The sequence below is a fragment of the Sphingobacterium sp. CZ-UAM genome, assembly GCF_002000245.1.
Classification (GTDB): Bacteria; Bacteroidota; Bacteroidia; order Sphingobacteriales; family Sphingobacteriaceae; genus Sphingobacterium.
The window spans coordinates 1037241-1094911 of sequence record NZ_MTCM01000001.1 but is presented as its reverse complement, the minus strand read 5'-3'; the positions used below and the strand labels follow the sequence as shown (position 1 = coordinate 1094911).

Annotated in this window: 34 protein-coding genes (1 of these 34 only partly in view); 17 read left to right on the top strand and 17 right to left on the bottom strand. The window is 45.3% G+C overall.

Features of this window, described 5'->3' with window-relative positions; translation table 11 throughout:
• The 4 genes in view from BWD42_RS04730 to BWD42_RS04715 are tightly spaced (at most 33 nt apart) and all read left to right on the top strand, a layout consistent with a single transcriptional unit that may run on beyond the window.
• A protein-coding gene (locus BWD42_RS04730) for a RagB/SusD family nutrient uptake outer membrane protein (protein ID WP_077433633.1) crosses the window boundary here: on the top strand, window positions 1-226 show its 3' end. It extends 1268 nt beyond the left edge of the window; the window shows 226 of its 1494 coding nt (coding positions 1269-1494); its start codon lies off the left edge, out of view; the stop codon is at window positions 224-226.
• A gap of 12 nt (window positions 227-238) precedes the next feature.
• Window positions 239-1039 (top strand): DUF4843 domain-containing protein, encoded by an 801-nt coding sequence (locus tag BWD42_RS04725; protein ID WP_077433631.1) that lies wholly within the window; start codon window positions 239-241, stop codon window positions 1037-1039.
• A 1-nt stretch (window position 1040) separates the two neighbouring features.
• The gene (locus tag BWD42_RS04720; protein ID WP_175991953.1) at window positions 1041-2492 is read left to right on the top strand and encodes a PKD-like family lipoprotein; all 1452 of its coding nucleotides are present in this window, start codon (window positions 1041-1043) and stop codon (window positions 2490-2492) included.
• Window positions 2493-2525: 33 nt separating this feature from the next.
• Window positions 2526-3668 carry a TlpA disulfide reductase family protein gene (locus BWD42_RS04715; protein WP_077433627.1) on the top strand — a complete coding sequence of 381 codons (1143 nt, stop codon included), beginning with the start codon at window positions 2526-2528 and terminating at the stop codon, window positions 3666-3668.
• Window positions 3669-3807: 139 nt separating this feature from the next.
• Here the strand turns inward: BWD42_RS04715 and BWD42_RS04710 are convergent, their stop codons facing one another.
• The 8 genes from BWD42_RS04710 to BWD42_RS04675 are packed head-to-tail and all read right to left on the bottom strand — an operon-like array spanning window position 3808 to window position 19023.
• Window positions 3808-4668: a sialate O-acetylesterase gene (locus BWD42_RS04710; RefSeq protein ID WP_254846175.1), complete on the bottom strand. Its 861-nt coding sequence runs from the start codon at window positions 4666-4668 to the stop codon at window positions 3808-3810.
• Window positions 4669-4723: 55 nt separating this feature from the next.
• Complete coding sequence (locus BWD42_RS04705; protein ID WP_077433625.1) at window positions 4724-6454, bottom strand: RICIN domain-containing protein; 1731 nt, start codon at window positions 6452-6454, stop codon at window positions 4724-4726.
• 31 nt (window positions 6455-6485) lie between these two features.
• Entirely contained in the window at window positions 6486-8171 is a 1686-nt protein-coding gene (locus BWD42_RS04700) for an endo-1,4-beta-xylanase (protein WP_077433623.1), read from the bottom strand.
• Window positions 8172-8194: 23 nt separating this feature from the next.
• Window positions 8195-9220 carry a DUF5627 domain-containing protein gene (locus tag BWD42_RS04695; protein ID WP_077433621.1) on the bottom strand — a complete coding sequence of 342 codons (1026 nt, stop codon included), beginning with the start codon at window positions 9218-9220 and terminating at the stop codon, window positions 8195-8197.
• Between the two features lie 16 nt (window positions 9221-9236).
• Window positions 9237-11000, bottom strand: a complete 1764-nt coding sequence (locus tag BWD42_RS04690; RefSeq protein WP_254846174.1) for a RagB/SusD family nutrient uptake outer membrane protein — start codon at window positions 10998-11000, stop codon at window positions 9237-9239.
• A 21-nt stretch (window positions 11001-11021) separates the two neighbouring features.
• Entirely contained in the window at window positions 11022-13901 is a 2880-nt protein-coding gene (locus BWD42_RS04685; RefSeq protein WP_077433617.1) for a SusC/RagA family TonB-linked outer membrane protein, read from the bottom strand.
• A 27-nt stretch (window positions 13902-13928) separates the two neighbouring features.
• Window positions 13929-15827 (bottom strand): RagB/SusD family nutrient uptake outer membrane protein, encoded by a 1899-nt coding sequence (locus BWD42_RS04680; protein WP_077433615.1) that lies wholly within the window; start codon window positions 15825-15827, stop codon window positions 13929-13931.
• Between the two features lie 13 nt (window positions 15828-15840).
• Window positions 15841-19023, bottom strand: a complete 3183-nt coding sequence (locus tag BWD42_RS04675) for a SusC/RagA family TonB-linked outer membrane protein (RefSeq protein WP_254846173.1) — start codon at window positions 19021-19023, stop codon at window positions 15841-15843.
• A 437-nt stretch (window positions 19024-19460) separates the two neighbouring features.
• On the opposite strand from BWD42_RS04675, the gene BWD42_RS04670 reads away from it, so the two are divergent.
• The 13 genes from BWD42_RS04670 to BWD42_RS04610 all read left to right on the top strand — a co-directional run bounded on the left by BWD42_RS04670 (window position 19461) and on the right by BWD42_RS04610 (window position 40056).
• A complete protein-coding gene (locus tag BWD42_RS04670; RefSeq protein WP_077433611.1) occupies window positions 19461-23540 on the top strand; it encodes a hybrid sensor histidine kinase/response regulator transcription factor in 4080 nt (1359 codons plus the stop codon).
• 182 nt (window positions 23541-23722) lie between these two features.
• The gene (gene fsa, locus BWD42_RS04665; RefSeq protein WP_077433609.1) at window positions 23723-24391 is read left to right on the top strand and encodes a fructose-6-phosphate aldolase; all 669 of its coding nucleotides are present in this window, start codon (window positions 23723-23725) and stop codon (window positions 24389-24391) included.
• A 7-nt stretch (window positions 24392-24398) separates the two neighbouring features.
• Complete coding sequence (locus tag BWD42_RS04660; protein ID WP_217699993.1) at window positions 24399-25259, top strand: transketolase; 861 nt, start codon at window positions 24399-24401, stop codon at window positions 25257-25259.
• Window positions 25260-25285: 26 nt separating this feature from the next.
• Window positions 25286-26248, top strand: coding sequence for a transketolase family protein (locus BWD42_RS04655; RefSeq protein ID WP_077433605.1), 963 nt, complete (start codon window positions 25286-25288; stop codon window positions 26246-26248).
• A 119-nt stretch (window positions 26249-26367) separates the two neighbouring features.
• Window positions 26368-27195: an alpha/beta hydrolase gene (locus BWD42_RS04650; RefSeq protein WP_077433603.1), complete on the top strand. Its 828-nt coding sequence runs from the start codon at window positions 26368-26370 to the stop codon at window positions 27193-27195.
• A complete protein-coding gene (locus tag BWD42_RS04645) occupies window positions 27192-28748 on the top strand; it encodes a glycoside hydrolase 43 family protein (RefSeq protein WP_077433601.1) in 1557 nt (518 codons plus the stop codon). The genes BWD42_RS04650 and BWD42_RS04645 overlap by 4 nt, the downstream gene beginning before the upstream one ends.
• A gap of 6 nt (window positions 28749-28754) precedes the next feature.
• Complete coding sequence (locus BWD42_RS04640) at window positions 28755-30131, top strand: glycoside hydrolase family 43 protein (protein ID WP_254846172.1); 1377 nt, start codon at window positions 28755-28757, stop codon at window positions 30129-30131.
• An 11-nt stretch (window positions 30132-30142) separates the two neighbouring features.
• The gene (locus BWD42_RS04635) at window positions 30143-32047 is read left to right on the top strand and encodes a sialate O-acetylesterase (protein WP_217699992.1); all 1905 of its coding nucleotides are present in this window, start codon (window positions 30143-30145) and stop codon (window positions 32045-32047) included.
• A 138-nt stretch (window positions 32048-32185) separates the two neighbouring features.
• Complete coding sequence (locus BWD42_RS04630) at window positions 32186-34249, top strand: hypothetical protein (RefSeq protein ID WP_217699991.1); 2064 nt, start codon at window positions 32186-32188, stop codon at window positions 34247-34249.
• Window positions 34250-34476: 227 nt separating this feature from the next.
• Window positions 34477-35835 (top strand): MFS transporter, encoded by a 1359-nt coding sequence (locus tag BWD42_RS04625; protein ID WP_254846171.1) that lies wholly within the window; start codon window positions 34477-34479, stop codon window positions 35833-35835.
• 13 nt (window positions 35836-35848) lie between these two features.
• Complete coding sequence (locus BWD42_RS04620; protein ID WP_077433593.1) at window positions 35849-36997, top strand: endo-1,4-beta-xylanase; 1149 nt, start codon at window positions 35849-35851, stop codon at window positions 36995-36997.
• A gap of 11 nt (window positions 36998-37008) precedes the next feature.
• Window positions 37009-37980, top strand: coding sequence for a glycoside hydrolase family 43 protein (locus BWD42_RS04615; RefSeq protein ID WP_077433591.1), 972 nt, complete (start codon window positions 37009-37011; stop codon window positions 37978-37980).
• Window positions 37981-38016: 36 nt separating this feature from the next.
• Complete coding sequence (locus tag BWD42_RS04610) at window positions 38017-40056, top strand: alpha-glucuronidase (RefSeq protein WP_077433589.1); 2040 nt, start codon at window positions 38017-38019, stop codon at window positions 40054-40056.
• A gap of 93 nt (window positions 40057-40149) precedes the next feature.
• Here the strand turns inward: BWD42_RS04610 and BWD42_RS04605 are convergent, their stop codons facing one another.
• From BWD42_RS04605 to BWD42_RS04565, 9 genes are all read right to left on the bottom strand, one after another.
• Window positions 40150-41916 (bottom strand): glycoside hydrolase family 2 protein, encoded by a 1767-nt coding sequence (locus BWD42_RS04605; protein ID WP_217699990.1) that lies wholly within the window; start codon window positions 41914-41916, stop codon window positions 40150-40152.
• 77 nt (window positions 41917-41993) lie between these two features.
• Window positions 41994-43628 (bottom strand): alpha-L-fucosidase, encoded by a 1635-nt coding sequence (locus BWD42_RS04600; RefSeq protein WP_077433587.1) that lies wholly within the window; start codon window positions 43626-43628, stop codon window positions 41994-41996.
• 77 nt (window positions 43629-43705) lie between these two features.
• A complete protein-coding gene (locus tag BWD42_RS24845) occupies window positions 43706-45655 on the bottom strand; it encodes a glycoside hydrolase family 97 protein (protein ID WP_077433585.1) in 1950 nt (649 codons plus the stop codon).
• A 35-nt stretch (window positions 45656-45690) separates the two neighbouring features.
• Window positions 45691-47751 carry a beta-galactosidase gene (locus BWD42_RS04590; protein ID WP_077433583.1) on the bottom strand — a complete coding sequence of 687 codons (2061 nt, stop codon included), beginning with the start codon at window positions 47749-47751 and terminating at the stop codon, window positions 45691-45693.
• A gap of 119 nt (window positions 47752-47870) precedes the next feature.
• Complete coding sequence (locus BWD42_RS04585; protein WP_217699989.1) at window positions 47871-49076, bottom strand: glycoside hydrolase family 5 protein; 1206 nt, start codon at window positions 49074-49076, stop codon at window positions 47871-47873.
• Between the two features lie 54 nt (window positions 49077-49130).
• A complete protein-coding gene (locus tag BWD42_RS04580; protein ID WP_077433579.1) occupies window positions 49131-51047 on the bottom strand; it encodes a sialate O-acetylesterase in 1917 nt (638 codons plus the stop codon).
• Window positions 51048-51263: 216 nt separating this feature from the next.
• The gene (locus tag BWD42_RS04575) at window positions 51264-52718 is read right to left on the bottom strand and encodes a glycan-binding surface protein (protein WP_077433577.1); all 1455 of its coding nucleotides are present in this window, start codon (window positions 52716-52718) and stop codon (window positions 51264-51266) included.
• A gap of 6 nt (window positions 52719-52724) precedes the next feature.
• On the bottom strand, window positions 52725-54317 hold the full coding sequence (locus BWD42_RS04570; protein ID WP_077433575.1) for a RagB/SusD family nutrient uptake outer membrane protein: 1593 nt from the start codon (window positions 54315-54317) through the stop codon (window positions 52725-52727).
• Between the two features lie 16 nt (window positions 54318-54333).
• Complete coding sequence (locus BWD42_RS04565) at window positions 54334-57519, bottom strand: SusC/RagA family TonB-linked outer membrane protein (RefSeq protein ID WP_077433573.1); 3186 nt, start codon at window positions 57517-57519, stop codon at window positions 54334-54336.
• Between the last annotated feature and the right edge of the window lie 152 nt (window positions 57520-57671).

The window sequence follows — 57671 nt, the reverse complement described above, 5'->3', positions numbered from 1 at the left end:
ACATCGGGGCATTGGTCAGAAAGTGGATATATCGACCCATGCCAAACTCCGAAGCGAACTCCTGAAGGAGTACCGTAAAGAAATGTTTGCCGAAGGACAATTGTTTTTCGCCTATAAGCGGCTGAATCTACCGATTATTGGACAGCAAGGCACCACAATTCCGGCCAGTCAACAAATTTATGTATGGCCGCTGCCTGATGATGAAATAATTTATGGACAACGGTAAATAGTAACCAAAATGAAAAAAACTATTTTATTACTTCTGCTTCTGCCGCTACTGTGTTCTTGCAAAAAGGCGGTTTTAACGACCTACGATAGGGCCGCAAATGTTTATTTTGATTTGAGCGACGCTGATCGGGATAGCATTGTATACACTTTTGCTTATGATATGACCAAGGCAGAGGATACCATTTTTGTTCCCGTCAAAGTGATGGGATACCGTGATCAGCAAGCGCGGCAATACGAGGCTTTCGTGGAAAAGGATTCATCAACGGCACGTACCGATCTGCATTATGATCAGCTTAAACCGGCCTATACCATAGAAAGTAATGCTGGCCGGGCGCTGTTGCCCATTATAGTGCACAATATCAGCGAACTTGAAAATCAATCTGTGTCACTGCTCGTAAAACTTAAGGCAAGTAATGACTTTGGGGTTGAAAACCCAGCACTGATACGGGCGCGTATTATTATTTCGGCCCAATTGGAGCAGCCTGCCTGGTGGACAATGTGGCTTGATAATTATTCGCGGGTAAAACATCAGCTCTTCTTAATTGTGACCGAACAGCGTTCGCTTTCTACGGTTGGACTTGATGCACCCAAGAATCTCTACTTTGTCAATCTCCTTTTGATGATGCTCAATGATCCCTTTAAGTGGGTCAAAGATCACCCGGAAAAGAATTATGTGCTGAGCAGTAAAGATAATGGACAGACCTATCAGTTCTATCACGTGGACAATCCAAACCGAAGCATTCTATTGAGAAAAAATAGCGCTTCGGGTAAGTATTATTTTATAGATGAATCAGGAAAGGAAGTCAGATAAGATGAAAAGAAATGTAAACAGGTTAAGAGCAATATTATTTTTTGCCATTGTGTCTTTAACCTTATTGGTTTTCGGTGGCTGTTATAAGGATAAGGGGAATTATGCGATCGATATGCCTGAGGGACCGCAGATTACAGGATTGGACACTTTGTATGAAGCTTCGGTTGGCGATAGTCTTATTATAGCACCCAAAATTACGGGTATCGATGCGGCTTCATTGAAATGTAACTGGCGCATCGATGTACCAGAGGCAGTTATCCCCGAAGCCAACCACTATGAAGGTCCTGCACTGCGCATCGTTTTTGGACTTCAGGCCAAGAGATACACAGCGCGTCTTACGGTGACCAATACGGCCAATGGAATGAAATATTTCTATAATTTCAAAATCCAGGGAGCAACGGCTTTTTCGCGGGGATCACTCGTGTTATCCGTCCAGAATGGGATCAGTAAGCTGTCCTTTATAAAACCTGACAATAGCGTACAAGCCAATATTTATGAGGCGATCAATCGCGAACCATTACCACCGGATCCGATGTATATCCACTACCTAAAAAACCAGTTCACGGGAAATACCCCATTAGGATACTGGATTATTTCCAAACGGGCAGGTGTGCGTCTCGATGTCAACAACTTAGTTAAAGAAGCGGTAAAACCCGGTACACTGCACGATAACTTTTTTCTGGCTCCAGCGACGATTGCTGTCGGAAATCTGATCGCCCATCCGCAAGGAGTAATGATGGGCGTCATCAATGGCAAATTTTATGGCGGAACAACGAATACCTGGGATCAATCAAATACCTATGGCATGTTTGGAACTTATGCGGATGGGGACTACGAATTAGCACCAGAAATTATATTGACTACGGTAGACAACAACTATAGTGTAATTGCTTTCGAAAAAAATAAAAAGCAGTTTATCCGAATCAATATATATGGTAGTCCGATGTATTTTGGTACACAGTATAGTCCCGTCAATACTGAATTTTTTGATCCAACAAAGGTGGGCATGGATCTGATTAAAATGGTACAGATCAATAACACGGATACCTACGCTTATGCGAAGGATAGTAGTGGTCAACTCTATGAACTGAAGTTCAATGCAAATTTTAATGGTCCGTTTATGGTCACGGCAATACATAAGAGACTCTTTATAAAACAAGAATGGATAAATACCGAAACAAAGATGGTGGCCACCCGCAATGGGTACATCTATGTGGCCTATAAAAATCAGGTGTTTCGCTATAATCCGCTCAATCAGCAGGTGGAACTGTTGAAGGCAGCCATCAAATCGGATGTCAGCCTGCTCAAATTGGATGATGATGAGAATACATTGATTGCGGGGGCAGAAGGTGCCCTGTATTATATGGACATCCGGGTAGGGAAAAACGGCGATCTGCTCAAAACAATTGACGGTCTTCCCGGAAATCCTGTGGATATGACCTGGCGTAAGTAAAAAAAGAACAATATAACATCTAATCATATAAACATGAAAAATTTAAAAATAGCTGCCTTAGCGCTGGCATTTTTGCCCTTGACATCTTTTGCGCAGCAAGCGGGCTTTCTGATCAAGGGAACTGCACCAAAAGCTTTCAATGGCAAAAAAGTATATCTCGATTATACAAAAGATGGATTTCCAGCCTCGGATTCATCGGCTATCGTGGATGGCAAGTTTAGTTTCAAAGGAACCGTAGAGGAGCCCGCTTACTCCCGAATGGTGTTTGATCAGGACGGTAAGGGGAAATTGATCGCACAAAATATTGGCGATCGGTTATATTTTTATTTGGGCAATGAAACCTACAACATGACTATCAAAGATTCGCTGCGTACCGCTGCGATAATAGGATCGCCATTGCATAATGCCTACGTCGCTTACTTAAATGAAATTGGCGGTGGTTTTATGGATATCATTGATGCGGGGAATAAGGCCTTTTCGGCCGTAAAGCAGGATGCTCCTGATGCCAACGCGCAGTATAAGGCTATCCATGAAAAGTTTGAGGCGCGGTTTGAAGCCCGGCGGGTAAAAGAGCTGGCATTCGCTGCCAAAAATCCCAATTCCATCTTTGCGGTGGACGCGCTTATTGATGCAGCCAATAAACGCAAGCTCAGTGAAATTGAACCTTTGTTTTTGAAGCTGTCCAAGGAGGTGCGTCAAATGACAAATGCGCGGCAGTTGGAAGCACGTTTTTTGGCGGAGAGAAGTGTGAAAATCGGTAATAAGGCACCTAATTTTTCCCAGCCGGATACGGAAGGAAAATTGGTCAGGGTATCCGATTTTAAAGGTCAGTATGTGCTGATCGACTTTTGGGCAAGCTGGTGTAGTCCCTGCCGTGCTGAAAACCCCAACTTATTGAAGGCGTACAACAAATATAAAAATAAGGGCCTGGAAGTGCTCGCGGTTTCGCTGGATGATACAAAAGGAAAAAATGCCTGGTTAAAGGCCATTAAGGATGATGGATTGCCTTGGATACATGTCGCCGATCTAAAGGGCTGGAGCAATGAGGCAGCAGTGCTGTATGGCGTGCGTGCCGTACCGCAAAATTATCTGGTGGATCCTCAAGGAAACATTGTCGCCATCAATATCAAAGGTGAACTGTTACACCAGGAATTAGCCAAAATTTTTGGAAATTAAAGGACAAAACCATGTACTGTTATTGCCTTAAGCCATCAAGGATACTATTATTAGAACGAATGGCCATATCGATCATGATGTGTATCACTATGGCTGATTATCTGTAAAGGCTAGGGATTGATTCCCTAGCTTTTTTATTTCATTGCTTTTTCAGCAATTTAAGCATGCTTGCCGCATAGTTCTTGCCCAGCTGTCGGTATCCCGCAGGACTGAAATGTAGTCCGTCGCCAATACCTGCACAGCCTTTAGAGGAGATGATATGGGCAGTAGGGATCGTTGCCGGCAGGGTCTGGATAATGCTGTTCATGCTAGCGCATTTCCCTCCGGCTTCGGCCGATAGGAGTTCGCCGGCAAGCAGCGGGACATCTTGGGCTTTCAGCTGTAAATCATGTAAGAGGTTTTCATAGACTTTTTTCACTTTATCGGGCCATTGGCGATCGCCGGTGTTGGACTCACCCTGATGAAGCAAAATCCCTTTGATAACACCTTTCTGCTGTGCCATCCGGGCTAGCGCCACCAGTCTCTGATAAGGATTGTTGTCATAGGCAGCAAGCATGGATTTCATCCACTCCGGTGCCCTTGCGACATAGCTCGCGCTGCTGTCCTGATCAAACAATTGAATGTGGCAGCCGCCTACCGAAACATTGATGACACCGACCTCAATATTCTTGGGAAGATTTTCAACAAGCGTTCGGCCAAAATAATCTGCAGGTGTAAGTCCGGTATGGCAGCGTGTAAGCGGTGCCCGGGCGGGAGACCATTGGCCATATTGCCGCCCTAAGTCGGGACAGTCTACTGCCGACAGTAGCTGGAAACGTTCGAGGGCAATGGTATCCTGGGCTTCGAATTGGCCGTGTCCCTCCATATTGGATTGCCCAAAACAAAGGTAAATATGAAAGTTTTTGTCTTGGGCAAAGCTGGCTGTACTCGAAAAATTGCATGCCATGATGAGCAATAGCAGGACTTTAAAATGTATTTGTCGCATGGTGAAGGTTTTCATGTTTTTAAAATTAAGCTATTTCGCGGTAAGCTTGCTTACCGCGAAAAGATAACCTTTAATTCATCGCTATAAATTTGAATTTAAACAATTGACAGGATGTACCGTAGTAATCCCAAAGATGCAGATTGGAGTTGCCATCCATGGTACAGTTGGGTATATCCCAACCGCGTGTGGCATCGACCTTTGAGGTAATTTTGTAATAGCCATTGGCTACAGCGGTGACCTTCCAGGCCTGCGCATCATTGCCATAGTTTTGCCAGAGCCGGATGGCAGTTCCGAGCGCGTTGCTGTTACTCGCCAGGTCAATACAGCGATTGCTGGCGCTTGCTTTGGAAACAAAGCGCCAGTATCCATTGCCTGCATCGATCGCTACCCAGCGCTGTGCATTTGCGCTATTTCGGGTCCAGGGTCGGAGTACTGCGCCGTTGGCATCTTCCCCTGATTTCAAATCAAGTACTTTGTTGGCATCAGTCTGAAATTCGATTTCGTAAACCCCATTATTCACTAGGCTAGTGATAGTGCAGTTAGACATGGGATAATTGGAGGTGGCATATTGCTGAAACCACTGTTTTGCAGGAGCTGCGCAGGCCTCCCAATCGTTGTTATAGGCCGTACCGGCATTGGGATCTCCTTTGTGAAGCAGATTGTCCGGAGCGAGTAGGTTCCAGCTTACGTTGCCGGACTGGTCGACGATATATTTTAGATTGGCACCAAAACCGTTTCCGCCCGCTGTACCTGTGGTTCCGGTACCGAAAGTGCCGTATCCCTGTGGCGCCCAGTCGGTCTCGGTAATGGCGATTGGCGCAATGTCAGCAATAGGTTTGACATTGGTATTCCAGGCATTCTGAAAAGCTTGATAGGTATTGACACCACCCCAGTATCCCGGGTAGATATGCACGGCGTAGCCGATGTTGCCGCCGGTAATCTGGTTATTGACATAACCCTGGTAATGGGATTGCCAGCCGGTGCCGGGTATCCAGCAGACATTATTGGCTCCGTTGTTACGGATGATGTTGACCAGGGGCTGAAAGAAATTTTTCAATGCAGCAAAATGTTCGTTGCCCGTCATTCCCCAGGTACCGTTTGTCCCCAGGATCTCAACCGGTTCATTAGCCAGCTCAAACATCACATTGTCTGCATTTTTCAGGGCAGCGTGCTGCGATAGGAAAGTCCAGACGGTCTTGAGATAAGTATGGTAGGCATCATTGACCGCGATACGGTGCGGACATACACCCGGAGGACGCAAGATGACATACATCCCCCGGCTGCGGGCATGGTTGATCAAGGGGATAATGACCTGGTCGGTGTAGGTAACCAGGCGGTTGTAGTTGAACCTGGAGATGTCGTTTTCGGGAATAGGCGACCCTGGATCATTGGTCCAATATGGATCAATATGTAGACGAATATAATTCAGGTACCAGCCGTCGGCGGCGCTGCTGAGCTTGTCCATGACCGCCTTGTTATAATTGAGCGCGCCCTGCACATTGTAGTTGTCCCAGGTGCAGTAGCCTGAGTTGGCGCCATACTGGCAGCCATTGAACCAGGGGCTAGGCGTAATGGCTACCCCATGCAGGACAATGTTATTGTCACAGGGGTCTTTGAGGTACTTTCCGCCTACATGTAGGGTCGGGGTCGGCCTTGGCCAGTTTGTCACCGCTTGGGCGGAAACATTGGCCTTAAGACTTCTTTCGGATTCACTGATCAGTGTTTTTTCTTCCAGCCGCGAACAGCTGGAAAGAAGGGCCAATAAAAAGATCAGCAGTAACCACTTGTTGTTTGTTCTCATAATTTAACTATTTAAAGGGTGATTAATGATCTTATTTTTTTGCGGACAAGGCCTCAGCAACAGCCTGATAGGCGGGCTTTCGGACAAATCCTTCGGTCCATAATCCGATCGGTTCTCCGCGCCGCCAGAATGAACTTTCCTGATCTGGACTATCCAAGGGGCTCCATAGGGTGATACCGTACTGTTTATCCTTGGGAATGATCTCGCGGTATTTCTCGACGACAAATTTGTACAGGTCAGCCTGTTTCTGATACATTTCAGCGGTCGCATTGCTGGTTTTGATGCCATCTCCCAGGCCAATATCAAGCTCAGATACTTTGATCAGCTTGCCCGTGGCGGCCAATAGATTGAACATACTCACGATGTTATCTTTGCTCGTATGGATATCGATGTGCATCTGGGTGCCGATCCCATCCACTTTAGCGCCTTTGCTTTCGATGTAGCTGACATAGGCGATGAGCCCTTTGCATTTGTTGCCACTGCCTTCTAAGCCATAGTCATTGATGAATAGGAGATCATTGGCGTTGCCATATTTGCGGGCAAACTGGAAGGCTTTCACGGCATAATCCTTACCCAAGTAATCCTGCCAGTAGAATTCATCATCCGCCAGATCGCTTTTGCCGACTCCCGTTTTTAGGGCATATTGGTCCGGCCAGTCTGACATGGGTTCATTGACCACATCCCAGGCTTTGATATAACCTTTCGTTTTCTCAAGCATACCGGCAATAAATGTTTCCAGCGCTTTACTGAGTATAGCTTCTTTCTCGGCAGCTGTTTTCTCGATCGTGCTACCCCCGGGGCTGCCATAACCTTCGCCATCGGCGGACTGTGCCCTGGTGGAATTGTTTCCCCAGCCAAACCAGCCGTCAATATTGTTTTCAAAATCACTGTTGGCAATGAGGCTTGCCGAACTGCCTGTTTTTGTCAGCACAACCTTGTCAATGAAAATGCTGCCATCGTATTGGCCAAAATTGATGATAAAACGGTTACGTGCTGCGGTTGCGGTCACTTTAAGTTCGTACGCTTTGTAGCTTGTCGTTAAAGCCAATGACCCCATATTGTCGCCGGTATAATTGGAGGTGCTCTGCAGATCAATCCCAATGTTGCCCGCTTTACTGCCCCGGGCCACAATCTTCAATACATATTCTTTCCCTATTTCCGTCAGGTTAATGTCTGTGGCTGTCTGTGCTTCCCAGGCATTGACGACAGCAGGGTTGCTCATTTTTAAGGCATGACCAGCGAGGGCTGGCCCGCCGGAACCTGGTATAACCACAGGGGCGATTAACTTATTCAGGTAGGCGGCATGCTGTCCCGAATGCCAGCACAGCGTGTGGCCATAAAGGGCCATGTTGTTTTCCTGTGCGGCCCTGATCAGCTGTTCGACGCGTGATAGATTCAGGCTTCCGTCGGCTTGTACAATGGAACCATGCTTCATTTCATAGCCCATCACCATTTCTTCGAAATTGCGGTTGGCCAGTCGGTAAAGTACCCCTTTGTTAAAGTAATCATTCATATTGAGTGCTACACCAAGCTTAAAACCGGGATTTGCCTGTTTGTCTAAATAGCTTTTTAGGGGATTGTAGGCATCTATATCTTCTTGCTCCAGCACTTTCTCCGGTTTTTCGACAGCATATTCCAGGGCTTGATATTTGGAACAGGAACTCCAGACGGTACCGAACGAAAGTAGGAAAACGAGCGTTTTATTGATTTTTTTCATCGTTGTTCATGATTGAATTGCTATTACTTTTTGACGGGCGTAAAAGTTTCCATTTTCACCGACCTGTCCCGCATCACGAGGGTGTCCTTGCTGCTGATGCTCATTTGTGCCATATCGATTGTATAGGCTAGATAAAGTGCATCCCGGTCGGCATTGCCCCAGCTGTTTTTTTCGCCCCGTTTGACAAACTTTCCACTTCCAGTAGCGGATATACCGGCACTGGCCGAACTGATGCTACAGGTATTGTCCTCCTTAAAAGTTAGGTTCAGGTTGACATTGATATTGACATCACCAGCTCCCTTAAAAGATAGGGGCAAGACCGATCTGTTAAGTGCTGCAGTGCTGACATTTTTGACTTCGTCTTTTTCGACATAGGCCTGGTGTCGGACAACATCTTTAGTCAAGTTGCTGTTGGCCCCTTTGCCAACAATCTGGTCGGTACCCCGGCGAAGGTAATTGCCATGCCAGGTATTGATATATTTGAGGGCATAAAAGATAAAATCTTTTGGCGCGACATCCCAGTCGGAAGCAATAGCCCTATGGGCAGTCTGTAGGGAAGTTTTACCGGCGAGGATGGAATCGGCGTTGGCAACTTTTGTCATCCTTAGGGGGAGGACGTAATAGGTCTCGAGGGATTTGGGGTCGGCAAAAAATGCGTCGGTCAGCTGCACCTCCACGCCACCCGTGAGACTACCGCTCGGGATGCTGATCTGGTTGCTGGCAATCTGATAATAATTGTCAGGCAATGCGGTCACGGCCTGCCCATTGGGGTAGCTGAGTCCATGTGTGAGACTGTTGTCGACAACGAAGTCGATACGGATATCTTTCTTGTTGTCGTAAACGCCAGCCGTGGTGGCCATGACTTTGACCTTATGTTGGTTGTCGAGGCTATTGTCAAAGATGTCTTCGCCCAGGGTTACCGTTCTGATGGGGGTCTGGTAAGCGAAGTATACGGATTGAAATTCAAAGTCCGGGAACTCCCAGTCATTATTTTTGCAGGACGCCAGGCTTACTAAAGCCATCGCGTAGAGGATATTGATTTTTTTCATCGTGTGCATGTTAAGTTTAATTCCAGCCTGTATTTTGTACAAGATTGCTGTATTTAAGTACCTCACTGTAGGGAATTGGGCCGTAATTCATATAGGCTTCATAGAGTCTATTTTCCACAGGTATTTCGGTATAGTTGTTATTGCTGATACTCATGCCCTTTGCAGCGACATTGATATCCATTTTCCAACGGCGGAGATCCCAAAAGCGGAATCCTTCAAAGCAAAGCTCCAGCCGGCGTTCGTTCCGGATCAGCTGCCGCATCTGATCTTTATTGTTTTTGACCTGCTCCAGGTAGGGATCGCCATTGTTGCTGCCTACACCTGCACGCCGGCGGATCGCTTTGATGATATCGTAGGCGGAGAACGTAAAGGTCCCCATGCCCGTAGGTCCCCAGGCTTCATTGGCCGCCTCGGCATAGGCCAGATACATCTCCGTCATACGTATACGGGCATTGAAATGCATTTGCTGGGTAGAAGATGAAGGATTGAGGTTGACATCCTGACGCAGGAGCTTTTTCAGGTAATACCCCGTCCGTGTGGATGTTTCGACTTTGTTCAGGCCATCATTTGTCGGACTATTGGCTGTCGTATTGATCGCCGTATTGCTGACACCTGCTGTGGCACCATTGACAATAATATAGGCCTTCAATCGGGGATCCCGCTTATCGTAAGGATTGGCTTTATTGTAGGCCGAATTGGCATCGGCAATGGGATAGCCATTCTCCATAGGGAAGGCATCGACCAGGTTCTGCGTGGGGTTGAGCCGGCCTCTGCCAAATAAGGTGGGCGGAAAATGGTCTTGCTCCATGCTGTTGCTATTTCCCTTGTCTGTGCGCCAAAGAATTTCGGCCGGATTGGATCCGGAGGTTAAGCCATCCACCACCTCCTTATTGTACCAGGTAAACCCTTTGGGGTCGATACCACTGGCACCACCTTTGGCCTGGATGACCTGTCCCGCATAGGTCGCGGCTTGCTCCCAGGTCGTTTTGCTGCCTTCACTATAGGCCGGACTTGCTGCCAATAGCGCTGCCCTGGCACGTATCGCCTGTGCAATGCGTTTGGTCATCCGTAATTTGAACGTGGAGCCAAATACACGATTGTAGTCATTGGCATTTACGGATCCTGCATATTTGACCGGGACCTGGCTGTCGTTGCTGATATTCTCATAATCCATCGGCAATAGTTCCTCTGCTTTTTTGATATCGTCGTACAACTGCTGCATGCAGGCTTCAAATGAAGCCCGAGGTTGATTGAAATCCGAATTGACGGTCTCGGGAGTCAAATGGATCGGTACGCCCAGGATTTCTCCTGTGCTTGACTTACCGGCATGCGCCTGTAGGAGATGGAACATAAACAGCGCACGAAGGCCATAGGCTTCACCTTTCATCCGGTCGTTGAACAGGACGCTGACTTTTGGTTCCATGGCCCATTCAACCTGATCCGTCAAGGACAAAAAGTTGTTCAGGTATTGAATGGCTGCATAGCTGTTGCGCCACTGGTCAAAGGGGTTGTTGATACTTGTCCACTGGCCGGTTGCCGTTTTTAGGAAAGTATTGTTCTTATCGTTGCTCACCGCATTGTCGGTTGCGACCTCATCAAAGCTGTAGCTATTGCTGGGAATCCGGTTGTATCCGTTTAAAAGCAATCCCTGGGCATATAGTGGGCGGCTATTGGCGGTTTCAATTTCAAGATTATTCTCCAGAGCCGGCTCAAACATATCTTCGCAGGAAGAAAATAACAGGCTGCTCAGGATAGCTAGGGTTAGTATTTTTTTCATCATTCTCATTTTACCTATTCATGATTAAAATAAAGCCTTTAGGCCGACGTTGAAGAATCGGGTTTGAGGCGCTTGTCCAACATTCAGTTGCATGGTTTCTTTTTCCTTTGCAATCATCAACAGATTGGATCCATTGGCGTAAATACCTAATTCATGGATAAATTTGGAGTGGAGTATGCGTTTGGGAAAATCGTAGGAAAGCTGCACTTTGGACAGGTTGATGCGATCGGTTTTATAGAGCCAAAAGTCGGAGCTTCGAAAGTTGTTATCACTGTTGAAGGTGGTCAGGCGCGGATAAGTCGCAGTCTCTTTGGTAGACTCTGTCCAGCGGTCGCGGACGAGCACCGAGTATTTATCTTCCGCATCTACCCAAAAGTAGGAACTGTTTTTCATGGCCTTGGCACCAAATTGGCCTGTAGCGGCAGCAAATAGGCTGAAGTTGTTCCATTTGACTGTCAGGTTGAGTCCCAATGTAAGCGGAGCTCCGCTCCATCCGCCTTTGCCCAGATAAACTTCGTCCCGCGTATCGATCGTGCCGTCCCCGTTTTGGTCTTTATATTTAATATCGCCGGGTTTTACCTCACCAAATGAAGAGAAGGCCGAATTGTCAATGTCGGACTGGCTCCTATAAAAACCATCATGCTGTAAACCCCATAATGCATCCAGCGGTTTCCCGGCTTTATTTTGATAGCTAAACTGATAGAGCTCATCCCTTTTTACGGCCTTCGTCGTATAGTACATACCGTTGAACCCCAGGGACACAAAAGTTTGGTTTATCTGCTTGTTCAGATTGATACCAAAGTCGACACCCCGGCGTTCGTCACTGTTGTAATTGATGTAGGGAAGATCCGAGTAAACGGGCCAACCGGTCATAAAATACATCGGATATTGCGTTTCCGCTTGTACCAAACCGCCGCTCATGCGGTTAAAAAAGTAAGATGTATTGAAGGTGATCAGGTTATGGTAAAGTCCGCCTTCAAGACTGAGGTTAAATTCCTTGCGTTTTGGGAATTTCATGTTTGGATTGTCACCTCTACGTCGGTCAAAAGAGTGTACCAATGCGCCATCTGCCCAGCTATACCAGGCTCCATTGTTGTAGGTATAATAGCCCTGATACAGGAAATAATCGCTGATGTCCAGGTCGGTGTTTAAAATACCGGCCGAAGCGGACAATCTTAGCTCATTGACAACAGTACTGTTGGCGAGAAAGTTTTCTTTTGACAGGCGCCAGGCAAGAGCCAGTGTCGGGGAGAGGGCCTGCCTGTTTCCCGCTGGCAATTTCGCTGAATGGCTATAGGCGCTACTGAAGTCAACATAATATTTACCGGAATAGTTGTAGCCTAACTGTAGCCCCAGGTTGGCATTGCTGAGTTTATGGTAACTGCCCGAGGCAGCGATCTGAAAGGCATTGGCCAATAGAATTGCCGAAACATGGTGCTTGCTATCATACGTGCGGTTAAAGTTCAGGGAACCATTGAGCCCGATGGTCTGCCGATAACTGCTGTTGCTGATATTTTGGATCCCCGATATGCGGTCATCCCCATATTTTGTAAGACCACTGATCCGGTCTTTTCCGTCATAGTTGTTCCATGAAGCTTGATATACTGCATAATTGTTGTTGTAGGCCTGATTGTAATTGGACTGATAGTCCACGGCGAGGTTGGTTTTGAAAACCAGGCCTTCCAGGATATTTTTCAAGTCGAAATTCAAACCTGTATTAAATTGAAACTGCCGGTTAAGATAGCGGTTTGTGCCGCCTGCATAAATGTTAGCAAAGGCATTGGTCTGGTCGAGCTGACTTCCCCCCAGCAGGTACTTGCCATCGATCAGAAAATTACTGTTGTTGACATATACCATCGAATTGAGGTCGCCTTCTTCGATCATATCGATCGGGATGAGCGGCGAGAAGCGATGCGGTCGTATATTGGCCGCAGCCTCCCAATAGTTTGCATTCACACCCTTGGAAATATAGAAGCTGGCTGCTGCATCGACATTTAGTGAGATGATATCGCTGACTTTAACGTCGATATTACCACGCATATTAAATCGATTGGCACCACCATTTTTTTTCGCCTGCCCAAAATTGAGCATGGCTCCTTCAGACCAAAAACCAAAGTTGGTATAGTACTGCGCGCGCTGATTGCCGCCTGAGATTTCGGCAGTCGCATCATAGCGGTAATAATGATCTTTGATATAGTCCGGGGAATAGTAATCGACATTTGGGTAACGAAAGGGATTTGTCCCGGCTGCATGCTGGTAGATGGTTTCGGCGCTATAGAGTGCCGAAAGACCGTCATTTTGGCGGGCTTCATTATACAATGTCATATACTCTGCTGAGCCCAGGTATTTTGGATAACTGATCGCCGCATTGACACCAGCATTGGCCCTGATTTTCACCTGCTGACCGCCAGCTTTCCCGCGCTTGGTGCTGATGCTGATCACGCCTTTGGCTGCCCGGCTTCCATAGAGTGCAATGGCATTGACTCCTTTTAGCACACTGATCTGTTCGATCTCCGTCGGCATAACGTTATTGGCATCGCGCGGGAATCCATCCACTAAGACCAGATAACCGCTCATCCCCCAAATATTACCGTTATATCCGGGAAGAAAGGCATCTAGATTTTCCAGGCTGTGGGTATTGTAGCTCTTGTCGAGCAATTGCGGGATATTGATGGTCTGCACATTGCCCATAAGATCTTTTTTCTGGACTTTGCGGAATGCGACCTGTACAAGTGCCGTACTGTCTATGCCGCTACTGTCCGGAGCTGCGGCAGTCAAAAATGTCCGGAATATATTTTTAGTTTGTCCAGGGCTTGGATCAAGGGATGCTTTGGCCATTCCTTCCGTGGTGGCGATCCAGCTTAATCCAAGACATAGTGCTATCGTTAATTTTTTGTACTTCATTTTTTGAATGATTAAATGAAAAACTTGTTACCAGCCTGGGTTCTGATAGAACTCGGGATACATATTGACATCTCTGACCTTTAGGGGTAACCAGTAATGTTTGCTCGTAAATTTGCGTTCCACAAGAATATGCTCCTTGATGTTGACCACGCGATTCTGAGACGGATCTTGATTATTAAATGTTCCTGCTCGATCAAAGGAAACTGCTTTCTTTAGGGTGTAAGGTGCTTCAGTCAATAACAACCAGCGGCGCAGATCATTAAAGCGGTGGCCTTCGAAGGCAAGTTCCACCGCGCGTTCGCGGCGTAGCTCGGGGAGCAGGGCGGCTGCGGAGCTGAGAAATTTGCTGTCGACATGGCCCACGCCGGCCCGGTCGCGTACGATATTGATGGCATCGACGGCTGTTTTGCCGTAATTGTCTGCTTTGCCGCTGGCCGAATTGAAAGCCATCAGGGCAGATTCGGCATACATCAGATAGACATCTGCAAGGCGCATGTAAGGAACGTAAATATGAAGATTGGTACCGTAACTATAGGCCTGATCATATTTATTGGATGTTAAAGGAATAAATTTGCGCAAGACGTAGCCCGTCTGACTGCCGGTGCGGGTATCCCGATAGCTTCCGCCCGTGAATAGATTAGCGTAACGGTTTTTTTCTTCGGATGCCGACATATTTCCCTGAACGACTTTTGCACCGTCAAAAATAATGTCCTTATAAAAGCGTGGGTCGCGATCTTTCCAGGGATATTCGGCATTGTATCCCGACTCAGCATCAGACTGGGTAATGTCCTTGATCGGTAAGCCGCTTTTCATGCCATAGTAATCGACATAATTTGCGGTTGGGATAAATTTAAGGTCGCCATCTCCAACCTCCAGTGGGATGTATTGCTTGCTCGTTCCCCAGTTAGAAACCCATGCATCAATATAAGGGCCTCTAAAAATAGCTTCTGTACTACCTGGCATAGCCCAGTTTTGTCCCGTGGTGTAAAAGTTTAAATGAATATTGGACAGGGGTACCAGCGCATAATTTGTCTGCCCGCTCTCCACAAGGGACAGCAATTCGCCAAAGACCTGAGCAGCTTTTTTACAATAATCGGCCTGATAGGTTTTACTTCCGGTAGACTGAAAATTCATCAGTGGACTTCCTGCCCAAAGGTAGTTCTTGCCGAGATAGGCCAGTGCCATGATTTTATTGATGCGCAATTGGTTTTTACCGAGTGTACGCTGTCCAGCAATTGTATTGTCCCAATCAATCGGCAGGAGGTCGGCCGCTTCCCTAAAATCGGCAGCGGCAAGGTCCGCACAGGCCTGGTAGCTAAGTCTGGGCAACCGGAGCTTTTCGTCACTTGGAAGTACATAATTGATGTAGGGCATACCGCCAAAATATTCCATCAGGCGGTGGTGAAACCAGCCCCGGAAAAATAACAGTTGCCCCTTGATCAGGTTCTTTTCCTCCTGTGTGGCTTCGGTCAGTTTGTCGATATTTTCTAGGCCAAGACTTATTTTCCGAAGCCCAAACCAGGCGGCGCTCCATAGATCGCGAAAGGCACGGTTGCCGAATACATCGTTGTTGTTGGTGGTAAAGTCACCCTGATCCATCCAACCGGCGCCCCAGCCATCAAACTCCCTTTGCCAGCCCCAAAAATTGCCTTGGTCTATTTTGTTTACAAAATGGAAATTGTTCGCTGTGGAGGTTATTTCATCCTCACCCCAGTTCCAGGAGTTGGTCCAGTAGTTGTTGCTGAAATTGACCACGCAGTTATACAGTTCTTCTGTATAGCCCTGGAAGTTGATAAAGTTTTTAAATGCTTCTTTGGATGATACATTGGACTGTTCCTCTTTATCTAGATATTTATTGCAGGAGAGTAATGATGTGGAGGACCACAGCACACCCGTTATAAAAATTACCTTGAAATATTTTTTCATCTGTCTAATTGCTTTAAAAAGTAATGTTTGCACCTAGATTAAACCGCTTTACCGTAGGATAAGCTCCTTGGGAAGCCCAACCTGTACCGGCGTAATTGGATTCCCGGTCATCCGGCATTTTCGACCAGAAGACCAGGTTGTTGCCATTCAGAAATAGGCGGAGATTTTGAAGCCCCAGGCGCTTGATTACGCCGGATTCGCGATTGAAATTATAGGCAATTTCCGCTGTCTTCAATCGAATGTATGAGCCGTCAAACATATACCGGTTGCCAGGAGCATAACTACTCTGTTGTGATAACCATCGTGGGAGTGGCACATCGGCATTGATATTGTCCTTTGACCAGTAGGATCCCTCATCGTAGGCCAAATTAAGTTGCCCCGAGAAACTATTGAAGACAACCTGACGAGTGACATTGTTGACAGCATACCATTGCGTCATAACACTAAAATTCTTCCAGTCAAAGCCAACCGTACAATTGTAGGTGTTTTGTGGAACGGAGGGAAAGGCATAGGGGATATTGTCCTTGGCATCGATAATACCATCAGCGTTATAATCCAGTATGTGATAATTGCCGGGAAGCTTAGCGAGGTCATTGCTTTCGTGTATGGTGCTGCCATAAAGTTCATCCCAGGTATTGTAATATCCGGAGCTGACATAGGAATAGGTTTGACTCACCTGTTTGTTGTCCGGTTTTTGATATTCGGGCAGCAACTCAGGAGCATCGGCATTGATAACTTTATCCTTGGCATGGGTAAAATTGATATCGGCCCATATCCGCCAATCGGGGTTGAGCTGTTTATTGAATTTCAGTTCGACCTCGTAACCTTTATTTTCTACTTCACCGAGGTTGGCCGTTGGGGCCTCCACGCCGAAATAGGAGGGAATGGACCTTCCGCCACCCGTGATCAGTACGTTCGTCCGATGATCCTTGAAAAAATCTACCTTTCCGGAAATCTGTCCGTTAAACAGTCCGAAGTCCACGCCGAAGTTTAACTTTTTCACTTTTTCCCAGCGGATATTTGGGTTGCCAAGCACATTTTCTTTATACCAGATGTATGGACTGGTATTTCCATCCGAGTAGGAAAACCGACCGTCGACACCCATTCCTGAAGTACCGCCGTAAGCCCATTGGGTTAAATAGAGAAATTGTCCACCACCACTATCGTCGCCGATATCCCCATAGGAGCCACGCAGCTTTAAAGTGTTCAAAAAGGATAAAGGTTTCATAAACTCTTCTTCCGAAACTAACCAGCCGACACCTCCTGAATTAAAAAAGGCAAATCTGTTTTCGGGAGCGAATTTCTCCGATCCGGTATATGCGCCATTATACTCGAGCATATATTTGTTTTTATAGTTGTAGGTCGTGCGGAATACCCAGTCTTCGCGATAGGAAGGGACGGTGCTCCCTCTTCCGTATTGATTGCGGTTGACTAGTCCCATCGCCGAAATATTGTGCTGTTGAGCAATGGTCGTCGCGTAATTCAATTGCAACTGATAAAATAATCTTCTGTAAGTGAGTCTGTCGTCGACAAATCCTGCTCCCGTCGTCCAGTCAATACCTTCCACAAAATCAAATCTATTGGTGCCATCGAAAGGAATCTGGTAGGTCGGAAGTCCGGTTTTGGGATCTATCCACTTGCTTTGGGTGTTGTTATTCGCGTCGTTGATACCACGGTTGGCTTCAACAAAAGTGTTGTCCAGCGACAGTGTTCCACGCACATTCAGTCCTTTTGCTAAAAATTTAAGGTCTTGCTCGAGTGTAAAATCTGTTGTAATGCGGCTTGTAGTCGTATACTCCGTTCCGCTGATGGCCAGTACACGGGCAGAGTTTATTCCGGCATTCGGGTTTGGCGCATTAAATCCCCAGGTGCCATCGGAATAACGTGGGTAAATAACATCCGGGGCAACGGTGTAGGCCGCAATCCAATAGGAATAATTATTGCCACCGCCAAAGGGACTTTTCCGGACAGCACGTGAACCCGCGAGATTTGTTGAAAATTTCGTTGTTGGCGTCAGCTGGAAATCCAGATTAGACCGTACATTGAGCCGGTTAAAGCCATAGCCGGCTTTATAGCCCCTGGCGTTTTCAAACTGGCGGAACATATCGCCTTCGTATAGATAATCCGCATTGGCAAAGTATTTGACAAATGGGGTGCCACCCGCAATATTCACACTGCTATTTTGCGAAAATGCCTGACTTCTAAAGAGTTCTTTTGCCCAATCGGTATTTACATAACGTTCTCTTTCGGTTTGGTCAGCCGGGAAACGGTATTTATTGATGATATCCTGCGGGGTATAATCGGCCCAACTGGCAGGGTTGATGCCCAGTTCATACGCAATGACCTTGTTGCGCAGCAGCAGTGCATCGTAAGAATCCATTTTACCCGGAAGCTGGGAAACGGTCTTAACAATGTTATTGACGGTACCACGTATCAGCATTTGGCCTTCTTTACCCCGCTTGGTGGTGATCAAAATAACGCCGTTGGCCCCTCGAACGCCATAAACAGCAGTTGCCGAGGCGTCTTTGAGTACAGAGATCGTTTCGATAGAACTGATGTCAACCGCAGATAAGGGTCGTTCCACACCATCTACCATGACTAAGGGATCGGTGTTATTCCAGGTGCTGCGCCCGCGGATCACAATACGGGGATCTTCCTCTCCGGGCATACCTGTACTTGCTGTGGTAATTACCCCCGGCACGTTACCGGTCAATGCAGCTCCTACACTGGAAACACCGCCAGCGCGTTCTAAAATCTTGCCTGAAGTCTGCGCGATAGCGCCAACAACGGTTTCCTTTTTCTGGCGGCCATAACCGACTACCACCGTTTCTTCGATTTCGATGGCCTTATCGCTCAGCACTATTTCTACGTTGTTCTTATTGTGGATATCGACTTCCAATTGGCCGTATCCCAGCTTGGAAACCGTCAACAAATGATTGGCTTCCGGTACCTGGATCGTAAAAGCTCCGTTGTCATCGGTAGCTGTGGCCAGCGATGTGCCTTTTACCCTAATGGAAGCGCCGCTTACTTTTTTGTGGTTGCTATCGACGACAACGCCCCTGATCTGCCTTTTGGCCTGGGCATAGAGTGTTGCTTGTCCCACATAAAGCAGGAACAGCAGTAAAGTGAACGGTTTAGCTATACCCCATAGCTTTTTCCAATGCCTTACTTGTGAGATTGTACATATAATCATCATCGCATGTTGATTGATAAATAGGTTGAAGAATGATTGGTTAATTTTTCTTGAACTGGTTAGGTATGATGATACCTATGTTCGCGTGGTTCATTTGGCAAAAATGAACTGTCATTTAGGGACCGTTCTGTGCTATCATATTTTTGTTTAATAATTGGTTTATTTTCCCGATCTTAATTGCATCGCAACCGGTTGCATCATTGAGACGCAATTTCCCCATAAGGGGAGATGCCTTTCAAAGCAGTTTATAATTGTAGACCAAAGCTAGCCATTGTAAATTCGTACGGATAGCAAGAATGTTTAAATGAAGGATAAGAATGTCAAAAATGACTGCCAATAGCGCGCAAATCCTTGTACAGACTAGTTTGGTCGGGATTAATTTGATAATTTAGTTGACAGTTCACTTCAAGTTTTTGGGGTGGGATAATATACCTAAAGATATGATACGGATTTTACTGGCATTAAGCTGGATGTTGCTGACGTTATTTTCGTACGGCCAAAACCAGCCTGTAACATTTCAGCGCTATACTTCAAAAGACGGACTTTCCTCCAATACCATCTATAGTATCTATCGCGATAGCTATGGTTTTCTTTGGCTGGGAACCGAGGATGGGCTGAACCGCTTCGACGGGCGTCATTACAATGTCTATCGCTATGATGCCAATCAAGCGAATAGTTTAATGGCAAACCATATTTCGGCCCTAAGTGAAGACAGGAAAGGAAGAATATGGATTGGTACAAATGGCGGCGGATTAAGTTATTATGACCGGGAGGCCGACCGGATCCGCTCGTATAATCTTACACCCGATGGTAAATGGCTCAGCACGGCAATTAACGCAATTGATCAGGACGCAAATGGTAATATCTGGATCGCGTCCTATGGTGCGCTGTATATTCTGGATGTCAATGATCTACAAAAAAAGATGGATCCGACCTATCGACGTATTGTGGAAACGTTTGCAGGCAAAGTAACGGGCTGTGTCTTTCGTGATCGGCACAACAACATGTGGGTTTCATCGGAGAACGGAATTTTTCGTATCGCAGCAGATTTAAAGACCATCAAACGTTTTGAAGTTCTTTCGGAACAGGAAGGTTATGGGAATGGGATTGAAGTTACTTCCATTGTCGAAGATGATCAGGGTAGAATCTGGATCGGGTCTATGCTTGGACTTAAATATTTGAATCCGGGCGATACGCAATTCAATAAATTTGGAGCCGGAACGGGAAAAGGTTCTTTGAGCAGCCCACGCATTTACACCTTGTGTTACAACCAAAAGCAGGACTTATGGATCGGAACGGACAATGGCCTCGATGTCCTTAATACCAGTAATTTTACCATTCGGACCTTTAAGCCCGACCCAAGTAATGTGCATAGCCTTTCCCATAAATCGATACGGTCTATTTTTAAGGACAACAGTGGAATCTACTGGATAGGTACCTTTCAGGGTGGCTTAAATAAATTCGATACCAATTTAAGTCAATTTAGTTTAAAAAGCCTGGACTTCCTGAAAGGCATGACCGGCGACCCAGCCATAGTGACCTCCTTTGCAGCCTACCAAAATAAGGTCTTTTTGGGCGTGGATGGTGGTGGCATTTGGAAATACGACCGCACTACGGATCGATTGTCACCCGTTGCACTTTCTGCCAACCTGCCTAAAGATCTTACGGTACTGACCTTGGAAAGAAACCTGGACCAGCTTTGGATCGGCACCTATCAGCAGGGACTGATCTGTTATGACCTCCCTTCTGGAAACCTCAAAAGATACACTGCTGGCAGTAGAACAGACAACTTAAATAGTAACGATATTTTTTGTTTGAAAGTTGACTTTCGGGGAAACACCTGGGTCGGGACAAACGGCGGCGGTGTGAACATCATCCAAAAGGGGAGCGGAATTGTCAAAAAATATAAGCGCGAAGAGCAGTCAGACGATGGGATCGAGCTGCCGGGGAATTTTATACGTGCGCTGGCGGAAGATCAGGAACACAACATGTGGATAGGTACCTACGGCTCGGGACTGCTGATGTATGCCCCCCTCAAACAGCGGGCGACACTTTATGATAAAGCAAAAAATAAGCTTCCAAGCAATTATATATTAGCTATACATACGGATAAAAAAGGGAATTTATGGGTCGGAACAAACGGTAATGGGGTCGGTCTGCTGCGAAAAGGAAAATCAGTATTTGAGACGCTTTCTGAAAAAGATGGACTCGCGAATGGTGCCATCCAGAGCATTATCGAAGACGATAGGGGGCGGATCTGGTTTTCAACGAACAAAGGTTTGAGTTGTTATTCTCCAGCACAAAATAAGTTTAAGAATTATTCAAATGCAGTCGGATTGCAAGAAGGCGCGTTTATGCTCGGAGCATCGTTAAAAATGGATGACGGAGAAATTTACTTTGGCGGACAGAAGGGGTTTAACCATTTTTATCCCGCTCATTTAAAAACCAACAGCAATCCGGCCAAGGTCGCACTGACCGACCTAAAGATTGACAACGTGATCATTCAGCCTAGCGAAAAAGGTCCGATACAACAGTCTCTGTTGACCGCTGATCGCATCAACCTGAAGTATAAGCAGAATTTTTCAATCTCTTTTGCGGCACTAAACCTTACCGTGCCGGAAGATAACCAATATGAGTACCGCCTTGTGGGTTTCGACAAAAACTGGATTCGTAACGGAAAGGAAAATAGCGCCTATTATACGAACTTGGATCCCGGGGATTATGTCTTTGAGGTACGTGCAAGCAACAATGATGGTGTTTGGAACAAGGAAATTAAATCGATAGCGATACACGTTGCGCCACCTTTTTGGCGTACAATTTATGCCTATTTATTTTATGTACTGGCCTTCGTCGCAGTGCTGCTGTCCATCAGGCACCGTGGTATTCTAAAGTTGAAGCAGAAATTTGCCCTTGAGCAGGAACGCATCCAGGCGCGGCAGCTGATTGAACAGCAAAAAAGGGATGCGGAGACCAAGCATCAAGTGGATGCGATGAAGATCAGGTTTTTAACCAACTTAAGTCATGAATTCCGCACGCCGATCTCTCTGATCATGGGCCCGATAGATGCTTTGGTCGCTAAAAATAAAGATAGCAAACTGGGTGACCAACTTAATTTGATCAGCCGTAATGCACGTCGCCTGCTGAACCTGGTCAATCAGTTACTTGATTTTCGAAAAATGGAATACCATGAACTGAAATTGCAGGATGAAGCCGGTGAGCTGGTCTCTTTTGTGCAGGAAGTATATCGCTCATTTCAGGACATGGCCTTGCAAAAAGGAATAGATTATTCTTTTTATCCTTGCCAGGAAAAATTATATTGCCGATTTGACCGTAATAAGGTTGAGCGCGTCTTATTCAATTTAATCTATAATGCCTTCAAATTCACGAAAAAGGGTGGGGATATCGCAGTAACAATATCTTCGGTAAGCATGGTCGACACCAAACTGCATGTGTATCTTGAGGTGCGTGATACGGGCATAGGTATCCCGGAGCAATTGCAGCAGTCGATATTTGAAAGCTTTTTTCAGCATGATACGGAGGGTATGGTAGCAAGCCAGGGTTCCGGTATTGGGCTTTCGATCGCCCAGTCATTTGTTCAGATGTACCATGGCGAGATTTCGGTAAACAGCCAGCCCGACAGTGGGAGCACCTTTAAATTTGACCTATGGCTGGATCAGGCCGAGCCGCTACACGAAGGGCTACAAGAGCCGGAGACGGTTGTATCGGCACAGCCGCTAGAGCTTAGACAAAGTCCGCTGGTGTTGATTATTGAAGATGATGAAGATTTTAGGTACTACCTCCACGAGTCTCTCAAAGAGCATTATCAGATTATCGAGGCCACCAACGGGAAGGACGGTTGGCAAAAGGCACTGTTTCACCATCCGGACCTTGTGGTGAGCGATGTTCAGATGCCCTATATGAACGGTATGGAATTTTCACAGAAGCTTGCTCAGGATAAGCGGACAAAACATATCCCTGTCGTTTTACTGACGGCATCGCAGGTGGATAACGGCCTTGTCTGTGGCCTTGAGTCGGGTGCGGTGGGTTACCTGACCAAGCCCTTTGATATGGATGTCCTGGTGGCTAAGGTTAACAGTTTGCTGCAGCTGAACCAGGCGTTTAAGGAAGTCTACAGTAAACAGGTATCTATACTAGCTCCCGAAATGAAGATCAAATCCGAAAAGGATAAATTTCTACAGAAAGTGCTCAGTTATGTGCACGATAATATCGATAATCCGCAGTTGTCGGTCGAAGCCTTGAGTGCCCACACCTCGATGAGCAGAGCCTCCCTCTACAACAAACTGCTGGAACTTACCGGAATGTCACCCGTAGATTTTATCCGCTCAGTAAAACTAGAAAAGGCGGCGAACTTGTTAGAAAAAAGCGATAAGTCCATTTCTGAGATCGCTTACGAAACGGGATTTGCCAATCCAAACTATTTTACAAAAGTCTTCAAGGCTAAATATCAAATGACGCCAAGTGAATACATCCAGTCGCAAAAAAGTACAACGGTTGAATAAGCATACAACCGTTGCCTAAAAACATCGTTTTAGTGCATTTTATAAGAAGGGTAATCTGTTTTAAACATTTTTACCCTTCTTTTTTTTATTTGTTGCAATCGTATCTGGCTGAAAGCGATAGTTTTGTCCTATAACCAATCGCTGGAGATCCGGCGAATACAAAAACTAATCAACTCAAAAAAATGAAATTTTTTATCGATACCGCAAGTCTCAGTGAGATTCGTATGGCTCAAAATTTAGGTGTCTTAGATGGCGTAACGACCAATCCTTCGCTCATGGCTAAAGAGGGCATTACAGGAACAGCCCATGTACATGCGCATTACAAAGCGATCTGTGCTATTGTAGAAGGTGATGTAAGTGCTGAAGTCATTTCGACAGAATATAACGCAATGATTGAAGAGGGTTTGCTCCTGGCAGCCTTGGACAATAAGATTGTTGTTAAGGTGCCAATGACCGAAGACGGCATTAAAGCGATCAAATATTTTAGCACAAAACAAATTAAGACCAACTGTACCCTGGTATTTTCCGCGGGCCAAGCGCTCTTGGCCGCGAAAGCAGGAGCTACCTATGTATCGCCTTTTGTGGGCAGGCTCGATGACATCTCCGTCGATGGATTGGCGCTGATCCGTGAAATACGGACCATCTATGACAATTATGCTTTTCAGACCCAAATTCTTGCGGCTTCAGTCCGTCATAGTGCGCATATACTAGGTTGTGCCAAGATCGGTGCGGATGTCATGACCGGACCTTTGCAGGCGATCTTCTCCCTATTAAAACATCCATTGACGGATAGTGGACTTGCCCAATTTTTAGCTGATCATAAACGCGTTGCCGCACAAAGTAACAATTGAGATGGTCATGACGAAACATAGTATACATAATTTAGAGGCTATCGTTAAGCAGGTCCGGAGAGATATTGTTCGCATGGTACATGGCTGTCAGTCGGGACATCCTGGTGGGTCATTGGGCTGTACCGAGCTGTTGGTCTGTTTATATTTCGAATTGATGCAGCGCAACGATCAGTTTGATCTGAATGGTGAAGGGGAGGATCTGTTTTTCCTTTCCAATGGACATATATCTCCGGTATTTTACAGTGTTTTGGCGCGGGCAGGATATTTCCCCATCGATGAGCTTGCCACCTTTAGAAAACTCAATTCACGACTTCAGGGACATCCGACAACACATGAAGGACTACCAGGCATCCGTGTCGCTTCAGGATCCCTAGGGCAAGGTCTTTCTGTTGCTATCGGTGCTGCCCAAGCAAAAAAACTCAATAAGGATAAACAATTGGTATATGCACTGATGGGAGATGGCGAGTTGCAGGAGGGACAGGTATGGGAAGCGGCGATGTATGCCGCCCACAACAAAATGGACAATCTGATCGGTATTGTAGATTACAATGGTGCCCAGATTGACGGCGCCACCAACGATGTCCTTTCGCTGGGCGATCTGCCCCGCAAATGGATGGCTTTTGGTTGGAAGGTTATTGAAATCATGCGTGGAAATGATATTGGATCTGTGATTTCAGGACTTCGTAAAGCGCAGGCTTCAACCGGAGCTGGCCAGCCAGTCATGCTGTTGCTCCATACCGAAATGGGTAATGGCGTCGATTTCATGATGGGCTCGCATAAATGGCACGGTATAGCGCCCAACGATGAGCAGCTGCGTGCCGCCTTAAGGCAGAATGCAGAAACATTGGGTGATTATATCATCTCCTAGGATGAAGATTTTGAAATAGAATTAAGATGAAGAAATATACATATACAGAATCAAAAGACACACGTTCTGGATTTGGTGCCGGTTTGCTGGAAGCAGGAAAGGAGGACGAAAATGTGGTTGCTCTCTGCGCAGATCTCATTGGTTCCCTCAAAATGAACGATTTTATCAAGGCCTTTCCGGAACGTTTCTTTCAGATCGGCATTGCCGAAGCAAATATGATGGGAATTGCGGCAGGACTTACCATCGGTGGAAAAATACCGTTCACAGGGACATTTGCCAATTTTTCGACAGGACGGGTATACGACCAGATCCGGCAATCTATTGCTTACTCCGATAAAAACGTAAAAATCGCAGCTTCACACGCTGGCCTGACCTTGGGCGAAGACGGAGCGACCCATCAGATATTGGAAGATATCGGATTGATGAAAATGCTTCCGGGAATGACGGTGATCAACCCTTGCGATTATAATCAGACGAAGGCTGCGACGCTTGCTGCTGCCAGACACAAAGGCCCAGTTTACCTGCGGTTTGGACGACCTGTTGTTCCCGTTTTCACACCCGAAGATCAGCAATTTGTGATCGGTGAAGCCGTCATGCTGAATCCCGGCACCGCAGTGACCATTTTGGCAACAGGGCACCTTGTCTGGGAAGCCATCCGTGCGGGAGAGGAACTGGAGACCTTGGGTATTGATGCCGAAATCATTAATATCCATACCATCAAACCTTTGGATGAGCGCGCAATACTGACTTCCATTGCTAAAACAGGCTGTGTCGTTACCGCTGAAGAACATAACCGTATCGGTGGACTTGGCGACAGTGTCGCACAATTGTTGGCCAAACAAATGCCCAGTCCGCAGGAATATGTGGCGGTAGACGATAGCTTTGGTGAATCGGGACCGCCAAGCGCATTGATGGATAAATATGGCTTAAACGCCGAGGCTATTGTGGCAGCGGCATTGCGGGTGCTCAAGAGGAAAGTGGCAACTTAATTTGTCATGGACTATTGTTGCAATTATTAAATCCGCTACTGTTTCTAAATTGAAATTGGACGATTGTTTCTATTGCTTGCGTACCCTAAAATTTGATGTACTGTTAAACCAATTATACGATGAAAAAGATAATCTGCACCCTATTGTGTGTTTTTTCCGCCAGCTTAATGGCTCAAGCACAGCAGACTGCCCCACAAGGATTTGATGTGGAGCGAAAATTGGCGTCCACTGGAAAAATCGATTCCCTTGTTTACTCTTCAAAAACTGTAGGAGTTACAAGGAAAGCCTTAATTTATACCCCGCCGGGATACGATACCGCAAAAAAATATCCGGTACTGTACCTGCTGCATGGAATAGGCGGCGATGAACGGGAATGGTTCAGACATGGAAACCCGCAGGTTATTTTTGATAATCTCTATGCCGAAGGAAAAATGGAACCCATGCTGGTGATTATGCCCAATGGCCGTGCGATGCAGGATGATCGCGCCGGCGGGAATGTCATGGCACCTGATCGGGTGGCGGCATTTTCGACTTTTGAAAAAGACCTGCTCAACGACCTGATTCCTTTTATTGAAAAACAGTTTCCCGTTCTGAAAGACCGCGAACAGCGTGCGATTTTCGGGCTGTCGATGGGCGGAGGGCAGGCGCTGAATTTCGGACTGGCCCATATCGACACCTTTGCTTGGGTCGGTGGCTTTTCTTCTGCACCAAATACAAAGATGCCGCAGGAATTGCTCCCCGTACCGAAAGAAGCTAAAGACAGGCTAAAACTGCTGTGGATCTCCTGTGGTGAGCAGGATGGTTTACTCAACATCAGTAAGCGTACGCATGAATATCTTTCGGGACAGGGGGTACCTCATATCTATTATCTGGAGCCTGGAGGGCATGATTTCAATGTGTGGAAAAATGACCTCTATAATGTTTCGCAATTGCTATTTAAAAAATGAAAAGCCTAGGAAAACTTATCCTGTTTCTGATCGTAATTTCCTACAAAGGTACATCGGCACAGGATGCACAAAATCCGATTATTTTCGCCGATGTACCCGATATGTCCATGATACGGGTCGGCGACACGTACTATATGAGCAGCACGACCATGCACATGAGTCCGGGGGGTCCGATAATGAAATCCCAGGACCTCGTCAACTGGACCCTTGTTAATTACGGATACGATTTGCTTGGTGATCAGGATGAACTTAACTTGGCAAACCAAAAGAATGCCTATGGACATGGCTCCTGGGCCAGTAGTCTGCGCTTTCATGAAGGCAGCTATTATCTGAGCACCTTTTCTTCCAATACGGGGAAAACACATATCTATACCACAAAAGATATAGAAAATGGGCCTTGGCGCGCGCACGAATTTCACCCGATGTTGCATGATCATAGCTTGTTCTTTGATCATGGAAAAATATATATAATCTGGGGTAGCGGGCGTCTGCATATGGCGGAGCTAAAGACAGACCTTTCGGGGATTAGGGCCGGAACTGAACGTATCTTGATCGAAGATGCTACCTTGCCAAGTTTGCCCAAGGGCACCAAGATGGGCTTACCGGCCGAAGGTTCGCAGCTATTCAAGATCAACGGCATGTATTATCTTTTTAATATTTCCTGGCCTGCAGGCGGAATGCGCACCGTAATTGTACATCGCGCGCGCCAATTGGAAGGTCCGTACGAAGGGAAAGTTGTTTTACAAGATCAAGGCGTGGCGCAAGGCGGTTTGATTGATATGCCCAATGGGCAATGGTATGCGTACCTTTTTCAAGATCATGGTGCTGTCGGTCGGATTCCTTTTTTGGTACCGGTCAGCTGGAAAGACGCATGGCCAGTACTGGGAGAACAGGGCAAAGTTCCAAGCAAGCTGAAACTACCCGAGAGCAAAGGCCTCATGCCCGGTATTGTGAGCTCCGACGAGTTTAGCCGAACGAAAGACCAATCTGCATTGCCCTTAGTATGGCAATGGAACCATCAGCCTGACTCAAACTTATGGTCGGTAACGGAACGTAGCGGTTTTTTGCGCTTAAAAACGGGTGAACTTACCAACGACTTTCTGCAGGCCAAAAACACGCTGACACAACGTACGATAGGCCCCACCTGTAGCGGTTCGATCGCTATTGATGTGTCGCAGATGAAAGATGGCGATTTCGCCGGTTTGTCCCTACTGCAAAAAAACTATGGCCTGCTGGGAGTCCGGATGGAAGGGAAAGACAAATCATTGGTTATGGTCAATGCGCATACCGGGATTCCGGAGGAGGTGGCGAAAATTGCCCTAAAAGAACAGCGTATATTTCTAAAAGCCAGCTGCGATTTTAGGAACAGAAAGGATATCGCCCAATTTTATTACAGCACCGACGGAAGCCAGTGGAAAGCCATCGGCAACGAACTGAAGATGAGCTATACAATACCACATTTTATGGGATATCGCTTTGGACTTTTTAATTACGCAAGTAAGGCGGCTGGCGGCTACGTAGATTTTGATTATTTCCACTTTACAACAAACTAAGACGATATGAGACGACAATTTTTAACCTGCTTACTTTTTGGATTTCTGATTATGGTCTTGGTGACGATCAATACATTAAAGGCCCAAAATCCGATTATACAAACAGCCTACACGGCCGATCCTGCACCATTGGTATACAATAACCGCCTCTATCTCTATACCACACAGGATGAGGAAGAATCGACCTGGTTTAATATGAACAACTGGCGGGCATATTCAACCAACGATATGGTCAATTGGACCGATCATGGTGCAATCCTTTCGTATACTGATTTTGAATGGGCAAAAGGCGACGCCTGGGCGGCGCAATGTGTTGAAAAAAATGGCAAATTTTATCTGTATGTACCTGTCATTTCCAAGCTGAACAATCGTGGAGCGATCGGCGTGGCCGTCGCTGATAGCCCATTAGGGCCATTTCATGACCCTTTGGGAAAACCGCTTGTTCAGAGTGAATGGGGCGATATTGATCCGACTGTATTTATTGATGATGATGGGCAGGCGCATATGTATTGGGGCAATCCCCAGCTGAAATATGTCAAGCTGAATGAAGATATGATCTCCTATACGGGCAATATCGTTGAAGTTCCGATGACGGCCGCAGCATTCGGAAAAAGGGAGGGCGACCCGAAACGGCCTACGGGCTATGAAGAAGGCCCTTGGTTGTACAAAAGAAACAGTTTGTATTATCTTTTTTGGCCGGGAGGTCCTTTACCTGAATATATCGCTTATTCGACGAGCAACAAAGCCGAAGGTCCCTGGACCTACAGGGGTGTTATCATGCCTGCAGAAGGTAAGGCTTTCACCAATCATCCCGGAGTGATCGACTTTAAGGGGAAAAGTTACTTCTTTTACCATAATGGGGCTTTGAGAGGCGGCGGTGGTTTCACACGCTCGGTCGCCGTGCAGGAATTAAAGTTTAATCCCGATGGCAGTGTGCAAGCGATGAAAATGAGCGCGGAAGGGGTCCAAGCGCTTACTACATTAAATCCTTATGAACTCACGCAGGCGGAAACGATTTCTTGGTCCGAATATGTTAAATCGTATCAAAATAATCAGGTGGGTGTTTTTATCAAAGCACTCAAAAATGGCGCCTACACGAACCTGAAAAACGTTGATTTTGGTAAAAATGGGGCAACAACATTCTTTGCGAGACTCGGTACAACACACCATAGTGACGTTAACATGGAGGTAAGGTTAAATGCCGTTGATGGTCCACTTTTAGCAACAATACCAGTACCAATGACAGGGGGTGACGACAGATGGACCACGGTGGATACGCCGCTTTCCAATAAAGTCACCGGCGTCCATGATCTGTACTTTGTCTTTAAAGGTAAAGCGCCATCGAATATCTTATTTTTTGATTGTTGGAAGTTCGGAAAATAAACAAGAAGGATATGATGAATAGCGCGCGAGCTTTCTTTTTTGTGCCATATTTTTTGCGCCATGTCATGCTGGCCATTGGCTTGGTCTTGCTGCTCCAGCCCTGTTGGGCCGAGCTGCGCCTACCCGTACTTGTGAGCGACTGTATGGTCTTACAACGAGATACCGAACTTAAGATTTGGGGCTGGGCTGCTCAGGGCGAAAAAATAACGCTTCGTTTTCGGGGGAGCTATTATTATACCGAAACTGGAGGGGATGGTAAGTGGAGCGTAACTATTCCACCACAGCAGTATGGTGGCCCATATCTCATGGAGATCAATGAACTCGTGATCCGGGACATTCTGATTGGCGATGTATGGCTCTGTTCGGGTCAGTCGAACATGGAAACACCGATCCAGCGACTTGTTGAGCGATTTCCGGAGATCAATGTTTCCAATAATCACATGATACGTTATTTTAAGGTACCGACGCAAAATAGTGCGCTGGAGCCGAAAGAAGCAATACTTTCGGGCGCGAGGTGGCACTCGGGCATCGCTTCGGATGTCATGAACTGGACCGCCTTAGCATATTTTTATGCGCAGGAATCTTACCGGCATAATGGCATTCCCGTAGGAATGCTCGTTTCCAGCCTGGGTGGCTCGGGGATAGAAAGCTGGATTGATCAGCAGCACTTAAAGCAGTTCCCCGACCTGTTGATTGATCGGGCAGCGGCAGATAGTCTCCAAATACTTGAAAAAGACAAGGGCCTGAATCGATGGACCGCTGAAGACTTTGACGACGCGTCCTGGCCAGTTGTGCAAGTGCCTGATTATTGGCGTATTTCAAAAGAATCCAAACCGGGTATTGTATATTATCGAAAGCATTTTATGCTTCCAGCGGCCAAAGACGGTCGGCATGCGAAATTGTATTTGGGCACCTTGACTGACAGTGATTCCGTTTATATCAACGGTCATTTCATTGGTACGACAGCTTATCGTTATCCACCACGGGTTTATGATGTGCCTGCGGGTATACTTCATACCGGACAAAACAGCCTGAGCATCAGACTGCGGTGCAATGGCACCGATGGGGGCTTTACACCCGATAAGCCATATCAATTGAAAATAGATGATGTCGCGATAGATCTGGCCGGTGAGTGGCGTTGGCAAGTCGGAATTGATCAACATGAGGTAGACAAGTACAAAAGTCGGCTACAGCAGCTTGCCAAAGCTGGTTCGGGTCTATATCATGGGATGATCTATCCCTTGGCAAACTATCGTATTAAGGGGGTAATCTGGTATCAGGGCGAAGCAAATACAAGTAAGCCCGAGTACTATGAAAGCTATCTAAGCGCGCTGATAAAAAACTGGCGTACCCTGTATCAACAAGCACAGCTTCCCTTTTTGCTGGTGCAGCTCCCCAACTTTATGCCTAAGGATACGGTTCCAACCGGCTCAAATTGGGCGCTTCTGAGAGAAGCTCAGTTTCAGGTCAGTCATAAAATACCGGAAACGGCATTAGCGGTGACTTACGATCTAGGGGAATGGAATGACATTCATCCGTTAAATAAAAAGGATATTGCGAAGCGGCTATTCTTAGCGGCTCGTAGGCTAGTCTATGGCGAAGATATAGCGGCATCCGGACCCCGATACCAAGGGATGCAGGTAGCAGGAGATAAGATCCTGGTTTCCTTTGATCAAATCGGAAAAGGATTGGCAATCCGCCATGGAAAAACATTACAGCATTTCGCTATAGCAGGTGCGGACCGAAAATTTGTATGGGCGAATGCGTTTATTCAACACAATAAAGTCGTGCTGAGCCATCCAACAGTCAAACATCCACAAGCTGCTCGCTATGCCTGGAGCAATAATCCAGAAGATGCAAACCTGATCAGTAAAGAGGGATTATTAGCAATTCCATTTCGTACCGATAATTGGTGAAAATGCGACCTGAACGAAGCGAAATAAAACGTGGGGAAATAAATTAAATGAGGTGACAAAAAGTTTAATTAAGCAATTTAAATAACTAATTTATAGAATTTTATGAAGCAACTGAATATTGTCCTAAAAAAACGGACAATGGTATTATTATTATCCGTCACAGGGATTCTATCGACAAAGATCTTGATGGGACAGCAACAAAATAAGGTAATGGATTACAGTAAAGGATACGTGCACCAATCGATCGGAAATCCCTATCTCCCGCTTTGGGAGCATCTTCCTGATGGTGAACCCCGTGTTTTTGAAGATCCAGATCACCCTGGAAAATATCGTGCTTATATTATCGGCTCCCATGATTTACGCTTTACTAGTTATTGTGGCCCGGATATTCGTATGTGGTCTGCACCCATTGATAATTTAACAAGCTGGCGGGATGAAGGCGCTATTTTTACCTATCCAATGGACGCCAAATGGGATGTTATGTATGCCCCTGACCTTGTGGAGGTCAGAAGGAAAGATGGAAAGAAAGAATATTATTTGTTTCCGCACAGCAGAGGGGAGCACAGGGAAGCCATGGTTGTCAAAGGAGACCGGCCAAACGGCCCCTTTAAACCAATAAATCTGACGGAAGATGGCAAACGTACTTTGCCGGGAAGCATCCTGGGCTTTGATCCGGCTGTCTATATTGAATACGTCACTGATCCGAAAGACCCCGATTTCGAAATCGGATTCCGGGCATATGGGTTCTGGGGATTTCAACGTTCAATGGCGGCACAATTGGATCAAAAAACCATGTATTCCCTAAGACCCGGAACTGAAATTATCAATTATCTTCTGCCGGCGAGCGCACGATATGGTGAGCTGCGCGACCCAAAAGGAACCACATATCCGAATATTTTTAAAGGTGAGGATCTGGGAACTTTTAATTTTTTTGAGGCTTCCTCCATCCGAAAAGTCGGCAACAAATACGTTACGGTATATAGTGGTTATTCGGGACCCGAATATGGTGTAGCTAGCTCCAATTCAACCCTACGCTATGCGGTAGCAGATTCACCCTTAGGGCCATGGAAGGGTGGCGGCGTATTGGTAGACTCCAGGGCTCCGGTATTGAACAAAGATGGTTCGGGTATTGAAACCAGCAATGCCGGGCATAATACACATGGCAGTATTGAGCTGATCAATGGACAATGGTATGTATTTTATCACAGACCACCACGAGGATTTGGCTTTGCAAGACAGGCTGTGGTCGAACCGATCAAGGTGGAATGGGACGAAAAATCTGTGAAGGAGGGTGGGATGGTTTCCATCCGTGCCTTTGATCCCTATCAGGAAAACCTGACAGTCAAAGATAAACAGGGAAAGGAGTATAAAGGTGCAGAAGTCACTTCCGAAGGATTCCATTTTTACGGCTTAGCTCCTTACCAGTACTATTCTGCTGGCTACGCCTGTTATCTTTCTGATATCAGTTTACAACAGGATTCCTGGGATGTTTGGGATAATCATATGCCCATAACCAATATGAAAAATGGACATATTGTCGGTTTCAAATATTTCGGATTTGGAGGACTCCATCAGGATAAATTTGGATTGAAAGCCTTTCAAGGAACTAAAAAAGGCAACCAAACAGCCTTCAACCTGTTTATAACACCAAAAACAAAAGCCGCATTTAAGGTCAATGTATGGTTAGATGGTCCTTGGGATAATGAGGTCTGGAAGGGTAAAAGGATTGCCCAAATAAGTATTCCAGCAAATTCCAAATCGGAGGTCACACAGTTTACGGTCGATGTAGCCGATGTCGTTGATCAGCTGGACCGCAAACACGCCTTATATTTAGTTGCAGAAGGTGGAGATGAAAATGCACTTTTTGATTTTATTGGACTAGGCTTTAGTTCGAAAGATCAAAAAATTGTACGTCCAATAGTACCGACAGTCGATATTACTGTATATGGTAAAAAACTAGCCCTACCTGTCATTCCGGTAAGATCTACAGATGAGAATGGGATCATTGGATACAATACTTATGAAATTGCGGCTCCTATTCAGGTAAAAGGCAAAAAGATTCCTGCTGTAAAAGCATTTTCAGCTAATCCGGAGGTGAAGATTACAGTAAGGCAAGCGGGCTCGCTCGCAGATCATGCCAAAGTCGATTGTACTTACCGGGGACAGACAAAAAGCTACCTCATAAAATATGTAGCCGATTAAATAGAGTCAAGTATCCTTCGAGGGTGAATTCGTTGCAGTGTTTTCTATTATTCCGTGTTTAAGGGTCTTTTTTAAACATTTTTATTAGCATATAAAACATTTGTATCAGTCGCCCTCGAAAAGGTACTTGTAGTTTTACCTCAGTAATTCAATATTCGATTAACCAATTATATATGGACCAAATGACAACAGCTGTAAAGCCTGCCAAGGGCTTTTATAAGCTTTCAATGAAACAAAGGGTAGGCTTCGGTGCAGGAGATCTGGCACAGAATCTTATTTACCAGACCGTTTCGATGTACCTATTGCTTTTTTATACCAATGTCTATGGAATATCTGCGGCATCAGCGGGTATTATGTTTCTCGTCGTACGTATTGTTGACGTTGTTTGGGATCCTATCGTAGGCGCGTTTGTCGACAAAAGCAATCCCCGTTTGGGTAAATATAGGTCTTACTTAGTTCTGGGAGGAATTCCGCTTACGGGTTTTGCGATATTGTGCTTCTGGAATGGGTTTTCAGGCTCACTGACCTATGCTTACCTCACTTATGTTGGGCTGTCGATGTTGTATACATTGATTAATGTTCCCTATGGTGCTTTAAATGCCTCTTTAACGAGAGATACGGATGAGGTGACGAAACTGACGTCCATCCGCATGTTTATGGCCAATATTGGCGGGCTCGCGGTTGGCTATGGTGTACCTATTGTCGTGAAATATTTTTCTCCGGATGGAAAGATCAACTCGAAGGACTCTGCAGAAGCCTGGTTTACGACAATGCTTATCTATGCTTTGGTTGGTTTGGTACTGCTATTTTTTTGTTTTTCACAAACAAAAGAGCGGGTCATTATGGATGAGAAAGATACCGAAAACGTTCGGGTGTCTGATCTATGGCAAGAATTTAAGCATAACCGGCCCTTGCGTATTTTGGCTTATTTCTTCATTACTGCTTTTGCCATGATGGCCGTCGGAAATTCGGCAGGTTCTTATTATATGATCTATAATGTCAATGCACCGGATATGCTTCCTTACTTTATGGCTTTGGGATCTTTACCCGCATTTATTTTTATGCCCCTTGTGCCGGCAATCAAACGTGCAATCGGAAAGAAGCAAATGTTCTATGTGTTCCTGGGGATTGCGATTCTGGGCATGCTGATGTTATATATTATTTCATCAAGTGAAACCCTTAAGGGGAATATCGGCTTGGTGCTGATCGCGCAATTTATCAAATCTACAGGGGTTATCGTCGCTACAGGATATATGTGGGCACTGGTACCAGAGGTCATTTCCTATGGGGAATACAAAACCGGTAAAAGGATATCTGGAATTGTCAATGCGCTCACAGGTATTTTTTACAAGGCCGGTATGGCCTTGGGGGGTATCATTCCGGGACTTGTGCTCGCCTATGTTGCATTTGACAAAGATAATGCAACAGCACAGTCCGCCACAGCCCAAATAGGGATCCTATGGTTGGTGGCTGTCATTCCAGCGCTGCTTCTGTTACTTGCCATGTATATCATTTCCAAATACGAATTGGATGACAGGACGATAGACAAAATCAACCAGGATATTGAATCCCGACATAATAATTAAACTCAACTAGACCATGAATATACTAAAGACTATTGTATTAGCTGCAACAACCTTATTGAGCGTAAGTGTTTTCTCTGCAGCTGTGCCCAGTATGAATCAGGAGCCCGATTCATTGCCCTTAAAGAAAGCTTTTGAAGATAAGTTTTTTATCGGGACGGCCCTCAACCTCGATCAGATTTGGGAAAGGGATGCTAGGGCCGTTGCAGTCATCAAACAACAATTCAACTCCATTGTGGCTGAGAACTGCATGAAAAGTATGTTTTTGCAACCTCGCGAGGGAGAATTTTTCTTTAAAGACGCAGATCGCTTTATAGCTTTTGGCCAACAGAATAAGATGCAGATCATCGGTCATACATTAATCTGGCATTCGCAGACTCCGGCTTGGTTTTTTGTTGATAAAAATGGAAAAGATGTATCCAGGGATATATTGATTGAGCGCATGCGCAAGCATATACATACTGTCGTGTCTCGATATAAAGGGAAGGTGTCCGGTTGGGACGTTGTCAACGAAGCTATATTGGATAATGGGGAATGGCGTAAAAGTAAATTTTACGAAATTATTGGTCCCGAGTTTATCAAATTGGCCTTTCAGTTTGCCCATGAAGCCGATCCCAATGCCGAATTGTATTATAATGACTATTCAACAGCCATTCCCGAAAAGCGAAAAGGGATTATGGCCATGGTGCAACAGGTGAAAGCCGCTGGCGGACAGATCAGTGGAATCGGTATGCAGGAACATAATGCGCTGGACAATCCATCGTTGGCAGAAGTCGAGAAGACCATTCTTGGGTTTGCAGGTCTAGGCGTGAAAGTGATGGTGACAGAGATGGACATTTCCGTACTTCCACATGTGCGGCCCAATATGGGGGCTGAAGTTGGCGAACGCCATGCTTACCGTAAGGAGGCGAACCCCTATGAAAAAGGTTTGCCGGCAGACAAGATGGCGGAACTTGGAAAACGATATGTTGACTTTTTTAGACTATATCTGAAACATCAGGATAAGATATCCCGAGTGACCCTCTGGGGTGTTGGTGACGGCGATTCATGGAAAAATGGCTGGCCTATTCCTGGACGTACGGATTATCCGCTCTTGTTTGACCGTCGTTATCAAGCCAAACCGTTTGTAAAAGATATTATTGCATTGACTCAAAAAAAAAAGTAATCGTAAAAAAAATGAAAAAGAGTAGATATTTATATCCAGCTGACTACATGGCGGATCCATCCGCACATGTCTTTGAAAATAAGATATACATTTATCCCTCTCATGATCGGGAGAGTGGGATAGCCGAAAATGATAATGGCGATCATTTCGATATGCAAGACTATCATGTATTTTCCTTGGAAGATGTACAAGCTGAAGTGGTTGACCATGGGAAAGTATTGACGGTAAAAGATATTCCTTGGTCCGGTCGACAGCTTTGGGATTCGGATGTGACCGAGAAAGATGGCAAATACTATATGTATTTTTCCATGAAGGATAAAAACGATATCTTTCGGCTCGGAGTAGCTGTAGCGGATAGACCTTATGGGCCATTTATACCACAGTCCAATCCAATAAAAGGAAGCTACAGCATAGATCCATGTGCCTTTAAGGATCAGGATGGATCCTATTACCTGTATTTTGGCGGTATCTGGGGTGGACAGCTGCAATTTTATCGAAACAATAAAATTGTTGTGCCGAACGAATTGCCGCAGGATAATGACGCCGCATTGAGTCCCAAAGTTGTGAAATTAGCGGCAGATATGCTGGAGTTTTCAGAACCGCCGCGTGATCTTGTCATTCTGGATAAAAATGGACAATCCTTAAAACAAGGGGATTCCGAAAAACGATTTTTTGAGGCATCCTGGATGCATAAATACAAAGACAAATATTATTTTTCTTATTCAACAGGCGACAGTCACCTTATCTGCTATGCCATAGGGGACAACCCTTATGGTCCATTCACTTACCAAGGAGTCATCTTATCACCGGTTGTCGGCTGGACCACGCATCATAGTATTTTGGAATTCCGGGGCAAATGGTATCTTTTTTATCATGATTCTGTTCCATCGGGCGGAAAAACCTGGTTAAGGAGCATGAAAGTGATCGAGCTTGAATATGATGAAAACGGATTTATTAAAACCATAGATGGCATGTCGTCTTAACGAACGATTTTATACATTCTCTAACATTTTTTGATTATGCGTGTGCAGTTGCTATTATTGATGGCTTTGTTGTGTATTCCTTTTCTCGCCAGACCGGAAGATGGGAGTCAGTTGTGGTTACGATTTTCCAAACTCGGGAAAGCGGTACATGGCGTAGATGTCCTAGGTATAAAGTCAGCGGATCCAACTGTAGCTTTGGCAAAGCAAGAGCTGTTGGACTATTGGAAAGGAGCTGCGATCACCCTGCAAATCGATGTGAAGCAAAAGCAGTTAAAAGATGGCTATCAAATCAATCAGAACGAGAAAAAAATCCAGGTTGTCGCCAGTCGTCCAATCGGCTTATTATACGCTGCATATCATTTGTTGCGCCTACAAGAAACAGGCGGGCAGTTATCCTCTTCCAAGATCATAGAAATACCTTCCTATGATATTCGCGTACTGAATCACTGGGACAATTTGGATGGTACCATAGAACGCGGTTATGCCGGCCATTCGCTATGGAACTGGGCGGAACTGCCGAAAAAGCTATCACCTAGGTACGAGCAATATGCGCGGGCCAATGCTTCAATCGGTATAAATGCTGCCGTATTGAACAATGTAAATGCTTCTGCACAGGTATTGGATGCGGGGTATCTTGTCAAAGTGAAAGCGCTAGCAGATGTTTTTCGCAAATATGGGATCAAAGTATATCTATCGGTGAATTTTTCTTCTCCCAAAATTTTGGGTGGTTTATCAGATTCAGATCCCCTCCATAGAGACGTCCAACGCTGGTGGAAAGCCAAGGCTAAGGAAATTTATACCTTGATACCCGATTTTGGTGGTTTTTTAGTCAAAGCGAATTCAGAAGGTCAGCCCGGGCCACAGGATTACGGGCGGACACATGCGGATGGTGCAAATATGCTTGCCGATGCACTAAAGCCCTATGGAGGAATGGTGTTTTGGCGGGCATTTGTTTATCATCCCACCAAAGATGACCGAGCTAAACAAGCCTATCAGGAGTTTGTGCCACTTGACGGGAAATTTAGGGATAATGTTATTGTCCAGATAAAAAATGGACCAATAGATTTCCAACCCCGCGAACCGTTCAATCCATTGTTCGGAGCTATGCCGCATACAGCAAAGATGCTCGAATTTCAGTTGACACAGGAGTATTTAGGCTTCTCCAACCATTTAGTGTACTTGGCACCCTTATTTAAGGAAGTATTGGATAGCGATACTTTTGCTCATGGAGATGGATCTACCATAGCCAAGATGACAGCTAGCAGTGGAAATCTACATCGGAAAACTGCAATCGCGGCTGTTGCCAATATAGGTCAAGATAGCAATTGGACAGGTCATCATTTTGCGCAAGCCAATTGGTATGCTTTCGGGCGACTGGCCTGGAATAATACACTTTCTTCAGCGCAAATCGCAGCGGAGTGGATAGGCCTCACTTTTAGCCGAGAGGAGGCTTTTGTCAATCCCGTTAAACAAATCATGCTGGACTCACGGGAGGCTGCCGTTGACTATATGATGCCGCTAGGCTTGCATCATTTGTTTGCCTTTGACCATCATTACGGACCCGAACCCTGGGGGGACATACCCAGTGGTCGTCCGGATTGGATGCCTTGGTATTATCATAACGCAGATAGCCTGGGAATAGGTTTTGACCGTAGTATATATGGGAGCAATGCTGTTGCGCAATATAATCCACCCTTGGATAAGCAATATGGCGTTCGCGCAAACTGTCCGGAAAATCTGTTGTTATGGTTTCATCACGTGCCCTGGGACTATCGGATGAAAAGTGGTAAAACACTTTGGACAGCGTTATGTTACCATTATGATCAAGGGGTTCAGAAAGTACGTGAATTTCAAAAAGTTTGGGATCGAATGGAGCAGCATATAGATCCTGTTCGTTTTAAATCGGTACAATCCAAGCTTAGAATACAGGCACGCGATGCCGTCTGGTGGAAAGACGCCTGCCTGCAATATTTTCAACTGTTTTCGGGGCAGCCTATTCCTTACGAATTAGAGCGTCCTATTCATGATTTAGAAGAACTAAAAAAGATCAAATTACCCTTGCGCCATCATAATTAGGGGCGATCTGACCCTCGATCAATGACTCTTTCCAACATCTTCCCGATGAATGAAAATCGGGAAGATGTTGGAAAGAGTCAATTTATAGCATTGTTAATAGTATTTAAAATTGTCAGCGACAATATACCAGGCCTTCTTTTTTTCGCCTCTTTCAGATAATAATCCTTTTCTGTTCCAGCCCTTTTGATAGACAGGATGGGCCCTTCCAGGAGAACGAAAGTCGACCAGGAGCCATGGTGTCAATCCACGTAAGAAGGAAATGTTTTTGAACATCCTAAATTGACGTTTATAAATACCCACAAGATAATCTTCACTCCAACTGCTTGCCCTTTTTGGGTCTATATTGTTCCCAAAAACCGCCTCGCCACCAAATTCCGAAAAAATAAGCGGTTTATTGAAGTGGGATATCCATTCGACTTCACTATCATTCTCGGGCCATGCTTTGTACCATCCAACGTATTGGTTGATCGCCATAACATCCATCAAGCGATTCATTTTATCTTCGATATAGGCCTTGTTGCCTTCATAACGCATGTTATTAAACGCTGATGTCACAAGACGGGTATTATCCAAGGCCTTTGTGAGGCGATAAAGTGCCGTGAGCGAACTGTCTCTGGCCGGGGAGGAGTAAGTTTCGTTCGAAAGGCTCCAGATAATGGTTGCCGCCCGATTTTTATCACGAGCAATCATCTCCCGAAGCATTAAATTCATTTTTTTCATCATTCCGGGATCTGCAAAATCAATACCCTGATAAATGGGCAATTCTTCCCAGACCATCAATCCCATTTGCTCAGCCATTTTTATCATTTTTTCATGATGTGGATAATGCACTAGACGTACATAATTACACCCTAGCTCTTTCGCCCAATCCAAGAGCATTTTATAATCACTTTCGCTATAGGCCCGTGATCTACGTTGTGGGACTTCTTCATGAATATTAACCCCTTTAAGAAAGATAGATTTTCCATTCAATAAAATATTGGTCCCATCAACTTTGATTGTTCGAAAACCAATTTCTTCCTCGATACGATCGGTTTCGGAATCGACCTGAACGGCATATAATTTCGGAACTGCAGGTGTCCACAAGGTCTTCTTACGAAACGGAATTTTAAGCCTGGCTTTTCCGGTGCTATCTGTTCTTGTTGTATAAATAAAGTTCAATTCGGGAATGCGTATTGCAATCGCTTGTTCTTTTTTAGGGCCATCTAGGGATACATAGCCATTGATGATATTTTCATCCTGCTGCGATAGCTGAATAAAATAATCCCTGATGTAGGTCTTTGGCGTTTGTACGAGATCGACATCCCGTGTGATTCCACCATAATTGAACCAGTCGAAACCGAGACCAGGTATGCCATCTTTCATCCGTTGATTATTTGCTTTCACGATAAGACTATTTTCGCCAGACTTGACATGATCGGTTACTTCAAACTGAAAAGGTGTAAAGCCACCTTCATGTTCACCAATCTTGACCCCGTTCAGATAAACCTCGGCCTTGTAGTTTACGGCAGCAAAGTGGATAAAGAACCGGTTATCCTGTTTTGTTTGGATCTTAAAGGGACGTTTGTACCAGATACTGCTTTCATAATAGCTGAGCTCGGGGAGTTGAGAATTGAAATCTCCCGGTACATACAGTTGATGGCCACCTTCAAATGAAGATTCCACAAAATCCGTGTTGCCCAACGGTTTTCGATCTTTATAATATGCAGCCCAATCACCAGACCCCGCATCAAAAGGATCGATAATGACTTCCCATAAGCCGTTTAGACTGGTCCTTTGCCGTCCTTCGATATGAATCATTGCTGATTGTCCGAATAACAGTAATGGAAATAAGGAGCATAGTACTAAAATAATTTTCATGGTACAAGGCGTTTTCATATTCTAATTGTATCAGTGGTATTTTGAAAATAAGGTACAGCTTGATGAAGAAAAATGGTTTAATTGATTTTCAGTACCAATGAAATTTGATTGGGCTTATCCGAAGGCAAGGTAACGCTGAGTGCTTCGTCATCTTGTTTAAATACCAGTTTTTTCGGATGCCCCAATAGAGATACTGTTTTAACAGTTACTGGATCGCTGGTGTTATTCTTCTTTCCGAAAGATTTGATCATAATTTTTCCATCCTTTGGCCATGCCAGTACATGAGCGTAGATCGCATCGACTTTTTTCACAAACCGGATATCCCTAGCGGTATAGTTATTTTCTTTGTCCTCATTGAATCCAGCGGCATTCAATGGTTTCTGCTCTTCGGTACTTGGACCCTCGCCATATGTTTTCCAGGGACGGGTATCAAAAATTCCCTCCTTATTAACCTGAATCCAATCGCCTATTTCATGCAGAATTTTCTCTTCTTTCTCGTCGATGCTACCATCGCCCTTGATAGGAACATTAAGTAGGAGGTTCCCGTTTTTACTGACGATATCAATAAGCATATGGACAACTTTTTTTGCGGACTTGTAATTGTTGTTTTCATAATCAGCTTTGCTGTAATGCCAGCTTCCCAGGCATGTGCAGGTCTGCCAGGCTTTTTCTTGCACCTGGTCCGGAACACCGCGCTCGACATCCCATACCAAACACTCTTTTTGTTGTTCGGATAAGATTTTTCCAAACAAAACGGCATCGACTTTTCCCTTATTTTTCTTCGCGTTACTGTTATAAAAATGGGCCGCGATATCGAGCCCGACTGTGCTGATAGGCCATAGAGGGAGTGTAGTATCATCAAAATAGAGCAGGTCCGGCTGATAGCTGTCGACCATGTCTATTGTTCGTTGATAGAAATTATCAATATACTCCGGTGTCGGTTTGGATGCACCGTTATGCCAGTCCCACTGTGCCCACAATGATTTTACGTCTTCACTTCCCTTGCTAAGGGGATGGTTTTGCCGATACAGCTCCTGGGGATCGTAGCCTTCCCACCATTTTCCTTTTCCCTGTTCTTTGCTGAGCTTTCCATCATAAGGTACTCCCTTTAGTGGTCCCGACCGATCTGCCCTTTGGGCTGTTTCATACCATGTCCATGCATGGGAGGCATGGATGCTCACACCGAAGGGAAGTTTATTTTTTTTCGCCGCCTTTGACCATTCGGCGAGAATATCACGTTTAGGCCCCATATTGACCGAATTCCATTTTTGATACTTGCTATCCCACAGATCGAAGTTGTCATGATGGTTTCCCATGGCAAAAAAGTACTGTGCACCTACCTTTTTGTAGAGTGCCACAAGCCGTTCGGGATCCCATTTTTCAGCCTTCCAGGTAGGGATGATATCCTTAAATCCGGCTACAGATGGATGTCCATAAGTTTTTACATGTGCATTGTATTGCCCGCTGCCTTCATCATACATACCGCGTGCATACCAGTCGCCCTGCTCAGGTTGGCATTGTGGACCCCAGTGTGCCCAAATACCGAATTTGGCATTACGGAACCATTCAGGCGCTTCATATTGTGCCAGAGATTCCCAGTTGGGCTGAAATTTATCAGGTAAGTCTACCGGTTTTTTTTGTTGGGCTGGAGCATTTAATGTAGTTCCAAGGATTGTAGAGAGTACTAATGTCTTAAAAATGTTCTTGTTCATAACGAGGTTTATAGTTCTTGAGTTAAATAGTGTGCTACTTTGAATAATATTTTTTTACATCAATTCGGATCTAAACTTTACAGTGGTCTAATGATTGCAACATAGCCGCCACCGCTGACCATTGGTATTTTTATCGTTTTCCCAGCTTCGATTATCCTACTTTTTTTCTCGAGTTTTGCAGGGACTCTTTCCGCGTCTTTTGCATCCTGCCAGTAGTCCAGCACATATTTTCCAGCGGCTAGAAAGCTTGTAGGTATTGTAATCGTGCGGGACATGCTATTGGTCATGGCACCGATAAACCAGTTTTTTCCCGAACGTTTGGCCAGTACAATATATTCCCCGGGATAACCATCAATGAAGCGCGTATCATCCCACACCGTCGGAACGATTTTTAGAAAGTCACTCCCGGGTTGGCCCAACACATGCTTCGGGTGGTCGCAGAATACCGTAAGGGGGCTTTCATAAATGACAAATTTGGCGAGCTCGGCACAGCGGGTATTCATCATCAGGGTTGGAGACTGTTTCTTAAACTGCGCTGGAGTTACATTGAGAAAACCGCCCGGGGTATAGTCCATTGGCCCTGCCAGCATACGCGTAAACGGCAAAGTGACATTGTGAGCAGGCTTGATACGATCGGAAAATTTCGCATACTCTTCGCCCAGGACGCCCTCACGGGTTATCATATTCGGGTAGGTCCGTTCTATTCCATCAGGTTTATACGCTCCGTGGAAGTTAACCATCAACCTGTGCTCAGCGGCCTTCTGAATTACTTTATGGTACCAGTTTACCATCTCCTGATCGTCGCGGTCCATAAAATCTATTTTTACGCCGGCGATGCCCCAGCGCTCATACAGTGCGAAAGCTTCCGCATAGGCGTTGTTACGATTGGCGTCGGTACTATATAGCCAAAGCCAAAGACGCACATTTTTTTTGCGGGCATAGTCAAGTATTTCTGGCATGTTGATTTGCGGTGCCGGTTTGGTAATATCCGCTTGAGCTTGGTTGAAGGGGCCGTACCATTGCCAGTCGATCAACATATAAGGCCATCCTTGCGTAGAAGCAAAGTCGATATACTCTTTTATAACAGCAGTTTCCATTTTCACTTCTCCGCTCCACCAGTGATCCCATGCGCAAAGTCCCGGTTTTATCCATGCGGGGTCTTCGATCGCACATGCAGGATTAAGCGACTGAACAATTTCGGATTCGATAAATCGTCCCGGATTATCGCCAATCATGACCACGCGCCAAGGGGTTTGGATTTTGTCCGAGAAACAAGCTTTGGCTCCATCTTCTTTTTCGCCCGGTAAAGGGGAGAGTTTCGTCATGAGCAATACCTGTTCCGTCGTATTACCAGCAGCCCGGCTGATATAGAAACCAGGGTAGTTATCGATGTTCGCTTCGGTAATAGCCAGATAGTTATCTTTGTCAACTTCGATCAGTAGTGGAAGTCCGGTTAGGGTCTGATCGCTGATTCCCGCTAAAGGGACTTTATCGAATTCGCTTTCCTGACTGGACGTAAAACGTGGTTTGTATTGTGCTGCCCAAGCCTGAGCCTGATTGGATACTGAAAATCCGGTCATCTCCCGGCTTATCACCCGATTTCCAATTCTAGCACTGCTGAATAGTTGATAGCGAAAGGCGATTCCGTTATTATAAGCTCTAAAGAAGAGGTCCAAGCGACGTTTCTCACCTTCTTTTTCGATAAGAGCCAAATGTGTTTCATTCCACTGCAAATCGACATGGGCATGTTTGTTCTTCACGACTGGGGCCCAGGAATCACGCTTCGATGTGGTCTGAGGAGTGTTCAACAGCATAAAACCTTGATGCATCGGGGGCTCGTCTTGCAATTCAAAGCCTAAGGGTGAAGGATCTATTACCTGTTTGTCTTTGTAGGAAACAGCGTAGGAGAGTCCGTTCGATAGGTCGATGTCCAAACAAATTTTTCCATCCGGCGATAGCAACGAATAAGTCTGGGCCGAAAGGCTGGATGTTATCGCGAAAAATAGGATGACAATAAATGCTCTCATAGTAAAGTCAATGTTTTTGGTAATTAGCGTGTCGTTTAGTTTTGTTCCATAATGAGTACTTCCCAGGGATCCAATACAATCTGTTGCCCCGTCTGCGTGAGCTTGTCTGAAATAAGTTCTTTCGCTGGGCCACCTGTATAAGTCATCCGTTTTGTTTCCTTACTGTAATTAAAAATGTAATGAATTGTCTTACCCCATTTATTCTTTCCTGAACGCTGAATAATTGGAAAAGTGTAATTGTCGGCAGTAATGACTTTCGCTGCAATAGCCGTTTTTTTGATGATCGTATGGAGTAGTTCTTGTGATGGATAGGTCCCGATATAAGTCAGTTTTCCTTTACCATAGGTATTTTCTGTGATCACTGGCCACTTGCCAAAGAAGGGATGTTCAGCATAGGCCAGTGGCTGAGCTGTCTCAGGGATCAAAAATTCATACCAGTCACCAATTTGGTTTTTATCCGTCAATTGAAAAGGATTATCTTTGAGCCGCATGTCTCCGATGGTGGAGAACTCTTGATAATGGAATCCGCAGGCCTTTCTTAACGGTCCGGGAGCAGCTGTGGCCCGGACGGCCGAATGTTCGTTACAATAGCCACTTTTGTACATCATGACGACATGGCCGCCCGCTTTTACAAACTTGTCAATGGCCAGCAGCAGCTCATCCGTAGCGACATAAAGGGGTGGAATAACCAGCATATCGTAGCCTTTAAAATCGGTGATTTTATCACAGGGGATAATATCAGCTTCAATGTTCTGAAAGTAGAGTGCCTTATGAATCATATCGATGGGATAATTGTTTTTATAGGTATACGGCATAAAATTCAGTGCGTGGTAGGAATCGTGGCTATATAAGATTGCTGTTTTATTTTTCTTCTTCAAGTCAATAAGACGATCTCCGATCCTTGCCAGCTCCTGTGCTGTGGTTTTAAATTCGTCGTATATTCTATTCGGTTGGAGATCGTGCCCCAATACACCACGCCAATAGGTTTCCTGACCATAGTGCAGCGTAGACCAGTGCCAGTATTCCACCATATTGGCACCGGAAGCATAATGGGCATATACATTTTGCCGGAGTTGTCTGTCGTATGGCGGGTATTGTGTGCGTGCATCCCAGCCTATACCTTGTGCGTTGGTTTCCATGACAATATAATTGTTCTTGGCAACCGTCCGGACAAAATCCCCCGAATAAGCAATGCGCTGTCCGTCTTGTTTATCCTGTACGTCGTGATAAATATTGATAGCGGGGTATTGCATCTGGCGAAAGCTTTCTACCTGATCTACATTGTGAAAATCAGGCATGAAGCAATGGGTTATAAATTGGTCCTGACGTTTATATTCATTGACAATGTTAGCTTGCCAATTCAGAAAGTCGGCTACCTGTTTGCGGTTGTAGCGTTCCCATTCGTTTTTATAGGAAGGATTGGTGACACCATCGCGGGTATAGAATTCCTCCCAGGTGCGAATATTCATACCCCAATAGTTCATTCCCCAGGCTTTGTTGAGTAAGTCGAGGTCGTTGTTAAAACGGCCTTTGATGTAGTTACGAAAGCCAATAAAATAATCCCGGTTGTTTATGCCACGTGCTTCTGTTTCGTTGTCTACCTGATAGCCAATGACTCCAGGATGCTTTGCATACCGTTCCATTAGCTTGCGGATGATACGTTCACTATAATATTTAAAAGTGGGGTTGCTCAAGTCAATATTTTGCCTGATGCCATAATAAGCTTTAGTACCCCGCTGATATTCGGCCAAAACCTCGGGATGCATATGCGCAAGCCAGGCCGGAATGGAATAAGTCGGTGTCCCCAGAATGATGTGGATACCAGCCTGATGCATTTTCTCGATGATGCGGTCCATCCATTCGAATTCAAAGACACCTTCCTGCGGTTCAAATAATCCCCAGGCAGATTCACCCAGTCGTACGACATTGAGCCCGGCATTTTTCATCAATCGGATATCTTCATCCAGACGCTCACTGGGCATATATTCGTGGTAATAGGCTGCCCCGTAGAGCGGTTTATCGAACTTGTATTGTGCTTCAAGCGAAAATACTGCAAGAAAAAGGAGGCACAGCAGAATATAGTTTTTTTGTTTCATGGTTTTTGGTACCGGGTTGTGTTAAGGGTTAGAGACGTACATGGTACGTCTCTATGTGGCATTTATTCAAAAGTTGCTTTCACATGGCTTCCATAGGATGCTTAGGGTAGACCTCGATTTTAATTGCGTGGATATTTAGCAGGTATTGCCATTATTTGTTCTAAAAAGACAGGATCTTTGAATTTACTGGTTGTCCGCTCATATTGCCCAGCACCCTGAACATCCCAAAGCATGGGACACATACCACGTGAATAAATCGCTTCGGTGACCGAGACATTAAATAACCTGACCACCTCCTGTGTTCTGTTCTTTGAGGAACAGGCGTATTCGCCAATAACGACGGGAATTCCTTTATCGACACAATTCTTCTTTAACAGCTCCATATTGTCATTGAGCTCTTTAACTTCCTGTGCTGTGCCCCAAGACGGCACACCGACACCCCATCCAGCATCTTCACCGTTACCCAATATGGCAAACAAAGGCGGTGTATAATAATGTACGGTCAATGCAAGATGTTTAGCCGGATCGTCCGGAATTTTGGTTAAGGGATCAAAAGCATATTCGAGACCGGTATTATAAATTTCTACTAAAAGATGGCGTTTGGCATTGTTGCCGCCCGATTTCCTGACGATGTCGACAAAAAGCTGATTCAGCTCGTTTACGTAACCGAATGCTCTTGCTTTTTCAGTTTGCCCGCCCTTCCAGGGAGTCCATATTTCATCGTAACCAATTTCATTCATGGGTTCGAATAGCAAATGATCCCCATATTTTTCAAAACGGTTACAGAGCTGCTCCCAGATAGAAGTGAACTTTTTCTTAGCTTCGCTGTCTGTCGGCACTTTTTTGACCCATTCATTTTCATGGTGAACATTTATAATGGCGACCATGCCGCAATCGAGTGTCCAGTTTAAGATCTCTTCGACTCTATTGAGGAGATCTGGATGGATCCTGTAATTTTCCGCGTTGTTCATCATATTACTCCAGGTGACCGGAATTCGTAAAGAAGAATAACCGGCTTTTGCATAACCTTCGATCATTTCTTTCGTAATGAGGGGGCTTCCCCAAGCCGTCTCGTAATTAGAAATACTACTTGGATTGATCCAGTCACCCGTTGCATCCAGGGCATTACCGAGGTTAATCCCCAAACCCATTTCATCGACTAACTGGCTGGTACTAAAATTTTCCCTGATGGAGAATTTACTATAAGCAGGTTTAGGCTCTTCTTTTGTTTCAGGTTTGCTAAGCTCTGTAGTTGCCTTCATTTCCTTGTTGGAGCATGCCGGAAGAACCAGCAGCATAAAAATGTAACTTAATAGTGTTTTCATTTGAATAATTTTTAGGTGTGTTTTTAAAATCATGTTATCTAGACTAATGGATATTTATTCCTCATTGCTGAAAGGTATAGCAGGCAAGCCTTCATTATTGAATAAATTGACATCGGGATTATTGCTCCAGGCATAACGGACAAATACCGGGCTGCTGAGCTGATCTGCCTGGACGACAATTCGGTTACCATCGATATGAGCTTGGGCCCATACAAATTTTTTATCTGCTCCAGCAAGGGCAAAACCTTCCACGTAACCGTATTTGTTGTTAACCACGAGTCCGCCCCCAATAGCGTCAAAAGAAATAATCAGTTTATTGCCCTCCTTGACCATCGATTTGAATGTAGGTCCAGAATACACAAGATTTTTTCTGCCATAATTTTTAGCCAGTGCTATTAAAGCGAGTCGTCGACCCACTTCCTGTTTGTTACGTGGGTGGATATCGTCCGCTTCACCAATATCCGTAATCACCGCCTGACCCGTATGAGCAAGACGGAGAGTCCGGGTCTGTGCATCTCTCAATTTTGCCCAGTCGCTGTCTTCGGGTGATTTTTCTTTAGCCATATAATTGGCCAATTGCACCCAGTAGAAAGGGAAATCAGTTTTCCATTGCGACCGCCAGTCCGCGATGAGGTTGGGGAAGAGGGTGCGATAATCATACGCTCGTCCGGCATTATTTTCACCCTGGTACCAGATCACACCCCGGATGGTATAAGGAACAATTGGATTGATCATGGCATTGAAGAGGAGGGATGGAAGCATATTAGGCGAAACTTCTTTGTAACCATGCTGCTGAGTGGTGACAGCCTCCTTATAATTCCAATCACCATCAAGCGGAAATTTCTCGCCCTCCACGTCGAGGTACAGCTGGGCCGGGTTTCCGTAAAAGCCACCGCCGCCGCCGGTATCCATAATTTTTAGCGTAATTATATTTTCACCGTCTTTTAGAACAGCCTTCGGGATCGTGTACTTCCGTGCGTTTGTATATCCTTTTGTTTCACCAATTTTGACACCGTTAATCCAGCAGACATCATCGTCATCAATGGTGCCAAGCAGAATGGATCCGGCCTTTTGCGCACTACCCTCGGGCAAATAAATACGGCGTTTGAACCATACAATGCCATCCATATCACCCAATTTGGATTCCCACAACTGTGGAATATTCATCTTTCCCCAAGCGGATATATCCGTATCGTTTTCGTACCATTTTGCAGCTATTCCCGGATCGTTTGTTAAAGCTTGCAGATAGCCCTGTTTTTTCAATTCGTTTTCTTTTAAAAAGTTCTGCAGACTGCCGTTGAAATGCTGTTGGTAAGGAGCTTTGAAATGCGCGGGCAATTTATTGAAGCCGCTTTCGCTAGTCCAGGTTTCGGCGCCAGTACCACCCCAGGAAGCATTGATGATGCCCACAGGTATGCCGAGTTCCTGATACAGTTTGAGCGAAAAGAAGTATCCTACAGCGGAAAAATCGCCCACTGTCGTCGGGGAACATACCGCCCATTTTCCCTTTAGGTCCTGTTTGGGGACATCACTGATGCTCTTTTCCACATTGAAGGCCCGAATGTTCGGATGATTGGCCTGGCTGATTTCGTTCGCCGCATTATTGGAGTTCTTTACCGTCCATTCCATATTGGATTGGCCGGATGCAAGCCAAACTTCACCGACCAGGATGTTTTTTAGGGATACCTGTTCGCTATGGCCTTTTATTTCCATGTTATACGGCCCTCCATAAGGAGTTGGGGCTAAAGTAATGCTCCATTGACCATTTCTATCTGCTTGTACCTTTAGTTTCTGCTGCATAAACCGGACATGGATCGTTTCATTTTTTTCGGCCCAGCCCCACAATTTTATGGGACTGTCCCTTTGTAGAATCATGTTGTCACCAAATATTGCAGGAAGCCTGAGTTCGGCCTTCAATAGGAATGCCTGCAAAAAAAAGACGAAGAAAATTGGAATCTGTTTTATAGTCATAGTTTATTTTGTGTTATAGTCAAATCAGTCGAAAAATGCTTTGGGCACTGCTCGGAATGCCATTTGATGTTGCATATCATTCCTTGTAATCATGAAGGGAATGTGCTTTTTAAATTTCATGTCTGTTTATATTTACTTTTAATAAATGGCCGGCATGGAATGGCTATTCCATTATCCGGCCTTATTGTATCGCAATTCGCTATTCTGTAAATAAACCTAGTTTTTGCTGCTGTCAATGATTCTAAAATTGTCGAAGTAGATATCGACCTTGACATTGGCATTGTCCGCTTTATTTTTCGTGAAAATGCCCAGTTCGGAGCTAGCGATGGCAGCAAAGCTTCCATAGTCCGCAACAGAAGTAAACCTATTAAGGGCTATGTCGCATGTCATCCATTTACCAAGGCTTGTTTTATTGGTGTTTCTATCACGAGGCACATAGTCTGACAGCATTTTATCCCAATTTCCCTTCAATTGCATATCAAATGTTGCTGTCGCAAGCGGTTCATTTACGAAGCATTCAAAGCGCAGTACTAGGTTGCCGATAGGCGTATTGGCGGGTATTGTATTTACGGCAGGATAGACAGCTTTATTGGCTAAGTTTCCCCACCAATATTGCCATGCTCCCGGCGATCCAAAAATGCGGTAAGCTGTTCCTGTGCTGAAGAAAGGTGGTTTGGAGCCGTCTGCCGTCACAGCCATATTGTTGTCCCCCCAATCATAGCTACCTACCTTATCCCAATCCAGGACGAGGTTTTGAACGGGATAAAATAGCAGGGTCGAATTGGACTGTCCTCCTGCCGCATGGACTGTGACCGTACCGGATTTTGTCGGAGCCTTTGGTAGGCGATAATAAATTGTATCCTGGGTTTTGGCAACAATTAAATCTTCGCCTGCAATATCAAATTCGCCATTGATCGTTAGTTTGCTTACATCAATGAAGTTGTTGCCGGTAATAAATGCCTGATCGCCAATAATAGGCATATCGCTGCTCCATGATTTAATCGTTGGCGGCGAAACATTCGTTGTGAAAGCGATGCTAACTGAATCCGTCATGCAGTAGACCGCGAGGCGGCCATCTTGGATACCGGCGGGTATCGTTAATTCGATTTTATCATAGTCCTTACCGATTTCATATTCCGTAGCTAATACATTGCCGCCGGCCTTGCCTTCGAACACGACTTTTTTTACTTCGTAAAAATTTGAACCGTAGATGCGGAGTTTTTCACCCGCCTTTGCCGGGTATTTTAATTCAATACGGGCGATTTGTGGAGCGGGAGAATAGATATGAAAACTGAACCTTGCTTCGCCATGGTTTGTTTCGATCCGGATTTCATTTGGAAGATCCGGATGGGTGCCAGTCAATAGAAGATCTGCCGGAATAGAAATAATAGCGCTTGTCGACGTACAATAATTTGCATTAAATGCGATCTGCTGGTCATTGATGTAAATTTTTTGGATGCCGTCGAGATTTTTTCCGATAACAGCAACCATTGTGCCCGGAAATGCACCTGTGAAAGTACTATCTGCTTTTTCCGGATCTGTCAACCGTACATGGGTAATCTCGGGGGCCACAGTCATGTCATTGTTGCGACTACAGGATATTACCGGCAGGAGAAGGACAGCGATAAGCAAATGATAGCTAAAGCGTATAGTTTTATTTAAAGCTTTCATAATTCTTTACTGATTATTAAATGGATAAGCCTGGGGCTCTTCTTTTAACCTCGGATTTTGGATGAGATCATTCTCTGGATAGGGGAAGAAGATGTTGTTTGCGGTCACAACGACAGGCACTGCAGGTGCCGTAGGATCTTCAAAAATAAGATTACCGTCTTCATCCTTCGTGATACCCGCCGTGGACCAACCACGTTGTTGATCATTAAAGTATTTAAGCATTTTCTCAGGCTTGTAGCAATACCAGCTGACCATATCGTACCAGTTGGTATACTCCATGGCAAACTCCACGCGTCGTTCTTTGATGATATCGTCAAGCGTAATAGAGGTCTTTCGTCCGATCTTGGCCCGATCTCTTACCTTGTTAAAGTAATTTAATGCTTCACCGCCATTGAGTGTGCTATTATTACCCAGACTCGCCTCAGCATAGGTCAGGTATACATCGGCCAAGCGTAGAATATAGGTGTTTAGCGGTGAACTCATCGACTGCACATAGCCGTCATTATCATCGTTAGGACCACCGATTACACCTTTTTTGATGGATGCACCTGCATTGCTGTACGAATATCCACCTTTATCAATGGCAATATAGGGATAGAAGGAGTGCTGGGTAAAATAGGTGGCATTTCTCCGTAGTGTATCAGCGCGTTCGTATTGTTTGAGCATGTCGATCGTCCCGTTTAGTCCGCCGCCCCAAACGTTGACACCACCGGTCACGTCTGATGAGAATGCCAGGTCAGCTAAAAGTGTATTACAGACGCCCCAGTCGCCAAGTGGTACCCATTGCATGGCAATCAGTGATTCGGGATTGTTGTTATGTTTGTATTTGAACAGATCTTCGTATTTGGCATAGAGTTCCAGACCACTATTTACACAGACATCCTTTGCGTATTCTCTTGCTTTGGCTAGGTCAGCTTCGTTTCGAGTTCCGCCGGTCTTCCAGCCAGCACGGGAGAGATATACCTTGGCAAGCATACCTTTGGCACCCCAGCTCGTTGCACGGCCTTTATCAGCCTGAACAGGAAGGTGCTGGACTGCAAAGCTGAGATCGTCTATGATAAATCGAAAAATATCTTCCTCCCGATGCCTGGGTTGCATAGGCTCTTTGATCACAGCATCGTTATTCTCGATCAGTATGACGGGGCCCCAGGTCCGGAGAAGATAAAAGTAAGCAATACCCCGCATTAGGCGTGCTTCCCCAATAGCCACGTTTTTTTGCGCTTCAGTTACATTAACGGCTTTATGCTTCACGGCATCGATGATCGCATTTGACATCGTTATTACGCCATAGAATGATTTCCATGAGTCTGAAAGTCCATCATCCAGCGAGGTCACGGTGAATAGGGTATAGGAAGGGTTCATATAGGGATTATAGCCATCATTGGCTCTTAAACTGCCAATAGCGACGGCCGGTCGTTTATTATAGTCAAACCACGCCCGGTTGTACAGTGGTGCTGTGGCTGCTTTCAATGCTTCAGGGGAGGTATAAAAGGTTGCATCCACATAGGCTCCTTCCGGTTCTCTGTCAAGGAAACTTTTTTTACAGGAATGTAGCGCAACAATAGCTATCAATGAGCTTATTAAGAATAGCTTTTTCATAATTCAGTCGTTAATATTAAAACAAGAAGTTTAAACCCAGGGTATAAATACGCTGTGCGGGATACCGGGCATAATCTATTCCTCTTAGTAAGACATTTTGGTTGTAAGAACCTATTTCCGGATCATAGCCCGTATACTTGGTCCATGTAAAAAGATTCTGGATATTGACATATAACCTGAGGTTTTCAATTTGATATCGCTTCAGCAGGTTTTGGGAGAAAGTATAGCCGAGAGAAATATTTTTCAGGCGCAGATAGGAACCATCTTCAATAAACCGATTACTCATACGGCTATTGTCATTTGCGTCACTGACAGTAATACGTTGAATACTCGCATTCGGATTGGACACTCTTACATTGGAGATATCCTGGTCGGAACCGCTTGGATCAATCGTTTCAATGAGGGCAATCTCTGTCGTTTTTTTGAGCATACCCGAATTATTCATCGGGTTTGTAAAATCTTTACGCAGTTGATTATAGATCTTGTTGCCATATACGGCGTTTAGAAAGATATTTAGGTCAAATCCTTTGTAAGAAAAATAATTGTTTAGTCCAAGGATGAACTTCGGATCCGGATTGCCGATAAAATCACGGTCTTGCTCATCTATTTTTCCATCTTTGTTTTTGTCCTCGAAAATAAAATCTCCCACCCAAATCCCGTTGACCCCTATGCTTTTATCTTTGGGTAGAGCAATAGGAACTTTATTGCCCTCCTGATCCAGCACCGCATGATGTTGATCGTCTTTTAGGTAAAAGTCACTTTCATTCTGAAACATGCCGATCACATTGTATCCATAGAATTGGCCGACAGGATTACCTACTTTGGTTAGCGTGAATGTTTCTGCACCTATTTTCCCCTGAATGGCCGTTGCATCCGTATACAAGTGCGTGACACGGTTTCTATTCATCGAGAAGGTCAAACCGGATTTCCAGAAAAGGCCATTCTTATTGATATTTATGGTATTTAATGTCAATTCAACGCCTTTATTCGTCATCGAACCCGCATTAACCCAAGGTGCAGCAATTAGTCCACTGATATAGTCAGGCAATACGGCCTGCATCAAAAGATTGTCTATTTTCTTTAAATAGACTTCAGTTGTAAGTTCGATTCTATTTTTAAATAAGCTCAGATCCAAGCCGATATTGTAGGCATTGGTTTTTTCCCATTTTAGGTCCGGATTGGCAAAATTAGCAGGATAGAAGCCTGTGCCCCATATGGATGCAGCCGAAGCCATGGTCACGCCATAGGCATAGGAGCTTGCGGCTTGGTTTCCAACAAGTCCCCAGCCCAAGCGTAGCTTAAGGTTGTCTATCGCCGGATTATTTTTTAAGAAAGGCTCATTTTTAATCTTCCAGGCAGCAGCAAGAGAAGGGAAGGTGCCCCAGCGATTGTTGGTACCGAATTTGTCCGATCCGTCCCTGCGGAATGTAGCAGTCAATAAATACTTATCATCAAATCCATAATTGAAGCGACCGAAATAAGATTCAATGCCACCTGAACTTCTTGAACTCCCATTTTTGGCGGTTTTAGAATCGCCAGCATCCAGCTCGTGCACCGTATTTAAAAAATAATTGCTGCGGCTTCCAGAGAGAGACTCCCATTTGTTTTCCTGAGCCTCATGCCCAGCCATGATCGAGAGGTTATGCTTTTCGGCGAAAGATTTAGTATAGGTCAGATAAGTTTTCAGGTTGGTAAACGAACCATTACTGGCAAACCTTGCTCCGGCGGATTGCTGTTTGAAATTCCCGTAATCATATGCGGGCGTGAATTGATAAGCGTTGGAATAATTATAGTTCCCATTACCTTCGACCCGTAGTACAAGATCTTTGATGGGCGAAATATCCGCATAAGCATTGACACTAATTTGTGCTCCTTTTGCATAGTTTTCACGGGTAAGCGCTTCCTCCAATGGATTGGCGAAATAGGTCCCATACATATTTTCCTGTTGTGTTCCCCAGGAACCGTCAGGATTTTTGGCAGGCACTTCTGGCAGCTGCCTAATGGCGAGTGAAATGATCCCTCCATTATCTATGGTGTTCCTATTTTTTGTTTTCGCGGTATAGGCATTGATGCCGACGGTCAGCCACTTGTTGATTTTTGAATCAAAGTTCATCCGTAAGGAATAGCGTTCAAAACCCGAGCCTTGGGCAATACCTTGTTGATCAAGGTATCCACCCGTGATCGCAAATCTATTTTGTTCGGTTCCACCGCTGATGTTCAGCTGATGGTTATGCATCAATGAAGTTCTAAAAATTTCCTTCTGCCAGTTTGTGCCTTCACCCAATAGCGATGGATCTTTAAATTCCTCCCGATCGCCGAAGCCGATGACTTTGCTGCGAAGATTCTGATACACGGCATATTCGCGAAGGTTAAGGACATCCAATATCGTTGGCAGCTGTTGGAATCCTACATACCCTTCATAACCTAATTTGGTTTTTCCCGCCTGCCCGCGTTTTGTAGAGATCAGGACGACTCCGTTTGCCGCCCTTGTCCCATATATGGCAGCAGCAGAAGCATCCTTTAATATTTCCATGGATACGATATCTGATGGATTTATTGACGAGAGTGCACTTGAATTGTCCCGGGTATTACCATCAATTGGGATTCCATCGATCACATAGAGCGGTTCATTGCCGCTGAAAGAATTTGTACCCCGGATGCTGACCGAGATTCCGCCGCCCGGTGCACCTGAATTCTGTGTTACCGAGACCCCGGCAGCGCGTCCCTGTAACGCTTGATCCAGGGAGGTACTTACAGATTTACTGATGTCGTCGGCCGTTACCGAAACGACGGCCCCTGTTAAGTCGCCACGTTTCATTTTTCCGTAGCCTACAACAACGACCTCGTCCATGGCGTGGATATTTTCTGTAAGCTGAATATTTTGCTCATTTCCAGCTATTCTTACTTCCTGCGTATGGAATCCCAAATGGTTAAAGATCAGTATACCTCCTTTTGATGCTAAAATAGCATATCGTCCATTTTCATTGGAAGATGTCACTGCGTTTGTACCTTTGAGTTTAACAGAAACATTGGTCAGAGGCAGCCCCGTAGCCTTGTCCGTAATAAGTCCAGAGACATTGATTTTCGAATCCTGCGCCTGTAAGACATTGATAAAAAAGAGAAACAAGGCCGCCAGCAGGAGATACACCCGATGCCGCAGTTTGGGCCAAAAAAACTTTTGTGATCCGTTTTTTGATTTCATGGTTAATTTAAGTTTATAATTCGTTTGGTTATTTTCCCCAGAAAGGGATGATTAAAATTAGGAACAACACATTGTCTTGATAGGGTTCGGATGTTGAAGAAGAGAGGGTAAAATGTTTATATAGTGGATGAATGATCAATCCATGGGAATTG

Excerpts from the sequence above, each read along its gene's own strand:
- BWD42_RS04675 (WP_254846173.1), bottom strand. The coding sequence starts at position 19,023 with ATGATGATTATATGTACAATCTCACAAGTAAGGCATTGGAAAAAGCTA.
- BWD42_RS04650 (WP_077433603.1), top strand. The coding sequence starts at position 26,368 with ATGAAAAAGATAATCTGCACCCTATTGTGTGTTTTTTCCGCCAGCTTA.
- BWD42_RS04680 (WP_077433615.1), bottom strand. The coding sequence starts at position 15,827 with ATGAAAAAATATTTCAAGGTAATTTTTATAACGGGTGTGCTGTGGTCC.
- BWD42_RS04600 (WP_077433587.1), bottom strand. The coding sequence starts at position 43,628 with ATGAACAAGAACATTTTTAAGACATTAGTACTCTCTACAATCCTTGGA.
- BWD42_RS04615 (WP_077433591.1), top strand. The coding sequence starts at position 37,009 with ATGAAAAAGAGTAGATATTTATATCCAGCTGACTACATGGCGGATCCA.
- BWD42_RS04590 (WP_077433583.1), bottom strand. The coding sequence starts at position 47,751 with ATGAAACAAAAAAACTATATTCTGCTGTGCCTCCTTTTTCTTGCAGTA.
- BWD42_RS04705 (WP_077433625.1), bottom strand. The coding sequence starts at position 6,454 with ATGAGAACAAACAACAAGTGGTTACTGCTGATCTTTTTATTGGCCCTT.
- BWD42_RS24845 (WP_077433585.1), bottom strand. The coding sequence starts at position 45,655 with ATGAGAGCATTTATTGTCATCCTATTTTTCGCGATAACATCCAGCCTT.
- BWD42_RS04645 (WP_077433601.1), top strand. The coding sequence starts at position 27,192 with ATGAAAAGCCTAGGAAAACTTATCCTGTTTCTGATCGTAATTTCCTAC.
- BWD42_RS04720 (WP_175991953.1), top strand. The coding sequence starts at position 1,041 with ATGAAAAGAAATGTAAACAGGTTAAGAGCAATATTATTTTTTGCCATT.
- BWD42_RS04625 (WP_254846171.1), top strand. The coding sequence starts at position 34,477 with ATGAAACAAAGGGTAGGCTTCGGTGCAGGAGATCTGGCACAGAATCTT.
- BWD42_RS04655 (WP_077433605.1), top strand. The coding sequence starts at position 25,286 with ATGAAGAAATATACATATACAGAATCAAAAGACACACGTTCTGGATTT.
- BWD42_RS04635 (WP_217699992.1), top strand. The coding sequence starts at position 30,143 with ATGATGAATAGCGCGCGAGCTTTCTTTTTTGTGCCATATTTTTTGCGC.
- BWD42_RS04700 (WP_077433623.1), bottom strand. The coding sequence starts at position 8,171 with ATGAAAAAAATCAATAAAACGCTCGTTTTCCTACTTTCGTTCGGTACC.
- BWD42_RS04660 (WP_217699993.1), top strand. The coding sequence starts at position 24,399 with ATGACGAAACATAGTATACATAATTTAGAGGCTATCGTTAAGCAGGTC.
- BWD42_RS04710 (WP_254846175.1), bottom strand. The coding sequence starts at position 4,668 with ATGAAAACCTTCACCATGCGACAAATACATTTTAAAGTCCTGCTATTG.
- BWD42_RS04640 (WP_254846172.1), top strand. The coding sequence starts at position 28,755 with ATGAGACGACAATTTTTAACCTGCTTACTTTTTGGATTTCTGATTATG.
- BWD42_RS04620 (WP_077433593.1), top strand. The coding sequence starts at position 35,849 with ATGAATATACTAAAGACTATTGTATTAGCTGCAACAACCTTATTGAGC.
- BWD42_RS04725 (WP_077433631.1), top strand. The coding sequence starts at position 239 with ATGAAAAAAACTATTTTATTACTTCTGCTTCTGCCGCTACTGTGTTCT.
- BWD42_RS04670 (WP_077433611.1), top strand. The coding sequence starts at position 19,461 with ATGATACGGATTTTACTGGCATTAAGCTGGATGTTGCTGACGTTATTT.
- fsa (WP_077433609.1), top strand. The coding sequence starts at position 23,723 with ATGAAATTTTTTATCGATACCGCAAGTCTCAGTGAGATTCGTATGGCT.
- BWD42_RS04580 (WP_077433579.1), bottom strand. The coding sequence starts at position 51,047 with ATGACTATAAAACAGATTCCAATTTTCTTCGTCTTTTTTTTGCAGGCA.
- BWD42_RS04715 (WP_077433627.1), top strand. The coding sequence starts at position 2,526 with ATGAAAAATTTAAAAATAGCTGCCTTAGCGCTGGCATTTTTGCCCTTG.
- BWD42_RS04565 (WP_077433573.1), bottom strand. The coding sequence starts at position 57,519 with ATGAAATCAAAAAACGGATCACAAAAGTTTTTTTGGCCCAAACTGCGG.
- BWD42_RS04630 (WP_217699991.1), top strand. The coding sequence starts at position 32,186 with ATGGTATTATTATTATCCGTCACAGGGATTCTATCGACAAAGATCTTG.
- BWD42_RS04610 (WP_077433589.1), top strand. The coding sequence starts at position 38,017 with ATGCGTGTGCAGTTGCTATTATTGATGGCTTTGTTGTGTATTCCTTTT.
- BWD42_RS04585 (WP_217699989.1), bottom strand. The coding sequence starts at position 49,076 with ATGAAAACACTATTAAGTTACATTTTTATGCTGCTGGTTCTTCCGGCA.
- BWD42_RS04695 (WP_077433621.1), bottom strand. The coding sequence starts at position 9,220 with ATGAAAAAAATCAATATCCTCTACGCGATGGCTTTAGTAAGCCTGGCG.
- BWD42_RS04605 (WP_217699990.1), bottom strand. The coding sequence starts at position 41,916 with ATGAAAATTATTTTAGTACTATGCTCCTTATTTCCATTACTGTTATTC.
- BWD42_RS04575 (WP_077433577.1), bottom strand. The coding sequence starts at position 52,718 with ATGAAAGCTTTAAATAAAACTATACGCTTTAGCTATCATTTGCTTATC.
- BWD42_RS04690 (WP_254846174.1), bottom strand. The coding sequence starts at position 11,000 with ATGATGAAAAAAATACTAACCCTAGCTATCCTGAGCAGCCTGTTATTT.
- BWD42_RS04570 (WP_077433575.1), bottom strand. The coding sequence starts at position 54,317 with ATGAAAAAGCTATTCTTAATAAGCTCATTGATAGCTATTGTTGCGCTA.
- BWD42_RS04685 (WP_077433617.1), bottom strand. The coding sequence starts at position 13,901 with ATGAAGTACAAAAAATTAACGATAGCACTATGTCTTGGATTAAGCTGG.